The sequence below is a fragment of the Pseudomonas sp. Je.1.5.c genome, assembly GCF_051129895.1.
GTDB lineage: Bacteria > Pseudomonadota > Gammaproteobacteria > Pseudomonadales > Pseudomonadaceae > Aquipseudomonas > Aquipseudomonas urmiensis.
Genome location: NZ_JBCPSP010000014.1, coordinates 1 through 57164 on the forward strand (window position 1 = coordinate 1; position 57164 = coordinate 57164).

The window sequence follows — 57164 nt, forward strand, 5'->3', positions numbered from 1 at the left end:
CCCACGCAGTCATGCCTGGCACGCATGCTTGGCACGCATGCTTGGCGGCCTGCGTGGGAGCGGGCTTGCCCCGCGATAGCACCCGGACAGACAACAAAAAACCCGATGCCAGTCACCTGTCATCGGGTTTCAAGTAACACGCTCAGCGCTTACTTGGCTACAGAGCTTGCCGCCCGGTTAGCCTGCGTCCCACGTCTGCCCTTGAGCATGTAGACCACGAACATCGCGAACAACCATACCGGGATCGCATACACCGATACCTGGATCCCCGGGATCATCAACATGATGCCCAGGATCAGCACCACGAAGGCCAGTACCACATAGTTGCCATAGGGGTACCACAGCGCCTTGAACAATGGCTTCTGCCCGGTACGGTCAAGGTGCTGACGGAATTTCAGGTGCGAGTAGCTGATCATCGCCCAGTTGATCACCAGCGCCGCTACCACCAGCGACATCAGCAGCTCCAGGGCATGCTGCGGCATGAAGTAGTTGAGCAGCACGGCAATCAGGGTGACCACTGCCGAAGCCAGAATCGAGCGCACCGGCACGCCGCGCTTGTCGATCTTGGCCAGCGCAGCAGGGGCATCGCCCTGCTCGGCCATGCCATAGAGCATCCGCGCATTGCAGTAGGTGCCGCTGTTGTACACCGACAGCGCCGCAGTCAACACCACGAAGTTCAGCAAGTGCGCAGCCACATCGCTACCGAGTAGCGAGAACACCTGCACGAACGGGCTGCTGCCATAGCTGCCACCGGAGGCATCGATGCTGGCGACCAGGCTGTCCCATGGGGTCAACGACAGCAGAATCACCAGGGCGCCGATGTAGAAAATCAGGATCCGGTAGATGACCTGGTTGATCGCCTTGGGAATCACGGTCTTCGGCTTGTCGGCCTCGGCTGCGGTGAAACCGAGCATTTCCAGGCCACCGAAGGAGAACATGATGATCGCCAGCGCCATGACCAGGCCGCTGACGCCATTGGGGAAGAAGCCGCCATGCGCCCACAGGTTGGTTACCGAGGCTTCAGGGCCGCCGCTACCGCTGGTCAGCAGGTAGGCGCCCAGGCCGATCATGCCGACGATCGCCGCGACCTTGATGATCGCGAACCAGAATTCGGCCTCGCCGAAGACTTTCACGTTCATCAGGTTGATGGCGTTGATCAGCAGGAAGAACGCCGCGGCGGTGACCCAGGTGGGGATCTCCGGCCACCAGTAATGGACGTACTTGCCGACTGCCGAAAGCTCCGACATGCCGACCAGGATATACAGCACCCAGCAGTTCCAGCCCGACAGGAAGCCGGCGAAACCGCCCCAATATTTGTGCGCGAAATGGCTGAAGGAGCCGGCAACCGGCTCTTCGACGATCATTTCGCCGAGCTGGCGCATGATCATGAAAGCGATGAAGCCGCAGATGGCATAGCCAAGGATCATCGACGGACCGGCAGACTTCATCACACCGGCCGAGCCCAGGAACAATCCGGTACCGATCGCGCCACCCAGAGCGATCAGCTGGATATGGCGGTTTTTCAGGCCCCGCTTGAGCTCGCCTGACTGCATGTTTTGTCCACTCATGAACGAAGTCACCTGCTTGTTTTTATCTGTGACGGAATCGGACCCACCGCGCTCGTGGCGCAGCGGAATGGGCAAGGTGATTACCTTGGATTTTTCTTGGACTCGGGCGACACGACAGGCACTGGGCCAGGACGGTCAACCGGGAGTCAGCAAGAGTGCGCGGTACGCAAAGGGGTCACAGGTAAAACGCGGCGCATTGTATACCCCTGCAAACGCGCAGGCGTCAACGCGTTGCGTCATTTCCTGATGAAAAAACGCAGCGGTCCTGGGGCGAAGGCCTGAAAAGGCGCAGTGATCGGCGTACATGGCGCCTCCATTTGTTGTTTTGATGCCCGGCGCTCCGGCCAGGCTGTGCACACGGCATGGCGCTATATCAGCGTGCTGCGGCGGGTTGGGCAAGAGGGGGTGGGGCTGGGGGGCAGGCTCAAACGCGTAGGACTTGGCAAGTTTTATTTACAACGAAGAGGAAGGGCAGTTGAAACGGGCAATAGCGTAAACATTTCCTTACGCAGTGGTTCGAAATATTGCCATTTGGTAAAAAATTCTGATGAATCAGTACGTTGGAACGTCCACATCGTTTGAGGGGGCTAACCCAGCCTCTGTCTAACGGACACAAAAAAGCCAGCCTTCGGGCTGGCTTTCTGAGCTACAGACTTGATCAGCCGCGAGGCTTACCGCGACCGGTGCCAGCAGGCTTGCCACCCGCAGGCTTACCGCCTTCTGGCTTGCTGGTGCGCTTGCGCATATCGCTCGGACGCTCGGCAACGGTACTGCTGCTACGGCCACCCTTGCGCGCAGCACCGTCTTCACGGGCCGCCCGCGCCGGGCGCTCAGCTTGACCTTCCTGCGCCGGACGCAAGGTACGCACGCGCTCGCCCCGGCCCAGCGGACGGGTCGATTTGCGCTGCATACGCTCCATCTTGTCCTTGGCCTTGAGGTTCATGGTCGGCAGCGCTACCGGCTGCAGGCCCACTTCAGCGGCAAGGATGTCGATCTCGCCCTGGCTCATTTCGCGCCAGCGGCCCATCGGCAGGTCGGAGTTGAGGAACACTGGTCCGAAACGCACGCGCTTCAGACGGCTGACGATCACGCCCTGGGATTCCCACAGACGACGAACCTCACGGTTACGCCCTTCCATCACCACGCAGTGGTACCAATGGTTGAAGCCTTCGCCACCAGGCGCTTTCTGGATGTCGGTGAACTTCGCCGGGCCATCTTCGAGGACCACGCCAGCCTTGAGCCGGTCGACCATCTCGTCGTCGACTTCGCCACGCACACGCACGGCGTACTCGCGGTCCATCTCGTAGGACGGGTGCATCAGGCGATTGGCCAGTTCACCATCAGTGGTGAACAGCAGCAGGCCCGTGGTGTTGATGTCCAGACGGCCGATGTTGATCCAGCGGCCTTCTTTCGGACGCGGCAGGCGGTCGAACACAGTCGGGCGCCCTTCTGGGTCGTCACGGGTGCAGATCTCGCCATCAGGCTTGTTGTACATGATCACCCGGCGGGTGGCCTCGGCAGCCTCCACGCGCTTGATCAGCTTGCCATCGACGGCAATTGCGTCGTGCAGGTCGACGCGCTGGCCGAGGGTGGCGGCGACGCCGTTGACCTTGATCCGGCCTTGGCTGATCCAGGCCTCGACGTCACGCCGCGAGCCCACGCCAATGCGCGCGAGAACTTTTTGCAGTTTCTCGCCGGATGGGGGGATGGCTTGGGTTTCTTGCAGGTCTTGCTCACTCATCTGGGCACCTCCCGGTGTAGGAATGAAATTGGCTATTGGCGACGAATGCGCCAAAGGGGCGCGCATCATACGCGGTTCGCAGGGCGAACGCACTGCAGAGTAGCCGGTTTTGTGCAGGGGGCTGGGGTTTGCGCTGAACGGTCGACCTGTGGTGTGCCAATTTCGGCCTCATCGCGCAGATCATCGAAATCAGTCTTCAACCCCTCTTCCATGGCATCCAGCTCCACCAGCAAGGTCCGGAAGCTGGTCTCTTCGCGTGGCTCCCCCCCTTCGCCCAGCTCTTCATCGCCAAGACTGGCATCGGCCAGCGCCTGCAAATGCGCCGGCACTGGGGCGTCATCCGGGTCAACCAGCGGCTCCGGTTCCATCTCGCGCAGCTCGGCCAACGCCGGCAATTGATCGAGGCTGTGCAAGTTGAAGTGATCGAGAAACGCCTTGGTGGTGGCAAACATCGCCGGCCGCCCGGGTACTTCGCGGTAGCCAACGATGCGAATCCACTCGCGTTCCATCAAGGTCTTGATGATATTGGTGTTGACCGCCACGCCACGCACATCTTCGATCTCGCCGCGAGTGATCGGTTGGCGATAGGCGATCAATGCCATGGTCTCGAGCAGTGCCCGCGAGTAGCGCTGTGGCCGCTCCTCCCACAGCCGCCCGACCCAGGGCGCGAAGTTTTCGCGGATTTGCAGGCGGTAGCCGCTGGCCACTTCCTTGAGTTCGAAAGCCCGGCCATTACACGACTTGGCCAGCACCTCGAGGGCTTTCTTGAACACGGCAGGCGCCGGCCGCTCGGCTTCTTCGAGCAGCTCATACAGGCGTTCAAGCGATTGCGGTTTGCCCGAGGCCAGCAGAAATGCCTCGATCAGCGACGCCAGGTCGCGCGGTTCATTCAGGTTCATGGGTCTTCAGGTCTGCTTGTTTCACTCGGTCCGGGCACGGACATGGATCGGGGCGAACGGCTCATTCTGCACCAGTTCGATGAGCGATTCCTTCACCAGTTCGAGAATCGCCATGAAGGTGACCACCACACCCAGCTTGCCTTCCTCGGCGCTGAACAGCTCGACGAAGGGCACAAAGGCGCCACCCTTGAGGCGTTCGAGCACTTCGCTCATGCGCTCGCGGGTCGACAGGGTCTCGCGGGTGATCTGGTGGCTTTCGAACAAGTCATTGCGGCGCATGACTTCGGCCATCGACAGCAGGATCTCCTCCAGGCTGACCTGCGGCAACAGCTTGCGCACCATGGCCTGCGGGGCCTCCAGGCGTGGGATCAGCACATCGCGGCCAACCCGCGGCAGTTCGTCAATGCCCTCGGCGGCCGCCTTGAAGCGCTCGTACTCCTGCAAGCGGCGGATCAACTCGGCACGCGGGTCGCCCTCTTCTTCCTCGACCTCGGTGGAGCGCGGCAGCAGCATGCGCGACTTGATCTCGGCAAGCATCGCGGCCATCACCAGGTATTCCGCCGCCAGCTCCAGGCGCACCGACTTCATCAGCTCGACGTAGGACATGTACTGGCGAGTGATCTCCGCCACCGGGATATCGAGAATGTCGATGTTCTGTTTGCGGATCAGGTACAGCAGCAGGTCGAGCGGCCCCTCGAAGGCTTCGAGGATCACTTCCAAAGCGTCTGGGGGGATGTACAAGTCAAGCGGCAGCTCGGTAACGGCCTCGCCATACACCAGCGCCAGTTGCAACTGCAGGGGGGCGTCGCTGTCGCTCGGCGGCGCTGTTACTTCGATCACCTGATTCACGCAGGGGCCAAGAATGGCGCGGGATCACCACAACCGACGCGGATCACTTCCGGCTCGTCGCCGGCCAGGTTGATCACTGTGGAAGCCTTGAGGTCGCCGAAACCGCCATCGATGATCAGGTCGACGTGATGCTCCAACGCCTGGCGGATCTCGTAGGGGTCGGTCATCGGCTCGTCTTCGCCCGGCATGATCAGGCTGACGCTCATCAGCGGCTCGCCCAGCTCTTCAAGCAAGGCCAGCACGATGGGGTTGGAAGGCACGCGCAGGCCGATGGTGCGGCGTTTTTCATGCAGCAGCAGGCGCGGCACTTCGCGGGTGGCGTTGAGGATGAAGGTATACGGCCCTGGGATATGCGCCTTGAGCAAGCGGAAGGTGGCGGTGTCGATCTTGGCGAACAGCCCCATCTGCGACAGGTCGCAGCACAGCAGGGTGAAGTTGTGATGCTTGTCCAGTTGGCGCAGCCGGCGCACCCGCTCGACAGCGTTCTTGTCGCCGATCTGACAGCCCATCGCGTAGGCCGAATCGGTCGGGTACACCACCACCCCGCCCTTGCGAATGATTTCAACGGCCTGTTTTATCAGGCGCGCCTGCGGGTTTTCCGCATGAATCTGGAAAAATTGGCTCACGAAGTCGTCCTGTTCATATCGCCATAGGCTGTTCATGCTTGAATCGGCGCCACAGAGGTGGCAGGTCCTCGGGCAATGGCCGGTAAGCACCGATTTCGCCCCAGGTGCCAGGGCCGTGGAAATCACTGCCAGCGCTTGCCAGCAGGCCGAACTCACGGGTGAGGATGGACATAGTGCCCACCTGCTCGGCCGGCATCATCCCATTGACCACTTCAAGTGCCTGCCCGCCTGCCTGAATATAGTCGGCAATCAGCCGTCTGCGCTTGCTGCGGGTCAGTTCATAGTGCATGGGATGGGCCAGGCTCACCCAGGCATTCGACTGGCGCAGGGTCGCGACAGTTTCCTCGAGGGTTGGCCAATGCAGCTTGACGTCGCCCAGCTTGCCCGCCCCCAGCCACTTGCGAAAGGCTTCGCCACGGTCCTTGACGTGCCCGGCGCGCACCAGGTAGTCGGCAAAGTGCGGCCGCGCCGGGGCGTTGCCGCTATCGCCCAGCGCTTGCTGCACCGCGCGTGCGCCTTCAAGCGTGCCCGGCATGCCCTTGGCCGCCAGACGGCGGTCGATTTCCTCGGCGCGCAACCAGCGACCCCGATGCAGGGCCTCGATAGCCTCCAGTAGCGGCGGTGCATCGAGGGGGAAATCGTAACCCAATATGTGAATGGTCGCGCCGCCCCAGGTGCACGAAAGCTCCACCCCGCTGACCCAATGCATACCCTTGGCAAGGCAGGCCTGGCGGGCTTCGGCCAGCCCTTCAAGGGTGTCGTGGTCAGTCAGGGCCAATGTCTGCACACCGTGCTCGTGGGCGCGGGCGACCAATACCGCGGGCGACAGGGCGCCATCGGAGGCCGTGCTGTGACAGTGCAGATCAACATTCATGGAGGAGCGCTACCGCTGGAATCGATGTTTGATATTATGCCGTCACATCCCGCTTCTGGCTGCCATTGTGAAACAATTCATCGATTTCATCCCGCTGCTGCTGTTCTTCATCGTCTACAAGCTCGACCCGCGCCCACTGGAGTTCGCTGGCCACAGCTTCGAACTGGGCGGTATCTACAGTGCAACGGCGGTATTGATCGCAAGCTCGCTGGTGGTCTACGGCGCACTGTTCATCCGTCAACGCAAGCTGGAAAAAGGTCAGTGGCTGACCCTGGTCGCGTGCCTGGTGTTCGGCGGTCTGACCCTGGCGTTCCATAGCGAGACCTTCCTCAAATGGAAGGCACCGGTGGTCAACTGGCTGTTCGCCCTGGCCTTCGCCGGTAGCCATATCATCGGCGACCGGGTGTTGATCAAGCGCATCATGGGCCACGCGCTGAGCTTGCCCGATGCCATCTGGACGCGGTTGAACCTGGCCTGGATCGGCTTCTTCCTGATCTGCGGCGCGGCCAACCTGTTCGTCGCCTTCACCTTCCAGGACTTCTGGGTCGACTTCAAAGTGTTCGGCAGCCTGGGCATGACGGTGTTGTTCCTGGTCGCCCAAGGTGTTTACCTGTCGCGCCACCTGCACGACAGCGACCCTACCACCCCCAAGACCGAGGATTGACATGCTCTACGCCATCATCGCCAGCGACGTCGCCAACTCCCTGGAAAAACGCCTGGCTGCCCGCCCTGCGCACATCGAGCGCCTGCAGCAACTCAAGGCCGAAGGCCGCGTGGTGCTGGCCGGCCCGCACCCGGCCATCGACAGCAACGACCCGGGCGAAGCAGGTTTCAGCGGCAGCCTGATCGTTGCCGAGTTCGACTCGCTAAGCGCCGCGCAAGCCTGGGCCGATGCTGACCCGTACATTGCCGCAGGTGTGTACGACAAAGTGGTTGTGAAGCCGTTCAAGCAAGTCCTGCCTTGATCTGACACCGCGTTGCACGTTTCGCGGGCAAGCCCGCTCCCACAGGGTTTGTGCATACCTCGTTCATGGGGTTGACCCAGCGCTTTGTGGGAGCCTGCGATTGGGCTGCTAAGCAGCCCCAATTACAGGCCCTGGGTCTACTGACTGGCATTGGCCCCCACCCTCATTAATTCCGACCAGCGGCCGACAACCTCCTGAATCGATATCAATCAGGAGTTCCAATGCGCCAAGGTCCGTTGTTCCTGCTGCTTTGCTTGCTGTTGCTGAGCCCATTGGCCAGTGCCGAACAAACCCTGTCGCTGGAAGCCGGTGCCCGGATCACCGAGCTGCAACAGCGCCTTGAAGAGAGTGAAAAGCAGCGTGCAGCCCTCACCGAGCAATTGCACAACGCCGACAGTGAGCGAGAAAGCGCCCAGCTCACACGCCTGCGCCAGGACAACCAGCGCCTGAAGCTGTCGATCAAGCAAATGCAGGCCGATACCGCGCAATCGCCACTGAGCGATCAACAATTATGGTTCCTGATTGGCTCAGGCGTTGCACTGTTCTCGGTACTCTGCGGTATCTTTGCCAGTGGCGGACACAGAAGACGCCGTCAATGGTTGAATTGAGTGAGTCATGAGCGAGCTGTTACTGATTGATGATGACCAGGAACTCTGCGAGCTGCTCGGCAGCTGGCTGACCCAGGAAGGTTTTGAAGTGCGCGCCTGCCACGATGGCATGAGCGCGCGCCAAGCCCTGGCTGCCCACGCCCCGGCAGCCGTGGTGCTGGATGTAATGCTGCCCGACGGCAGCGGTCTGGAGCTGCTCAAGCAGTTGCGCAGCGAGCATGCTGAACTGCCGGTGCTGATGCTCTCCGCGCGCGGCGAGCCGCTGGACCGGATTCTTGGCCTTGAACTGGGCGCCGACGATTACCTGGCCAAACCGTGCGACCCGCGTGAGCTGACCGCCCGCCTGCGCGCGGTGCTGCGCCGCAGCCACCCGACTGCGACCACCACCCAAATCGAAATTGGCGACCTGGCGTTCAGCCCGGCCCGCGGCGTGGTCAGCATCGAGGGCCGCGAGATGACCCTGACCCTTTCGGAAAGCCGCATCCTTGAAGCCCTGCTGCGCCAACCTGGCGAGCCGCTGGATAAACAGGAACTGGCGCAGATCGCCCTGGGCCGCAAGCTGACCCTGTACGACCGCAGCCTGGACATGCATGTCAGCAACCTGCGCAAGAAGGTTGGGCCACACCCCGATGGCCGCCCGCGCATCGTCGCCCTGCGCAGCCGCGGCTATTACTACAGCCTCTGAGCAGCGACCAGCCGCAAGCGACAAGAGCATGCAATCGGTGTGTTCTTGACGCTTGAAGCTTACAACTTGCAGCCAAGGTCTTTACCCAGCCTTTACCCTCACCTGACCGCTCTTGACCTTGATCTCCCTAAACTGGGCTCATCCGGTAAACACCGGCCCATGAAAGGAGAGACACCATGCGCAAGACCCTTATCGCCCTGATGTTCGCCGCCGCCCTGCCGACCGTTGCCATGGCCATGCCTGAAGGCGGCCCGCGCCACGACGGCCCGCATCATCGCGGTGACGCGCCTTTCGCCCAACTGGATTTGTCCCGCGACCAGCGCCAGCAGATCGGCAAGCTGATGGGCGAGCAGATGAAACAACGCCGCGATATCACCGAGCGCTACATCGCCAAGCTGCCGGCCGCCGAGCAAAAGGCCATGAAGGACGAGATCAAGGCCAGCCGCGACAAGGCCGATGGCCAAGTGCGCGCCCTGCTCAAGCCTGAGCAGCAGAAGAAGTTCGACGAACTGAAGAAGGAGCGCGAAGCGCGCAAGGCTGAATGGAAGGAGTTCCAAGCCTGGAAAGCTGAAAAAGCCGGCAAGGCCCAGTAAGCTGACCGCCCCATGCCCGGCCCGCTCTTGAGCGGGCCGGGCTTTTCCCGCTTGTAGGAGGTGCGTGTCTTGCGTTCACTGTTCTGGCGCATCCTGGCCAGTTTCTGGCTCGCCATCACCCTGGTCGCCGGCCTGTCGATCTTGCTCGGCCATATGCTCAACCAGGACAACTGGATACTCAGCCGCCACCCGGGCCTGAACACCCTGGCCAGCCGCTGGGCCCAGCATTACGAGCAAGAGGGCATTGGCTCGGCCCAGCGCTTCCTGGAACGACGCAAGCAACGCTTCAAGGTCGATGTGCAGGTGCTCAACGATGCCGGCGATGCCGTGGTGCCAGGCACCTTCCCGCGTCGCGCGGCCGACTTCGAGGCCCGCCAGCGCAATGACCAACGCCGCCTGCCATGGCGCCGGCTGACCGAGGAATACACCAGCCCGACCACTGGCGAGACCTACTTGCTGATCTATCGCATTCCCCATCCCGAGCTCGACGCCTGGCACCGCGAGAGCCTGCTGTGGCCGCTCAGTGCGCTGGGGATTGCCCTGGTCGTGCTGACCCTGTTCAGCCTGTTGGTAACGCTGTCGATCACTCGCCCGCTCAGCCGTTTGCGCGGCGCGGTGCACGATCTCGGCCAGACCAGCTACCAGCAGAACAGCCTGGCCCGCCTGGCGGCGCGGCGTGACGAATTTGGCGTGCTGGCCAACGACTTCAACAAGATGGGCGCGCGCCTGCAAAGCCTGATCGGCAGTCAGCGCCAGCTGTTGCGCGATGTCTCCCACGAACTGCGCTCGCCGCTGGCGCGGCTGCGTATCGCCCTGGCCCTGGCCGAACGTGCCGAGCCCGAGCAGCGCCAGGCGCTGTGGCCGCGCTTGACCCGTGAGTGCGATCGGCTGGAAGACTTGATCAGTGAAATCCTCGCCCTGGCGCGCGTCGACGCCGAGCAGGCGCTGGCCGAGCCAGTCGACCTCAATGCGCTGCTAGGCAGTGTGCGCAAGGATGCCCAGCTCAGCGCCCCGGATCAGGAGATTCGCCTGGAGGCGGCGCCAGGGCTGACCTTGCAAGGCTGGCCGACGCTGGTCGAGCGTGCCGTCGACAATCTGGTGCGCAATGCACTGCGCTTCAATCCGGCAGGGCAACCTATCGAGATCAGTGCCGGCGTTGATCAGGACCGAGTACTGGTGACTGTGCGCGATCATGGCAAGGGCGTGGCGCCGGAGTACCTCGGCCAGCTGGGCGAGCCGTTCTTCCGCGCACCGGGGCAGGAAGCGGCGGGGCATGGCCTGGGCCTGGCGATCGCCCGGCGGGCGGCGGAGCGCCATGGCGGCAGTTTGAGCCTGGGCAATCATCCGCAGGGGGGATTTGTTGCGCGCTTGGAGTTTCCGGTGACGGCGGTGGTGGGCAGTTGAGCTTAGGGGCCGCACTGCGGCCCCAAAGCACTTATTCCCAGGCGCTAACGAACTCGGCAGTGGCCAAAATCGGCGCCGTACGCGGCTCATTAACCGGCGTCCCCACATACAGATAGCCGATCAATTCCTCATTGGCCTGCAACCCCAACCCCTGATGCACATGGGCATCGAACGCCATGTCCCCGGTCCGCCACACCGCGCCAATGCCCTGGGCATGGGCAGCGATCAAAATGCCGTGGGCGGCACACCCCGCCGCCAGCCGCTGCTCGGACTTGGGCACCTTGAAGTGATCCTGCAACCGGGCAATCACCACGATCAGCAGCGGCGCACGCAGCGGCATGGCGCGGGCTTTGTCCAGTGCAGCCTGGCTTGCGTCGCCTTTTTTCGCTACAGCGCCTGCAAACAGCTCACCGAGCTTTTCCCGCGCCTGCCCCTCGATGGTCAGGAAGCGCCAGGGGCGCAGCTGACCGTGATCCGGGGCGCGCAACGCCGCCTGGAACAGCGCCTCGCGTTGGGCTGCATTGGGCGCAGGATCAGTCAGGCGAGGTACGGATACACGGTTGAGCAATGCGTCGAGAGCCTCCATCGGCTACCCTCCTGGCAGATAAAATGTGTGCCCATTCTCAAGTTGCCGGCCGCAAGCTGCAAGCGCCAAGAAGTCTCGGGCGCATGCCGAGCCACTGTTTCTTGCAGCTAGGCGCTAGAAGCTTGCAGCTCGCCGACCCACAGGTAGAATGGCGCCCTTTCCGTTGCGAGTCAGAGCAGATCACATGGCGTTGCCGACCTTAAGGATCATTGGTTTCATCATCGGCATCTTCCTGATCACCCTGGCGGTCAGCATGGTCGTTCCCATGACCACCCTGGTGATCTTCGAACGCACCGGCGACATGCCGTCGTTCCTCTGGTCGAGCCTGATCACCTTTATCGCGGGCCTGGCTTTGGTCGTTCCCGGCCGCCCCGAACACGTGCACCTGCGCCCGCGCGACATGTACCTGCTGACGGTCAGCAGCTGGCTGGTAGTGTGCGTGTTCGCTGCCCTGCCGTTCCTGCTGACCCAGCACATCAGCTACACCGACGCCTTCTTCGAAAGCATGTCGGGCATCACCGCCACCGGCGCCACGGTGCTCAGCGGGCTGGATAACATGTCTCCGGGGATCCTGATGTGGCGCTCGATGCTGCACTGGCTCGGCGGCATCGGCTTCATCGCCATGGCGGTGGCGATCCTGCCGCTGCTGCGCATCGGTGGCATGCGCCTGTTCCAGACCGAATCCTCGGACCGCTCCGAGAAAGTCATGCCGCGCTCGCACATGGTCGCCAAGTCGATCGTGCTGGTGTACATCGGCATTACTTTCATCGGCAGCCTGGCCTTCTGGTGGGCGGGAATGAAGCCGTTCGATGCGGTCAACCATGCCATGTCGGCGATTTCCACCGGCGGTTTCTCCACCTCCGACCAATCGCTGGCCAAGTGGGACATCCCCGCCGTGCACTGGGTCGCGGTGGTGGTGATGATCCTCGGCAGTGTGCCGTTCACCCTGTACGTGGCCACCCTGCGCGGCAACCGCCGTGCGCTGATCAAGGATCAACAGGTGCAAGGCCTGCTCGGCCTGTTGGTGGCCACCTGGCTGGTGCTGGGCACCTGGTATTGGGCCACCACCGATCTGCACTGGTTGGATGCCTTGCGCCACGTCGCACTGAACGTCACCTCGGTGGTCACCACTACCGGCTTCGCCCTGGGTGACTACAGCCTGTGGGGCAACTTCTCGCTGATGCTGTTCTTCTACCTCGGGTTCATTGGGGGCTGCTCGGGCTCCACCGCAGGCGGGATCAAGATCTTCCGCTTCCAGGTCGCCTACATCCTGCTCAAGGCCAGCCTTAACCAATTGATCCACCCACGCGCGGTGATCAAGCAGAAGTACAACGGCCACCGCCTCGACGAAGAGATCGTGCGCTCGATTCTGACTTTCTCGTTCTTCTTCGCCATCACCATCTGCGTCATCGCCCTGCTGCTGTCGCTGCTCGGCGTGGACTGGATGACCGCGCTGACCGGCGCCGCCGGTACTGTCTCGGGGGTCGGCCCAGGCCTTGGCGAGGTGATCGGCCCGGCGGGTAACTACGCGACCCTGCCGGATGCTGCCAAGTGGATCCTGGCCGGCGGCATGCTGCTCGGCCGGCTGGAGATCATTACGGTGCTGGTGCTGTGTATGCCGGCGTTCTGGCGTCACTGAGCGGCTCGCCACCCAGCCGCGAGCGATATTCGCTGGGCGTGGCATCGAACCAGCGGCGAAACGCCCGGTAGAAGTTGCTGGGGTCGGCGAAGCCCAGCAGGTAGGCGGTTTCCAGCAAAGTCATGCCCGGCTGGGCCAAGTACTGCTCGGCCAGCTCCCGACGGGTATCGTCGAGCAGGGTCTGGAAGCTGGTCCCCTCCTCCTGCAACCGGCGCTGCAAGGTACGCTGCGACAGGTGCAGGGCCTGGGCCACGGTTTCCCGCTTGGGCTCGCCCTGCGGCAGGATGCGGCACAACACCTGGCGCACCCGATGGGTTACCCGGCTTTCGGAGAAACGCGCCAGGTATTCACCGGCAAATCGGTCATGCAGAATCGCCATCGCCTCGTTGGCGGTGGGTAGCGGCGCCTCCATGTCGGCGCGTTCGAACACCAGCGCATCATGCGGTGCGTCAAACACCAGGGGCGAATGGAAAGCCACTTTGTAAGGTTCGACGTTTTTCGGCTGCGGCCCCTGGATCAGCACCCGGCGCGGCTGGATCGGCCGCCCGCTGAGCCAGGTACACAACGACAACGCGCATGCCAGCGACGCCTCGGCGCTATGCCGGGTCGGCGGCAAATGGTCGCCATGCACGGTCAGCACCAGCGCGTAGCCTTCAGGCCCGAGACGAAAACTCAGGTCGGAGCTCTCGGCAATGATCCGTTGATAACGCACCAGGCGCTCGAAGCCCTCGGCCAAGGTGCGGCTGGACATCAGCGCATAGCCCACGACATGAAACGACGCCGGGCGCACCACCCTGGCCATGTTCAGGCCGATCGCCTCGTTGCCCGACAGCTCTACTGCCAGCTGCCACAGCCGGGTCATCGAATCCTGCGGGAAGCGCGCATCGGGGTCATCGAGGGCCGCGAAGTCCAGCCCTAGCTGTTTGAACATGGCACGGCAATCGAGCCCTTCCAGCTCGAGTGCCTTGACGATCCCTGATGCCCAGCTCGCTGACGTGGTTCTTTCGCTCATGACAGGCTTCTTGTGCTGACCGCTCCTGCGGTGAATGCCAAGGATACTCAAATGGCGCTTATTGTCACTGGCCCGCTGTGCTAATCACTCTAGACTCGATTCAGGCTCCACGCCGTGTATCCTTCATAAATGACAGGCAGCTCCGGGAGCACAGCCATGAACCGCACAGCGCAGTTTCGTAGTTTTGCCGAGTTCTATCCCTACTATCTCGGGGAGCACAGCAATCCCACCTGCCGACGCTTGCATTTCGTTGGCACCAGCCTGGTGATTGCCCTGTTGGCTTATACCATTGCCAGTGGCAAGTGGCTGTTGCTATTGGTCGTGCCGTTTGCCGGCTATGGGTTTGCCTGGGTTGGGCACTTTTTCTTCGAGAAAAACCGGCCGGCTACGTTCAAGCACCCTTGGTATAGCCTGATCGGGGATTTTGCGATGTTTCGGGATATCTTGCGGGGCAAGGTCAGCCTGTAGGGTTTGCCGCGTCTGTTCGGTTTTGGGGCCGCTGTACGACCCCAAAAGCCCACGTCCTAGGCGGACTCGTGCAACGCCGCCAAACGCTCAATTTCCCGCGCCTGGGCCTCAGCCAGCCGATACAACTCGATGCTGCCATCCCAATGCTCGATCAACGCGGTGCATGATTCCACCCAATCCCCACAATTGAGGTACTCAACCTCGCCCACCTGACGAATCTCGGCGTGGTGGATGTGCCCGCACACCACCCCATGAAACCCGCGCCGGGTGCATTCGTGGGCGATGGCATCCTCAAAATCGCTGATGAAGTTCACCGCCCCTTTGACCTTGTGCTTGAGATAGGCCGACAACGACCAATAGCCGTACCCATAACGGGCACGCCAGTGGTTGAGCCAGCGATTGAGCACCAGGGTGAACTCATAGGCGCGGTCCCCGAGAAACGCCAGCCAGCGGTGATAGCGGGTAATCACGTCGAACTGGTCGCCATGGATCACCAGCAAGCGCCGACCATCGGCGGTCAGGTGCTCGGCCTCGTCGACCAACTGGATATTGCCCAGGATCAGCTTGGAATAGCGGCGCAGGAACTCGTCGTGATTGCCGGTGACATAAATCACCTCGGTGCCGCGCTTGCTCATGGTCAGCAGACGGCGAATGACGTTGGTGTGTGCCTGCGGCCAATAGATGCCACCGCGTAGCTTCCAGCCATCGATGATGTCGCCAACCAGGTAGATGCGGTCAGCCTGAAAGCCCTTGAGAAACTGCGACAAGTGCTCAGCCTGGCAATCACGCGTGCCCAGGTGCACGTCGGAAATCCACAGGGTGCGCACGCGCTGCTTGCGTGACGGGCGGGCGAGTTCGGCGTGGGTCATGGGCAGGCTCCGGCGCTGTTTGCTGGAGACTGGCAGTTGCAAGTGACAGGTTGGTGGCAGCGCCGTGACGACTGATCGCAGGGCGATGGAGCGCACAACCGCAGCCAGCAACGATGTGTACAATGCCCCTCTGCCCCGCGAGGAAGCCCCTATGAGCGCCGGCCCCATCCTTTCCCTGCGCCACTACCGCGATGACCTGATCGCCCACAGTCACGACCACCCTCAGTTGGTGTTCGGCCTGCATGGGCGCCTGGATTTTGAAGTGCAAGGCCACGGTGCGCGGGTCGATCGCCAGCAACTGATGGTGGTCCCGGCCGGCGCTCATCACACCTGTGGCAGCGCAGCCGGTAGCCACTGCCTGGTGCTGGACGTCCCCGGCGAACATTGGCTGCGCGAGCAGTTGGGCGAGCACGCCGAGGCCAGCCGTCGCCTGCTTGATCGTCCCGGGGCTGTGGGCCTGGACAGTCGCCAGCAGCAACTGGTCGATTGGCTGGCGGCAAGCCCGGTGGATGATCCGCTGATTGCCCGCCAGGGCGCGAGCCTGTTGCTTGCCAGCCTCAATGCTCAAGCCACACCCCACCAGGCTGACAGGCGCCTGCCCTATTCGGCCTTCGATGCGCACATCGAGCGCTACGCCGCCTACCCGCTGCAGGTGGCCGATCTGGCGCGGCTGGCCGGGCTATCCAGTGCTCGCCTGCATGCACGCTTTGCTGACGAGTGTGGCGTAACGCCGATGGACTATATCCGCCAGCGCCGCTTGCTCAAGGCTCGACAACTGCTCAAGCAGACCTGCCTGCCGATTGGCGAGGTTGCCGCGCAGGTCGGCTACAGTTCGCAGAGCGCCTTTGCGGCGGCGGTGCTGCGCGCCTTCGGGCGCTCACCGATGGCGCTACGACGCGAGTCTGGCGACAACTGACGCGAGTTGGGCGACAGACAGCGGCGGCGCTAGGCCGTACAGTTGCCGTATCGCGCTTTTGGGTCCGCTGCGCGGCCCTTCGCAGCGGACCCAAAGCAGGCAACAGAATTTATCAAGGGACACCCATGAACCACCGCACCGCCCTCGGCGCCCTGCACATCGGCGCGCTGTTCTTCGGCCTGACCGGCGTGTTCGGCAAACTCGCCGCCAGCGCCAGCCCCACCATCATCGTATTCGGCCGCGCTGCCTTCGCCGTGCTTGCCCTGGGCCTGTTCGCCAGCCTCGCCCGCCAAGCCTGGCAGCCGCTCCAAGCAGCAGACCTACGCCGCCTGCTACTGGGCGGGGTGCTGCTGGCCGGGCATTGGGTGAGCTTTTTCGTCGCAGTGAAAGTGGGTGGCGTGGCCATCGCCACCCTGGGCTTTGCCAGTTTCCCAGCGTTCACGGTAATCCTCGAAGGCCTGTTGTTCCGCGAACGCATCCGTCGTAACGAGGCAATCTTGGTGGTGCTGGTCAGCATTGGCCTGATCCTGGTCACCCCCGAATTCGACCTGGCCAGCGAAGCCACCAGCGGGCTGCTCTGGGCACTGCTTTCAGGCCTGCTGTTCTCGCTGCTATCGCTGATCAACCGCGCCGGCTCCGGGCGCCTGCCCGCGGTACAGGCAGCGCTGTGGCAGAACCTGGTGGTCGGCCTGTGCCTGTTGCCATTTGCAGCGCCAGGCCTTAGCGGCGTGACGCCGATGGACTGGCTATGGATTGCCCTGCTCGGCATCTTCTGCACCGGCATCGCACACAGCCTGTTCGTCGCCGCCCTGGCAGTGATCAAGGCGCGCACGGCTGCGGTCGTGTTCGGCATGGAGCCGGTATATGGCATCGCCGTGGCCTGGGTGGTGTTCGCCGAAACGCCCACCTTGCGCATGCTCGCCGGCGGCGCACTGATCATCTTTGCCATCGTCTTGTCCAGCCGTTTGGCCGCCGAGCAGCCAGCCAAGCAACGGCCTGTGGCAGAGGGCGCCTGATCAGCGATCGTTGTGGCCCAGGTCGCGCTGCGGGTCGATCTGGTCGCGCAGGCGCTGCTTGAGCACCTTGGCCTCGGGGAAGCCACCATCAGCCTTGCGTTCCCAGATCTGCACGCCATCGCAGGTGATGCGAAAGATCCCGCCGGTGCCCGGCTCCAGGGCGACGCGGCCGAGATCGTCGGAGAAGGTGCTGAGCAGCTCCTGGGCCAGCCAGGCTGCGCGCAGCAGCCACTGACATTGCGTGCAATAGGTGATGACAATTTCCGGCTTGGTGTTGGACATGATCAAGCAACTCCTGGTAGGTGGCCGCTTATACTAGCGGCCTTTCTTCCTGGTTTTGAGACTCACGATGCGCCGCTTGCTGTTCTGCTTGTTGCTGACGCTTACCACCTTTGGCGCGCTTGCCACCGAACACGCTCGGCCCAAAGTCGGCCTGGTACTGTCCGGCGGTGCTGCCCGTGGCCTGGCGCACATTGGCGTGCTCAAGGCGCTTGAAGAACAAGGCGTGCGCATCGACGCCATTGCCGGCACCAGTATGGGCGCGGTGGTCGGCGGCCTGTATGCCTCAGGCTACAGCGTCGAAGAGCTGGAAAAGCTCGCCACCACCCTCGACTGGCAGCAGGCGCTGTCCGATGCCCCGCCACGCAAGGACGTGCCGTTTCGGCGCAAGCAGGATGACCGCGATTTCCTGGTCAAGCAAAAGCTCAGTTTTCGCGACGACGGCAGCCTCGGCTTACCACTGGGTGTGATCCAAGGGCAGAACCTCGCCTTGCTTTTGGAAAGCAAACTGGCCCACACCGCCGACACCCGCGACTTCGACAAGCTGCCGATCCCCTTCCGCGCCGTGGCCACCGACATCGCCAGCGGTGAAAAAGTGGTGTTCCGCCGCGGCCACCTGCCCCAGGTGATCCGCGCCAGTATGTCGATCCCGGCGGTGTTCGCCCCGGTCGAAGTCGACGGCCGATTACTGGTGGACGGTGGCATGGTCGACAACATTCCGCTGGATGTCGCCCGCGAAATGGGCGTAGACCTGGCCATCGTGGTCGATATCGGCACCCCGTTGCGCGACCGCAAGCAACTGAACACGGTGGTCGATGTGCTCAACCAGTCGATCACCCTGATGACCCGGCGTAACTCCGAAGAGCAGCTGGCCAGCCTGCGCAGCGAAGACGTGCTCATCCAACCGCCGTTGGCCGCCTTTGGCGTCACCGATTTTGGCCGTACCAAAGAGATGATCGAAGCCGGCTACCGCGCTACCCGTGCACTCGACGCGCGCCTTGCCGTCCTGCGCCAGAGCGAAGGTGATGCGGGGCTGGCGGTAGCCCGCTCACCGCGCCAGCGCACCCCGGTTATCACTGCAATCAAGGTCGAGAACGACTCCAAGGTCAGCGACGACGTGATCCGCTATTACATCCGCCAGCCCATCGGCGGGCCGCTGGAGCTGGAGCGCCTGCAAACCGACATGGGCACGTTGTATGGCCTGGACTACTTCGACGGCGTGCAATACCGCGTGGTGCACAAGGGCGACAACAACACCCTGGTAATCAACGCCCGCGGCAAGCGTGGCGGCACCGACTACCTGCGCTTGGGCCTGAACCTGTCGGACGACATGCGCGGCGACAGCGCCTTCAACCTGGGCGCCAGCTACCGAGTCAACGGCATCAACCGCCTGGGTGCGGAGTGGCTCACTCGTGCCCAGATCGGCGATCAGCAGGAGCTGTATAGCGAGTTCTACCAACCCCTGGACGTTGGCTCGCGCTACTTCATCGCGCCCTACCTGGACCTGGGGTCGCAAAACATCGAAGCCACCCTGGACAATGACCCGATCGCCGAGTATCGCCTGGAGCGCTATGGCTTCGGCCTCAACCTGGGTCGCCAGATCGGCACCTACGGTGAAGTACGCGCGGGGGTGGGCAAGGCCTGGGGTGAGGCCGAGGTACGCATCGGCGACCAGGACCTGCCCAAGGTCAGTTTCAACGAGGGTTTCTATGAGCTGAAGTACTCGTTCGACACCTTGGACAACGTCTACTTCCCGCACAGCGGTGAGGATATCGGCCTGACCTTGCGCAAGTACGACGCTTCGCTGGACTCCGACACCGATTACCGGCAATGGGAAGTGAATGTCGACAAGGCGTTCAGCAGCGGGCCGAATACCTGGGTACTGGGGGGGCGTTACGGGCGCACCCTGGATGAGACCGAGGTGGTGACGTCGAGCTTCGTACTGGGTGGGGCGCGGCAGTTGTCAGGGTTCCGCCAGGATTCGGTGTCGGGGCAGAACGTGAGCCTGATGCGGATGGTGTATTACCGGCGCTTGACGCCGCGGGCGTACTTGCCATTGGACTTCCCGCTGTACATCGGTGGGTCGTTGGAGCGTGGGCGGGCTTGGAACAACGATAACGAATTCGACAGTGGCTATATCAATGCGGCGAGTGTCTTCCTGGGGCTGGAGACGCCGTTGGGGCCTTTGAATTTGAGTTATGGGGCCAATAGTGAGCATCAGAAGGCGGTGTATCTGAATTTGGGGCACACGTTCTGATTTTGGGGGTTGGATTTGGGCTTGGGCTTGGGCTTGGGCTTGGGCTTGGGCTTGGGCTTGGGCTTGGGCTTTTAGAGTTTTGAGCATATCCATTGGCGAAGGTGGCGCTGAGTCACCTTTCCGCCCTTACGGCGGGTCACTTTTGGTCGTGGCCAAAAGTAACCAAAAGCCGTGCGCTCCACCATCCGGCCCTACGCTGCGCTCCGGGTTCCCTCGCTTCGGTGCCTTCCGGGCCCGCGCGGCCTACGATTTGCTGCGCAAATCTACATCTCGCGCCTTCGGCTGCGCCGAAGGGTGCTGCGCACCTGGCCCTCCAGACACCTACGCTCGGCCTCCTGAAGTCGCGAAGTTAGTGGCGGCGCCTGGGCTGGCGTTATCTGGCGATAGTGGTAGGTGTGGTGGATAGTTGGACGCCATCGCGGGGCAAGCCCGCTCCCACGAGTCACCGCCAACCAAAAGCGGCGCGGTATCGTGGGAGCGGGCATGCCCCGCGAAGAGGCCGGAACAAACAACACAAAAGAAAAATTCAGACCTTGGCCTTGGCCTTGGCCTTGGCCTTGGCTTCTGCGAGAGCGTAGCGATTCGCTGCTCTTGATCTTCGTGCGCGCAAGTCCAGGCGACGCAGATTCGCGACTTCAGGAGGCTGAGCAGAGGTGCCTGTAGGGCCAGGTGCGGCAGCACCCTTCGGCGTAGCCGAAGGCGCGAGATGTAGATTTGCGCAGCAAATCGTAGGCCGCGCGGGCCCGGAAGGCGCCGGCGCGAAGGGACCCGAAGCGCAGCGTAGGGCCGGATGGTGGAGCGCAGCCTTTTTTGGTTACTTTTGGCTGGGCCGGCACACCGGGCGTCTGCCAAAAAGTGACCCGCCGTAAGGGCGGAAGGGTGAATCAGCGTCTCCATCGCAAATGGATATACACGCCAATCCCAAAACCATCCCAAAACCACCCCAAAGCCGCAAAAAACTAAGCGCCCTCAGGACTTCTCGAGATTACCCAGAATCCGCGCATGCACCCGCATGCAAATCTCCAGATCCGCCTCATCAACCCCACTAAACAACTCGATCCGCAGCTGGTTGGCAATGGTCTCGATCTGATCGATCAACGGCTTGGCCGGCGGACAGAGCACAATCTTCTTCGCCCGCCGATCCTCCATCACCGCCTGGCGCCGCACCAATCCCTGGCTCTCCAGGCTATCGAGCAAGCGCGCCAGGGTCGGCCCTTCAACGCCGACGCTCTGCGCCAGCTCACGCTGGGTCGGAGCCTCTTCGAAACGGGCCAGGTGCAACAGCACCAGCCAGCGTGCCTGGGATAGATTGAGCCCGGCCAGGCGCCGGTCCAGCTCGGCGCGCCAGCCGCGGGACATCTGGGCCAGCTGCATGCCGAAGCGGTGTTGGTTGTCAGTCAGGGGCATAAACAACTCTATGGATAGAACTAATTATTAGCCAGCTAACCATGCTCCAGCCCTCCAGGCAAGGCTGGCTGAGCCACAAGCGTCCGATAATCGTCATAAAGCATGACAAAGGTCATCAGTACAGCCCGTTACAGCTCAAACTCCGCAGCCAGCGCCGCACGGATGCAATACAGCACCCCTTCCGGCACCCGTTGGCCAAATTGCGGGGCGATGGCCGACACCGGCGGCAGCTCGCCTTCGCCATCGAGGAAGGCATCCTGGACTTCCATCATCAAATCCTCAGGCAGGTCCAGGGCCTGATCCAGGCTCAGTTCCTGACGGCCAATGGCTTCGGCCAGCAGGCTGTAGACGTTCTTTTCACTGCAATTGAGCTGGCCGGCAATCTGCGCAGGCGTCATACCGGCGCGGGCCAGGCTGACCAACTCGTGACGCAAGTCGAGCACCACCTTCGGTGCCTCGGCGCTCTCGCCGCCGTTGAGCACTTCGAGGAACGCCTGGCCATAACGCTCCAGCTTGCGGGCGCCGACGCCGCTGACCTGGGCCATGTCGCTGAGGCTGGTGGGTTGGCTGCGCAGCATTTCCAGCAGGGTCGAATCGGGGAAGATGACGTACGGCGGTACGCTGTGCTCTTCGGCCAATTTGCGCCGCAGAGTGCGCAAGGCCTCCCACAGCTCGCGCTCTTCGGCACGCACCAGCTGGCTGGCTGGGCTACCGCCGCTGCTGGAGGATTTGGCCGTAGTCTGCGGCTTGAGGTCGCGGCGCAACTGCAGGTTCACTTCGCCACGCAGCAGCGGCCGGCAACTGTCGGACAAGCGCAGACCGCCATAGCCCTCCAGGTCGATGTCGACCAGGCCACGGGCAACCAGTTGGCGGAACAACGAGCGCCATTCGTTTTCACCGACGGATTTGCCGACACCGAATACCGAAAGCTTCTCGTGGCCAAAGTTACGCACCTTCTCGGTGTCCTTGCCCACCAGCACATCGACCAGGTGACCCACGCCGTAGCGCTGGCCGGTGCGGAACACCGCCGACAGGGCCTGACGCGCAGGCTCGGTGGCATCCCAGGTCTGCACCTGGTCGACGCAGTTGTCGCAGTGCCCGCATGGTTGCTCGAGCACCTCGTCGAAATAGGCCAGTAGCGACTGACGACGGCAGCGGGTTTCTTCGCACAGCGCCAGCATGGCGTCGAGCTTGTGCTGTTCGATGCGCTTGTGGCGCTCATCGCCTTCGGAGTTCTGCAGCATCTGCTTGAGCATCACCATGTCCTGCAGGCCGTAGGCCATCCAGGCATCCGAAGGCAGGCCATCACGGCCGGCACGACCGGTTTCCTGGTAGTAGGCCTCAAGCGACTTGGGCAGATCCAGGTGGGCGACGAAGCGCACGTTGGGCTTGTCGATGCCCATGCCGAAAGCAATGGTGGCGACCATGATCAGGCCTTCCTCATTGAGGAAGCGATGCTGGTTGCTCGAACGGGTCTCGGCAGGCAGGCCGGCGTGATAGGGCAAGGCCGGGAAGCCCTGCTCGCAGAGGAAGGCGGCGGTCTCGTCGACCTTCTTGCGCGACAGGCAGTACACGATACCGGCGTTTCCCCGGCGCTCGCCGAGAAACGCCATCAGCTGCTTGCGGGGCGATTCCTTGGGCACGATGCGGTAGAAAATGTTCGGCCGGTCGAAGCTCGACAGGAAGCGCTCGGCACCTTGCAGGTGCAGGCGCTGGACGATCTCTTCGCGGGTACGCATGTCGGCCGTGGCGGTCAGGGCAATGCGCGGTACATGCGGGAACAGCTCGGCCAGTTGGCCCAGTTGCAGATACTCAGGACGGAAGTCGTGGCCCCATTGCGAAACGCAGTGGGCCTCATCGATGGCGAACAAGGAAATATCCAGGTCGCGCAAGAAATCCAGCATGCGCGGCTGCACCAGGCGCTCGGGAGCAAGGTAGAGCATCTTCACTTCGCCCCGGCGCAGACGCCCGGCCAGCTCGCGCTGTTGCTCGGCACTGAGCGTCGAGTTCAAGGCAGCCGCTGCCACGCCCAGCTCGTCGAGCGTGGCAACCTGGTCGTCCATCAACGCGATCAGCGGCGAGACCACCACGGTAAGACCTGGTCGCAGCAGCCCGGGGACCTGGAAACACAGCGACTTGCCGCCACCGGTGGGCATCAGTACCAGCGCATCGCCGCCGTTGGCTACACATTCGATGATCGCTGCCTGGCGCCCACGGAAACTGTCGTAGCCGAAGATGTCCTTGAGGACGCGCTGAGCCTGTTCGAGCATTGCTAACTCCGAAATCGCCGTACCATCCTGGACACAGGCTGGACGATAAACCCGCCCTGCACACGTGCGAATGCGTAAGCAGCTTTTGCCAGAGGCCCCGCAAAAGGCTGCTCTGGCTGAAAAATCGCGGATTATACCCCACTGGCTGCTGCGAAAGGACGCTGTGCTGACAGACGTTCCCTTTGCCCCGTCGCGCCAGCAAGGTGCTAGAATTCCATATCGATTATTCCCCAAGGTAGCCCCGTAATGTCCTTCGCCGAGCAACTGACCCGCCTGCAAGCCTTCCTCGACGCCGACGAGCTGCACGAAGAAGCGCTGGACTACGTCGCCGCCCACGGCTACCTGACCGCGCTGTCGATCACTGCCGAAGACGTCCCAGAGCGTGAATGGATCGATGCGCTGTTCGCCGAGGAACCTCATTACACCAGCGATGCCCAGCGCGTCGAAATCGAAGCCACCCTGGTCGCCCTGAAAGCCCATATCGGCCGTCAGCTGGCCAGCGACGATGAATTCGAGCTGCCATGCGATCTGGACCTTACCGAAGAGCCGGACGATTCCGACCTGCGCGGCTGGTGCATCGGCTTTATGGAAGGGGTGTTCCTGCGCGAAGAAGCCTGGTTCGAGAACGCCGAGGAAGAAGTCAGCGAGATGCTGCTGCCGATCATGGTCGGTTCCGGTCTGTTCGACGAGCAGCCAGAGTTCGCCGACATTGCCAGCGATGCCAACCTGCAGGACGACATGATCGTGCAGATTCCTGAGGCACTGACTGCGCTGTTCCTGCTGCTGCACGCTCCGGACGAGAAGCCAGCCCTGCTCAAACCGCGTCATCACTGATACAGCCGTGCGCTACCTGCTGCTGGCCATCGGCTGGCTCAGCGTCGCGCTGGGAGTGCTGGGGATCTTCCTGCCGGTGTTGCCCACCACTCCCTTTCTGTTGCTGGCAGCGGCCTGTTTCGCCCGCAGCTCGCCACGTTTTCATGATTGGTTGATCAACCACCCCACGCTCGGTCCATGGATCCGCGACTACCTCAGCGGTGAAGGGATCCCACTCAAGGGCAAGGTCTACGCCATCGGCCTGATGTGGGCCAGCATCGGCCTGTCGTGCTACCTGGTGCCGTTATTCTGGGCCAGGGCCTTCATGCTCAGCAGTGCGGTGCTGGTGAGCCTGTACATCCTCAAGCAGAAGACCTTGCGCCGGTCCTGATACTCATCCGTTTCAGTACCGGCCTCATCGCTGCGCGTTTGTCCTGCGATGAGGCCAGCCCTGCCAATCCGCCTAGACGTTATCCACCTTCAACGAGTGATCATTGAGCATGCCGTTGATGATGGTCGCGGTGTCATGCCCCGAGGCGATCAACCCACCCGCCCCCGCCGAGACGCCGTAGTGCTGGGCCAGATCGACCCCGGCCAGGTCGATGGTCTGGGTAGGCGTAGCCCCCGCCACGCTGCTGACCTCGATGGTCGAGACCACGTTGCTACCGGTGCCACTGACCTTGAAGTGCAGGTAATCATCCAGCGATGCCGCCGTGGCGTTCTCCCCTTGCAGCAACTGCGACAGGTCCAGGTGATCGCTGCCTGGAGTAAAGTCGGTGACCCGATCATGGCCGCTGTCGCCCTTCTGCCAGACGAAGGTGTCGTTGCCGCTGCCGCCAGTGAGGGTGTCGTCGCCCGGGCCACCAATCAGGATGTCATTGCCCGCCCCACCCTTGAGCACATCATTGCCCAGCCCGCCGCTGAGCAGGTTGTCCGCACCATTGCCGATCAGCGTATCGTGGTAGTCCGAGCCGATCAGGTTTTCGATACTGACCAAGCTATCCAGACCGCCCCCTCCGGTGTTCTGTTGACCCGCGACGTTCAGATCGATAGTCACCGCACTTGCCGCCGAGGCATAACTGGCCGTGTCGTTACCCGCCCCGCCGTTGAGCAGGTCATTGCCGGCCCCGCCAATCAACAGGTCGTCGCCGTCACCGCCGTACAGGCTGTCGTTGCCCGCGCCCCCCACTAGCACATCGTGTCCATCACCCCCGTTGAGGGTGTCATCGCCGGCGCCCGCCAACAGCACATCATCGCCTGCGGTACCGTTGACGACACTGCCCGCCTGGTAGGTGATATCCAGCGCAGCCGCGGTCGTGCCACCGTGGTTGTCGCTGGCCGTGTAGCTGCCGTGATAGACCTCATTCTGGGCATTGGCGTAGTCGATCACCATGCTCAGTTTGTACAGCTCGGCCGCCTTGCTATTGCCATAGGCGTTCTCGGTATTGACCACGTGGATGCTGTACAGCCCATCGTGGTCGGCGGTGAAGCTACTGCCATTGGCGACGGCCTGATAACTGCCGCCGGCTTCTTTCCACTCCATCAGCAGGTTGCCTTGCGGCCGATCGTGATCGAGCTTGAGCGTCTCGCCTTTGCGCAGGCTAACGCTGATCACATCCTCATCGTTGGCGTTGCCGTTACTGATCGAGCCGAGGTAGCCAGCAATCACCAGCGCAGCGGTCATCGAAGTCGAGTTAGCGACGAAGGCGCTGCGGTCGAGCTCCTTGAGCTGATTGGCAGACTTGTTGTCGTTGCCATCGAACTTGATCGGCTGCCCGCTACCACTGGCAGCGAAACCTGCCCCCTTGTCGGCGAAGCCTGTGTTGAAGGTGATCGGCGCGGCGCTCAAGCGGTCATGATCAGGGTCGCTGTCATTGGCCAGCAGGGCCTCGGCTGGAACGCTGAGGCTAGCACCGGCGATATTGGTGATGATGTGATCATCGCCCGCCACGGGGGCATGGTTGCTGTTGATCTTGACCACCAGGTTGGCGCTGCTGGTATCGCCATCGTTGTCGCTGACGGTGAAGCCGAACTTCTCGACCTGGCTGCTACCGGTGTCCTTGGGCGGCTTGTAGGTGAACTCGCCAGTGTCCATGTCGACCATCAGCACGCCACCCAGGGCGGTCTTGATACCGAGGGTATGGGTGGCAGGATCGAACGCCGCCTTGTCCACGCCGCCCACGGCGCTATAACCGCCCTGCCCGGCATTGGCTTTCGGGTCGAAGGTGTAGGTCACGCCATCGACCAACAGCGCCTTGATGAAGCCCCCATCGGCACCGAAATGACCGCCACTGAGCAAGCTGCCGGTGATCGGCGAGCCCTGCACTGTGCCCGTAAGCACTGCGCTGAGCTGACTGAGGTCGGTTACCACCACCGAGTTGGTGTCGGTGTGGCTGGTGCCATCGTAGGCCAGGGGGTTGAGGTTGGTTTCATTGACTCCCGTGCCCATGCCAATGGCGTAGGACTTGATGCCATTGCTATCGAGGAAGTTTTCCCAGCTGGTTTCCCGTACCGGCGTCATCGCATGCCCTGTGGTGGGCTCGCCATCGGAGAAGAAGTAGCTGATGTTCTGCGCACCCAGCAACTTGCCCTCTTTGCCGAACGCCGTCTGCGCGCTGCTGGCGGCGGAGTCGTAATAGGTCGAGCCGTCCGCCTTGAGACCGGCGACGATGGCCTTGGCCTGGTCGATCGAGACCCAGACATCGGACTTGACCGAAGCACCGGTGGCGAAGGTGACGATCTGCACCTTGATATCGCCCATATCATCGTACTTGTCGAGCAAGGCGTTAATCGCTTCCTTGGCCAGATCCAGACGGCTCAGGCCTGGCACACCGGATCTTAAGGTCATGCTGCCGGACACATCGATCACCAGCAGGATGTTGGAGTCCACCTGGCCTGGGGTGATCGAGCGTTCGGCGCAGACGGCCTTGGGCACGTCATCAACGATGTTGATGGCAATGGTGCTGGTGATGCTGTTGCCCAAAGCGTCAGTGGCTTTGTAGGTGAAGGTTTCGCTGATCCGGTTGGCGCCGTCGTCGGCCCCTCCCGGAGTCTTCGGTGCCGAGGTCAGGGTATAGGTGTAGGAGCCATCGGCCTTGAGCAACAATTGCCCGAATTGGCCGACAGCGTCGCCGACCAGGGTGTAGGTCAGCGGACCGACACCGCCGCCGACCGAACCGACCAATGTGCCCGATGCTGTCTCGGCGGTGGAGCCTGGATTACTGCCGGTGACGTTGCCGGCCGCCAGGTCGTTGCCGTCCTTGTTCAGGTCCAGGGCTTTCTCGTACACCGTAACGTCGTTGTCGGCACACGCGATCAGTTTGCTGTCATGCACCTTGATGCTGATGGTGGTGGTGCTTTGGTCACCGTCGGCATCGCGGATGGTGTAGACGAAGGTGTCAATGGCCCCCGCGGGTGCCACGCTATTGGGGTTGGCGTGATAGACCGCATTGCCCTTGGCATCCAGGGTCAGGTAGCCATAGTCGCCCTGCACCTGGGTGGCCAGCTGGCCGACCGCCGAGGTCGAAGTGTCGGAGCCGGCGCGCACGCCGATCACGTACTTGCCATCCGCCGCAACGTCCGCCCCGATCACATCGTTGTCCAGCACGTTGCCAGTGACCGTACCGCCCTCGATCACGGTCGCCGTATCGCAATGGGCCTTGGGCACATCGTCGACGATGCTGATGACGATGGTGCTGGTGGTGCTGTTGCCGGCCGCGTCTTTCACCTGATAGGTGAAGGTCTCAGTGGTGACATTTGCCCCGTCATTGGCCGGTACCGGCGACTTGGGCGCCGACGTCAGGGTGTAGGTGTAGGACCCATCAGCGTTGATCTTGATCTGGCCATACTGGCCTTCGGCATTACCGACCAGGTTGTAGGTCAAGGCACCCACACCCCCGGAGACGGCGCCGACCAATGTGCCAGTGGCGGTTTCGCCGGTCGAGCCTGGCTGGCTGCCGACGACTGTGCCGGGCGCCAGGTCTTGGCCGTCCTGCTTGAGATCGAGGGCTTTTTCGTAGACCTTCACGTCAGTGTCTTCACAGGCAACCAGCTGGCTGTCGTGGACCTTGATGGTGAGGGTGGTGGTGCTTTCATCACCGTCGGCATCGCGGATGGTGTAGACGAAGGTGTCGGTGGCACCGGCCGGCGCCACGCTGTTGGGGTTGGCGTGGTAGACCGCATTACCCTTGGCATCCAGGGTCAGGTAGCCATAGTCGCCCTGCACGTTGGTCGCCAGTTGGCCGACTGCCGAGGTCGAGGTATCGGAGCCTGCGCGTACGCCGACCACGTACTTGCCATCGCTCGGTACATCGGCGCCGATCTTGTCGTTGACCAGCACATTGCCTTCGACCACGCCGCCCTCGTAGACACTGACGAAATCGCTGTAGGCCTTGGGCACGTCATCGACGATGCTGACGACAATGGTGCTGGTGGTGGTGTTGCCCAGCGAGTCTTTCACCTGGTAGGTAAAGGATTCGCTCAGGGTATTGGGGCCATCGTTGACATGATTGGGCGAGTTGGGCGCCGACGTAAGGGTATAGGTGTACGAGCCATCGCCATTGAGCTTGATCTGGCCATACTGGCCTACCGCGCTGCCCACCAAGGTATAGGTCAGAGCGCCGACGCCTCCGGTGACCAGGCCCGCCACCGTGCCAGAGGCGGTTTCTGCCGTGGAGGTGGGGTTGCTGCCTTGGACGTTGCCCGCCGCCAGGTCATTACCATCTTTGCTCAGGTCCAGCGCATTTTCGTACACCGTGACCCCACCCTCACCGCCCACCACCCACGAACAGTCGTGCACCTTGATGGTGACAGTGGTGGTGCTTACGTCACCGTCCGCATCGCGAATGGTGTAGACGAAGGTGTCGGTCGCACCGGCTGGCGCCACGCTGTTGGGGTTGGCGTGGTAGACCGCATTGCCCTTGGCATCCAAAGTCAGGTAGCCATAGTCGCCCTGCACCTTGGTTTCCAGCTGGCCAATCGCCGAGGTCGAGGTATCGGAACCGGCGCGCACGCCCACCACATACTTGCCCTCGCCTGGCACGTCGGCACCGATCTTGTCGTTGATCAGCACATTGCCTTCGACCGTACCGCCTTCGTAGACACTGGCAAAATCGCTCTGGGCCTTGGGGATGTCATCGACGATGTTCACATCCAGGCTGCCAGTGGCGGTGCTGCCGTCGCTGTCCTTGGCGATCACCGTGAAGCTTTCCTGCAGGCTGTTGGTGCCATCGCCAGGGGCATGGGTTTCGTTGTCGAGCAGGGTGTAGCTGTAGCTCACCACCCCGGTGCTGGGGTTGTAGCCGGTAATGGTCAGGGTGTTGCCAAGGGGGGTGGTGAGCGACTGCGGGAAGCTCACCGGCACACCGCCGCTGACCAAGGTGATGCCGCCAACGCTCAACGTCTGCAGGCCGTCCGGCGCGCTCACGGTGAAGCTGCCGCTTTGGGTCAGCGCACCCTGGTTCGGCGCGCTACCGTCGGCCAGGTTCTTCTCGAACACAGTCAGTTCGCCGCCATTGACCTGCAGCCCACCCAAGGTCACCGGGTCGTTGAAGTTGCTGACGTTCAGGGTCAGGGTGGCGCTGCTGGTATCGCCATCGGCGTCTTTGATGGTGTAGGTGAAGGTTTCCACCCCACTGGCGCCACCTTTGAGGCCTTTGAAGTCCGGATCGTTAGTGTTGAGCGTGTAGGTGTAGCTGCCGTCTGCCGCCAGCACCAGGGTGCCGTAGGTGCCGGTGAAGGTGCCGCCGATGACCGGACCACCCGCCACCCGATCAGCGCCTTGTTGGTCATTGACCAGCACATTGCCGGTCAGCTCGGTGTGCTGCTCGGTCGCGGTAACGGCGTTGGTGTCGTGCTCGGCCTTGGGCACGTCATCGACGATGTTCACGTCCAGCTTGCCGGTGGCGCTGCTGCCGTCGCTGTCCTGGGCGGTGACCGTGAAGCTCTCATGCAGGCTGTTGTTGCCCTGACCGTTGGCATGGGCCTCGTTGTCGAGCAAGGTGTAGCTGTAGCTGACGACCCCAGTGCTGGGGTTGTAGCCAGTGATGGTCAGGGTGTTGCCCAGCGCCGTGGTGACTGATTGCGGGAAGCCCACTGCGACCCCACCGCTGACCACCGTGATGCCGCCGACACTCAGGTTCTGCAGGCCATCGGGCGCAGTCACGGTAAAGCTGCCGCTCTGGGTCAAGGCGCTCTGATTCGGCGCGCTGCCGTCGCCGAGGTGTTTCTCGAAGACGGTCAGTTCACCGCCCTGCACATCCAGCCCAGCCAAGGTCACTGGGTCGTTGAGGTTGCTGACGTTCAACGTCAGCGTGGCGCTGCTGGTGTCGCCGTCTGCGTCCCTGATGGTGTAGGTGAAGGTTTCCTGGCCATTGCCACCGCCCTTAAGACCTTGGAAGTCCGGGTCATTGGTATTGAGCGTGTAGGTGTAGCTGCCATCTGCTGCCATCACCAGGGTGCCGTAGGTGCCGGTGAAGGTGCCAGCGATTACCGGACCCCCGGCGACACGGTCGGCGCCCTGCTGGTCGTTGGTCAGGACATTGCCGGTCAGCTCAACATGCTGCTCGGTGGCCGCCAGCGCATTGCTGTCGTTGACAGCCTTGGGTACATCGTCACGAATCAGCACATCCAGGCTGCCGCTGGCGACATCTCCATCGGTGTCGCTGACCAGCACCGGGAAGTGCTCACCGAGGCTGTTGTTGCCAGCGCCGTTGGCATGTTGCTCGGCACCGCTGAGGGTGTAGCTGTAGCTCACGACGCCGGTTGCCGGGTTGTAGCCGGTGATAGTCAGGGTATTGCCCAGAGGCGTGGTTATCGATTGACCGACACCCGTGACCGCTCCTGCCGTGACCACGTTGATCCCGCCGACGCTGAGATTGAACACACCGTCAGGCGCCACCACGGTAAAGGTGCCCTGCTGAGTCAGCGCTGCCGGATCGCTGTGCGAGCCCTGGGGCAAGTTGGCTTCATCCAGGATCAGTTCACCGGGGCTGAGGTCCAGCCCTTGCAGATTGACCGGATGATCCGGCTGTTCGACTGGCGGTGTGGGCGGCAGCGGGCGAGCGATCGAGGTATCGATGTCCAGGTCACCCAGCTCACGGCTGGCCAACTGCGGAATGCCATTGAAGCCTGCGGTGGGGAAGCCGATCTGCGGATCGACCTGCCCAGCCACCTCACTGAGCATGACGAAACTGTGCCCGCCACCCAACGCGCCCGGAGCGCCGCCGGGGTTCTGACCTGCCGCTGGCGCTTCGCCTTCTTCAGTCGGGTCGGCACCCGCTGCGATGGCTTGTTGCAAGCGCTCGACATCAGTCAGCTGCGCCTGGCTCGGAGCCGCATCTTGGCTATGCACTTGAGGCGCGTGGTTGGCCAGCAGATCTGCGCTCATCTCAAGGCTGCTGCCACGGCCCAGGGTCAGCTCTGCACCGTTGTGCAAACGCACGGCGACGGCACCGGCACTGCCGGTCTCCAGCTGCTCACCGGCGAACAAGCGGTCGCCCTCCACCAGCAGGCGACGGCTGCCATCACCGTCGACCGCGAATACCTGACCGACCACCTTGCTGACCACACCGATTAATTTAGCCATGCGCGCACGCCTCCCCTGCTGATCGGATTTCGCAGCCAACTGGCGTACTGCAGATCAGGAGAAGCGATGGATGCCGAGCACCCCGTTCGCGTCTGTCTCAACCATGAGATTGGAGCTCTCAGGTGACACGCGAGGCGATAGCAATGATGAAGTTTTGCCATCATTGAGCGACAATTTTTTGTCGCCAAATACCGCCTTGATCTCCTTTTCCGTTTCGCTTAGCTGCAAAAATTCTGGAACCTCTCGCGATGGCCCAAATCTGCTGTTTGCAGCTCGTATTCCGGACCATGTGATAAGAACAATGTCCCGTAATCCTTAGACCGCATAAGTTTTTTTTCGCATATCCATTATGAAAAAATCTTCTTAGCTCGCCCGCTAAATGTTCTTAGCTCTGTTGTAACAAACCTGAGACGGTTTGCTCATTATATTTCGTCATTTTATTGACGAACGCAGGACACATTTAGAGACCAGGGAGATGTACCCCATGCGCGTTCTTACCCCCATCACCAGTGCAATCCTGTTGGCTGCGGCGTGCGCCAACGTTCAGGCGATGTCGCTTAACGAAGCTGTTCAGAACGCCGTGGACCATCACCCGGAAATCAGCTCTTATCGCAACAGTCGGTTGTCGGCCGATGAAGATGTGAAATTTGCCCGTGGGGGGTTTTACCCAAGCGTTGACCTGGTAGCCGGCTACGGCCGCCAGCGCTCCGACAACCTCAACACCCGCGGGCTCAACCCAGACGGTACGCGTAACCACAACAAGGAAACGCTGAACTACACCCAGTCGGAGCTGCGCCTGCGCCAGATGATCTTCGACGGCTTCAACACCGCCAACGAAGTTGGACGCACGGAGGCGGTGGCCAATTCGCGCGCCTACTACACCCAGGCAGTCGCCCAGGACATCGCCTTGCGCACCATCGAGGTGTACCTGGAAGTGCTCAAGCGTCGCGAGCTGGTGACGTTGGCCAAGAACAACCTGCAAGCCCACCTACGCGTCAACGACCAGATCGGTCTGCGCAGCGAGCGTGGCGTCGGCAGCACCGCTGACCTTGATCAGTCCCGCGCCCGTCGTGCCCTGGCAGAAAACAACCTGGATACCGCTGAGGTCGATCTGGCCGACGCCGAGGCCAACTTCTACAGCGTGGTCGGCCGCGTTCCCGACGAACTGGAAACGCCCTCCACGATCAAAGTGCAAATGCCTTCCAACCTAGAAGACGCACGCCGCGGCATGCAAGAGAACAACCCCTACCTGCGTTCTGCCCAGGCCGACGTGAATGCTGCCGAGCAACAGTACGAAGTGGCCAAGTCGCCCTTCTACCCACGCCTGGACGCAGTGCTGGCCACCGGCGCCAACAACAACCTGGGCGGTGAGCGCGGCCACAGCAACAATGACTGGCAGGCTGGCGTCGAGCTGAGCTACAACCTGTTCCGTGGCGGCAGCGACAAGGCTCGCCTGCAGTCCGACGCGCACAAGATCAACCAGGCCCTGGACATCCGCAACAATGCCCTGCGCGAGCTGAACGAAAACCTCAGCCTGTCGTGGAACGCCATGAACAATGCACGCAAGCAAACCCCTACCGCCCGCGAATACGCCGAGACCACCCAGCGCGTGCGGGCGGCCTACCAGGACCAATTCGGCCTGGGCCAACGTACCCTGCTCGATGTGCTGGACAGCGAGAACGAGCTGTACAACGCCAACCGGCGCTACACCGAAGTGCGCTACACCGAGGAGTATTCGATGTACCGGGTGCTAGCGACCATGGGTGAACTGCTGAGCAAGCAGCGCATCTCGCTGCCCCCCGAAGCCATTGCCAAGAGCGAAGTACGCAGTGAGGCCAGGTTGCCCGAGATGCGTTAGTCGTTCAGGGAGCTACGTTCGGACGGAGCCGTACCCCCTCCAAATGCGGCAGGAGTAGGCCATCGTGACCAGTATGCAAACACCCCAGCCGCGTCTGGACGTCGATGATCCGTTGCTCGATGGCCTGCTGATCCTGTGCAAACTGCATGGCTGCCCGGCCAGCCGCGCCAGCCTGTGCAGCGGCCTGCCCCTGGCCGAGCAGCGCCTGGGCCAGGAGCTGCTACCACGGGCCGCCGCCCGCGCCGGCTTGCAGGCGCGCGTGCTGACGCGCGAACTGTCGGCGATCTCGGCGCTGAACTTGCCCGTCCTGCTGTTGCTCAACGATGGCCGCAGCGCTGTGCTGCAGCGCTGGGGCGAGGATGGCCGAGCGCTGATCCTGCCCTGTGAAGCTGAAGGCGGCGAGCAATGGGTCGAGCGCCAGGTGCTGGAGCAGGCCTACTGCGGCCAGGCCCTGTTTGCCCGGCCGCGGCATACCTTGGAAAACCTGCGCACGCCGCTGATGCCAAGAGTCGATGCCTGGTTCCGCGATACCTTGCGCCATTCGCGCTGGTTGTACAGTGATGCGTTGCTAGCCAGCCTGCTGATCAACCTGCTGGGCCTGATGGTGCCGCTGTTCGTCATGCAGACGTACGATCGGGTGGTGCCCAACCAGGCTATCTCGACCCTCTGGGTGCTGGTCGCCGGCTTGTTCATCGGCACCGCATTTGAAATGGTCCTGCGCATGGTCCGCGCCCACCTGCTCGACCAGGCCGGCAAGAAGACCGACCTAATCCTCTCCGCCACCCTGTTCGAGCGCATCACCGGCATGTCGATGAAAGCCCGCCCAGCGACCATCGGCGGCTTTGCCCAGAGCATTCACGACTTCCAGGGCCTGCGTGAATTCCTCACGGCGGTGACCCTGACCAGCATCATCGACCTGCCGTTCGTGGCGTTGATGCTGGTGGTGATCGGCCTGCTCGGTGGCTGGCTGGTGGTGATTCCGTTGGTGGCGTTTCCGCTGGCAGTGGGCTTTGCCCTGTTCATCCAGATCCGCCTGCGCGACACGGTGGAGAAAAGCCTGAGCCTGGGCGCGGTACGCCAGGCCCTGCTGATCGAGACCCTCGGCGGCCTGGAAACCCTCAAGGCCTGCGGCGCCGAGAGCGAGCGCCAGTATCACTGGGAGCACACCAACGGCGCCATCGCCCGGCTTGATGCACACGCGCGCAACCTGTCTTCGCTGGCCAGTAACGGCACCCTGTTCATCCAGCAGTTCTGCGGCATGGCGACCATCGTCGCGGGGGTCTACAGCATCATTGCCGGCAATCTCAGCGTCGGCGCCCTGGTCGCCAGCTATATGCTCGGCAGCCGGGTGTTGGCGCCGCTGGGGCAGATCGCCGGGCTGATCACTCGCTATCAGCAAGCCCAGCTGACCATGCGCAGCACCGACGCGCTGATGGCCCTGCCGCAGGAACGCCAGCTGGACCAGCAGGCGTTGGAACACACCACGCTCCAGGGCGGCATCGGCGTCAGCCATGTGACCTTCCGCTACCCCGGGCAAACCGCCGCCGCCCTCAACGACGTCAACCTGACCGTGCAACCGGGCGAGCGCATCGGCATCATCGGCCGCAGCGGCTCGGGCAAGAGCACCCTGGGGCGATTGTTGATGGGCTTTCATCACCCGGACGAAGGCCAGGTATTACTGGACAACCTCGACCTGCGTCAGCTGGACATCGCCGACCTGCGCAGCCAGATTGGCTATGTCGCCCACGACCTGCCGCTGCTGGCTGGCAGCCTGCGCGATAACCTGACCCTCGGCGCGCGGCATGTCAGCGACGCGCGCATGCTGGAGGTCGCCGAGCTGACGGGCGTCGGCGAACTGGCCCGGCAACACCCGCAAGGGTTCGACCGGCCAGTGGGTGAGCGCGGCCAACTGCTCTCTGGCGGCCAACGCCAGGCCGTCCTGCTGGCCAGGGCTCTGCTGCTGGAGCCGCCGATCCTGATCCTCGACGAGCCGACCAGCCACATGGACAACAGCGGCGAAGAGCAACTGCGCCAGCGCCTGCTGCAATGGGTGCCGGGCAAAACCGTGCTGCTGGTCACCCACCGCACCTCGATGCTCAGCCTGGTGGACCGGCTACTGGTGTTGGACAACGGCAAGATCGTCGCCGACGGACCGAAGGATGCGGTCATCGACGCACTGCGCAAAGGTCGTATCGGCGCGGCCCTGTAGACGTCTTCGAGGAGTAGGTCCATGTCCATCATGCGCAGTTATTTGCAGGGCACCGGCAAGAGCGCCGAGCGCGACTATATGCCGGAGCTTGCCGGCGCCACCTTGCAGGACGCGCCGCGCCTGTCACGCCTGACCGTATGGCTGGCCGCCGCGCTGCTATTGGTGGCGCTGACCTGGGCCAGCTTCGCCGTGCTCGATGAGGTCACAGTCGGCGAAGGCAAGGCCATTCCCTCGAGCAAGGTGCAGGTGATCCAGAACCTGGAAGGCGGCATCGTCACCGAGATCTTCGTCCGCGAGGGCCAGATGGTCGATAAAGGCGCGACGCTGCTGCGCCTGGACGACACCCGTTTTCGCTCCAACAAGGGTGAAAGCGAGGCCGATCGCTATGCATTGACGGCGCAGGTCGAGCGCTTGTCGGCGGAGGCTGAAGGCCGCCCGTTCGAGCTGTCGGACGAAGTGCGCGCCAAAGCGCCACAAGTCGCCGAGGATGAAACCGCCTTGTATCAATCGCGCCAGCGGCGCCTGGCCAGCGAGAAGCAGACGCTCAATGAGCAACTGCGGCAGAAGACCCAGGAGCTTGCCGAGTTCCGCTCCAAGGTCGACCAGTACCGCTCTGCCCTGGGCTTGCTCCAGCAGGAGCTGAACATGTCCTCGCCGCTGGTGGGCACTGGGGCGATTTCCCCGGTGGAAATCCTGCGCCTGAAACAGCGCACCGTCGAAGCCCGCGGCCAGCTCAATGCCACCAGCTTGGCCATCCCACGTGCCGAGGCGGCGGTGGCGGAGATCAAGAGCAAGATCCAAGAGTCGGATGCGACCTTCCGCTCCGAGGCGGCCAAGGAGCTCAACGATAAACGCACGGAGCTGTCGAAGATTGCCGCGACCAGCATCGCCATCGATGACCGGGTCAACCGCACAACGGTGGTGTCGCCGGTACGCGGGATCGTCAAGCTCCTGAAGGTCAATACCATTGGTGGCGTGGTGCAGCCGGGCAGCGATCTGGTGGAGATCGTGCCGATCGAGGATAACCTGCTGATCGAAGCCAAGGTGCGCCCGCAGGATGTCGCGTTCCTACATCCGGGGCAGACGGCGATGGTCAAGTTCAGTGCCTATGACTACACCATCTATGGCGGTCTGAAGGCCAAGCTTGAGCTGATTGGGGCGGACACGGTTACCGATGACAAGGGCAATGCGTTTTATCTGATCCAGGTGCGTACGGACAAGAATCACCTGGGCGGGGACGACAAGCCGTTGCTGATCATCCCCGGGATGGTGGCGACGGTGGACATCATCACTGGGCAGAAGAGTGTGCTGGATTATCTGTTGAAGCCGGTGCTCAAGGCGCGGACTGAGGCTATGAGGGAGCGTTGAAAGGCTCTGAAGTCGCGACGTGAGTGGTGGATCTGGTGAATATTCCGGCCTCTTCGCGGGCAAGCTTGCCAACACAAAAGAAAAATTCAAACCTTGGCTTTGGCTTTGGCTTCTGCGAGAACGCAGCGATTCGCCTGCTCTTGATCTTCGTGCGCGCAGTTTCGGGCGACGCAAATTCGCGACTTCAGGAGGCTGAGCAGAGGTGCCTGTAGGGCCAGGTGCGCCAGCACCCTTCGGCGTAGCCGAAGGCGCGAGATGTAGATTTGCGTAGCAAATCGTAGTCCGCGCGGGCCCGGAAGGCGCCGGCGCGAAGGGACCCGAAGCGCAGCGTAGGGCCGGATGGTGGAGCGCAGACTTTTTTGGTTACTTTTTGGGGCGTTTGCCAAAAAGTGACCCGCCGTAAGGGCGGAAGGGGCCAGTAGCAGCCCCCCAAAAAACGGATAAGCTCACATTCAAGAACTCAAGCTCAAAAAAATCAGAAACCTCAGAAACCCAGAACCTCACCGCCCCCCATGATTACGCTCAAACGTCTCCCGCCCCATAGCCCTGATCTGCCCCTCGATCAACGCCTCAAACGGCCGCAACAACTGATCAAAACACCCTGGGGCCTCCAACACATTCAGCCCCTGTACCACCGCCTCCAACGTAGACAGACCCCCTGCCTCGGGCGCCTTGCGCAAACGATACCGCGAAGGCAAAACCTGCCCCAGCGTCACCCGCGGCAATTCCCCTAACAACGGATTGAGGTACAAAAGCTTACGCGCCTTACGCCACGTCCCATCCGGCACAATCAGCATAAAGGGCAATTCACATCCCTCCTGCGCATACCCCACCAAGGCCTGTGCCTGCTCTCCCGGAAACAACAGCACCGGCCGATACCCGGGCGTCGCCAATAACTGATCAAGATCGGCAAACACTTCGCCCACCCGCAACTCGGCATTGACTAACCCCAGGGTTGCCAAACGGGCGGTATTGAGGGCATGCAAACGCTCACTCGGGTGCTGCAACACCACCACGCGAGTACGGCTCTGAAGATGGGGAATCAACGGGCAAAGACAATGATCTTGCGCACGCAGGCAGCGCTCGCAGCGGGGTCTGGACATCGGGTTCTCCTGGCTCAGGCAATTTTGCCACAGCCACCCGAAAAAAAGCCCACATCCCTGTGGGAGAGACGATCACGCGCTATCGGTTGAAACGTTCAGCCAGGCTGTGCAGGTACTCGGCCATGCGCTCAAGGTCCTGGCTGATTTCAGCCCCCTGCTTGGCCTGCCCCGCACTCTGGTCGCACAAGTGCGCGATGCGGGTTATCTGCTGATTGATGTCCTCGGCCACATGGCTTTGCTGCTCCGAAGCTGTCGCCATCTGCTGGCTCATGCCAGTGATACGGCTGACCGCCTGGGCAATGCCTGACAATGCCTCACGCACCGCCTCGACACTGTGCACGCTGTCGCGCGAGATCTGCTCGCCGCGATTGGCGGTGGACACCGCGCGCTCAGCCCCCGCGCGCAGGCTGGCAATGATGTGGTGGATCTCATCGGTGGAGGCCCGGGTGCGCTGTGCCAACGAGCGCACCTCGTCGGCGACCACGGCAAACCCGCGGCCCTGCTCGCCCGCCCGCGCCGCCTCGATCGCGGCATTGAGTGCCAGCAGGTTGGTCTGCTCGGCAATCGAGGTGATCACATCGACCACGCTGCCAATCGACTGGGTCTGCTCGGCCAAGGCATTCACGGCCTGGCCGATGTCGTTGACCGCCTCGCTCATGCTGCCCATCGCCTGCAGGCTCTGCTGCGCCAGGTCGCTGCCTTGCTGGGCCAGCTGATCGGCGTCGCTGGCCGCATGGGCGGTGCTTTGCACGTTGTGAGTGACTTGCTGGATGGTCGCGGCCATTTGCGCAATGGCGGTGGCCGACTGATCGGTCTCGCTGCGCTGGCGATCGAGCATCTGCGCCTGGGCATCCGACAGGTCCGCCGACTGCGCAGCGCGCGACTTGACCCCGACACCGGCATCGACCAGGCGAGTCAGCGCGGTCTGCAAACGCGCTTCTTCGCTGATGATGGCCAGGTCCAACTGGCCATGCAGACCGGGATTATCACTGTAGGTCAAGGCCACGAGAGGGCTGGTGAAGGCTTTGGGATGCTCATCGAGGGTGCGCTGGATGGCCCGATTGTGCCGATGCTCGATCAAATACCAAGCGCACAATTGGCTGGCCATCAGCACCGCCAGCGCGGCATAGGGCTGCAGCCACAGGTAGCCGGCCGCCGACACCAGCCCCGCGCCGATCAGCGGCCAGCCCTGGCCCAGCCCGTGGCCTAATCGCGCCGCCCAGGGGACTGCACTGCGACCGTTACGCAGGCGTGCATAAAGCGCCTCGGCACGGCGGATCTGCTCTCGACTAGGCACCGAGCGCACCGATTCGTAGCCGCTGATCCGACCATTTTCATAGATCGCCGTGACATAGGCGCTAACCCAATAGAAGTCGCCGTTCTTGGAGCGATTCTTGACCACCCCCATCCACGGTTTGCCCTGTTTGATGGTTTCCCACATATGACCGAAGACAGACGGCGGCATGTCCGGGTGACGCACCAGGTTGTGGGTCTGCCCGACCAATTCGTCGTAGGTGAAACCGCTGATCGCCACGAATGCGTCATTGCAATAGGTAATGCGGCTGTTGAGGTCGGTGGTGGATATCAGCCGCTGCTCGCTGGAGAAGGTTCTTTCATGCTCGGTGACGGGCAAATTCATGCGCATCGGGGCAGTCCTTGCTTGTGTAGATGATGGGAAATTTCATCAAAGCAAGTAGAGGTTTAGCAGAGCGCCAGCATGAAAGTGGTCAACTTTTTGTAGGAAATTATCCCTGTCAGACGGAATGTCCTAAATGCGGTATTGCCTAGCCTACATTGAGCTGGCTTTTGAGCAGGTCACGGAAGGTCTGGATCAATGGCTCACGGCTGCGACCTCGGCGGATGATCAGCGAGAATGGCGCCTGATAACCGAAGGTAGCCGGCGATAGTACCCGTAGATCCCCTTTATCGACCCAGGCCTGGGCGTAATGCTCAGGCAAATAGCCGATGTAGGCGCCGGAGAGAATCAGGATCAACTGCGCTTCCATGCTTTCCACGGTTGCCGCGCTGTGCTTGAAGCCATGCCGGGCCAGCTCGGCCTGGCTCCAATAACCCCGGCCGACCATGCGCTGCTGGGTCACCACCGGTTCGGGAATGCGCCGTTCGACGAACAATGGGTGCCGGCTGCTGCAATACAGCCAGTGCTGTTCACGATACAACGGCTGATAGACCAGGCCACTCATGCGCGAAGAGAAGGCACCAATGGCCAGGTCCAGACGGTTGTCCTGCACGCCCAGTTGCAGTTCGTAGGGGCTGGAGACCGACAAGTGCAGATGTACCGCCGGATGCTCCTGGCTATAGGCGCCAATCGCCTCAGCCAGGGGCAAGGCGCGATCACCGACAGTCGAGTCGATCACCCCCAGGTTGAGGGTTCCGCGCAGCTCGCCCTTGAGCGCTGCCGCGTATTGCTCGAAACCGTCCATTTCCGCGAGCAGACGCAAGGTCTCCTGATGAAACAGCTCACCCTTGCTGGTCAGGCTGAAGCCTCCGCGCCCGCGGTGGCAAAGGACGATGCCCAAGGAACTCTCGAGCTGACTCATGTAGGTACTGATCGCCGAGGTCGACAGGTTCAGCTCGCGCTGGGCATTGGCGAAACCCTGGTGGCGTACCACGCTGACGAAGATGCGTAGCAGTTTCAGATCGGGCAGGGTCGAGGCCATGGTGCAGCGGTTCCGCAGGCTGGAAATGGCCAAAGTCTAACCCGAGCCAGGGCTATTAGTTCAGAAATTCCTGAACTAAGTATTTGCCGGTAGCGATTCTTTCCGCGCACTACCTTGCGCAGACTTTGCCGAAATGTCCCTGCCCGCCGGCACCCTTGCGCCAGCCAGGCGCGCCACGGAACAGGTTCGAACAAACATAACAATCGACCGACTGATGAGGCCCACCGTGGACAAGACTCTTCACCAACCACTGGGCGGCAACGAAATGCCGCGTTTCGGCGGCATCGCCACCATGCTTCGCCTGCCCCACCTGCAAAGCGCCGAAGGCCTGGATGCCGCGTTCGTCGGCGTGCCCCTGGATATCGGCACCTCGCTGCGTTCGGGCACCCGCTTCGGCCCCCGGCAGATCCGCGCCGAGTCGGTCATGATCCGCCCCTACAACATGGCCACCGGTGCCGCGCCCTTCGACTCGCTGTCGATCGCCGACATTGGCGATGTAGCGATCAATACCTTCAACCTGCTCGACGCCGTGCGCATCATCGAAGAAGCCTACGACAACATTGTCGAGCATAATGTCATCCCGCTGACCCTTGGTGGCGACCACACCATCACCTTGCCGATCCTGCGCGCCCTGCATAAAAAGCACGGCAAGATCGGCCTGGTGCACATCGATGCCCACGCCGACGTCAACGATCACATGTTCGGCGAGAAGATCGCCCACGGCACCACCTTCCGCCGCGCAGTGGAAGAAGGCCTGCTCGATTGCGATCGCGTGGTGCAGATCGGCCTGCGCGCCCAGGGCTATACCGCCGACGACTTCAACTGGAGCCGTCGCCAGGGTTTCCGTGTGGTTCAGGCCGAAGAGTGCTGGCACAAGTCGCTGGAGCCATTGATGGCTGAAGTGCGCGAGAAAGTAGGTGGTGGCCCGGTGTACCTGTCGTTCGACATCGACGGCATCGACCCGGCCTGGGCGCCTGGCACTGGCACCCCGGAAATCGGTGGCCTGACCACCATCCAGGCGATGGAAATCATCCGTGGCTGCCACGGCCTGGACCTGATTGGCTGCGACCTGGTCGAGGTTTCGCCGCCCTATGACACCACCGGCAACACCTCGTTGCTCGGCGCCAACCTGCTGTTCGAGATGCTCTGCGTACTGCCAGGTGTCGTACGTCGCTGACGTGTCAGCGACTGGAGCAAGATGAGCGGTTTACCCGGGAGAGGGCTTGCCCCGCGATCGCTATCGCGAAACAAGCCCGCTTCCGCGTGACCCAGGCAGGAGCCATGAAGAGGGGCCGGTGAGGCCCGCCAATACAAGACAAGACCGCCGGGCACCGTGCACCTGCCCGGACGGTCGATCTCGCCATAATAAAGATAATCGGGAGACCCCCAATGGCCTTGGACATCATCGTAGTACTGATCTATGCCGCCGGCATGCTCGCGCTTGGCTGGTACGGCATGCGGCGGGCAAAAACCCACGAAGACTACCTGGTAGCCGGACGCAACCTCGGCCCGACCCTGTACATGGGCACCATGGCCACCACGGTGCTGGGTGGTGCTTCGACCGTCGGCACCGTGCGCCTGGGCTACGTCCATGGTATCTCCGGTTTCTGGCTGTGCGCGGCACTGGGCCTGGGAATCATCGCGCTGAACCTGTTCCTCGCCAAACCCTTACTGCGCCTGCGTATCTTCACCGTCACCCAGGTGCTTGAGCGGCGCTACAACCCCATGGCGCGCCAAGCCAGTGCGGTCATCATGCTGGCCTACGCGCTGATGATCGGCGTCACCTCGACCCTGGCCATGGGCACGGTATTGCAGGTGCTGCTCGACCTGCCGTTCTGGCTGTCGCTGCTGCTCGGTGGCGGCGTGGTGGTGGTCTACTCGACCATTGGCGGCATGTGGTCGCTGACCCTCACCGATATCGTCCAGTTCGTGATCAAGACCGTCGGCCTGATGTTCATCCTGCTGCCGGTGTGCCTGTACAAGGTCGGTGGCTGGGATCAACTGGTCGCGCAGCTGCCGGCGGCCAGTTTCAGCTGGACCACCATCGGCTGGGACACCATCATCACCTACTTCCTGATCTACTTCTTCGGCATCCTCATCGGCCAGGACATCTGGCAGCGGGTGTTCACCGCCCGTGACGAAAAGGTCTGCCAGCGCGCCGGTACCACCGCCGGTATCTACTGCGTGGCGTACGGTTTGGCCTGCGCCCTGATCGGCATGGCCGCCCACGTGCTGATGCCGGACCTGGCCAACCCGAACAACGCCTTCGCGGCGATGATCAAGACCACCCTGCCCGATGGCATCCGTGGCCTGCTGATGGCGGCCGCCCTGGCGGCGATGATGTCGACGGCCAGCGCCGGCTTGCTGGCGGCGTCCACCACCATCACCGAAGACCTGCTGCCCAAGCTGCGCGGCGGCAAGCAGTCGAGCCTGGGTGTGAGCCGCCTGTTCACCTTGCTGACCGGCCTGGTAGTGCTGGGCATTGCCCTGGCAGTGAACGATGTGATCAGCGCGCTGACCTTGGCTTACAACCTGCTGGTCGGCGGGATGCTGGTGCCGCTTATCGGGGCGATCTTCTGGAAGCGTGCGACCACCGCAGGGGCGATCGCCAGCATGTCGCTGGGCTTTGCCACCGCGCTGCTGTTCATGTTCAAGGATGGTCTGGATGCCAATACGCCGATCTACTACAGCCTGGCGATTGGTCTGCTGAGCTTTGTGCTGGTCAGCCTGCTGTCGCGTCGCCCGATGGCGGCGGTGAACCTGGCCTGATCAATACTGGGCTGCCCAGCAGCCCAATCGGCTGAAACGAAAAGGCCGCTGCATCTGATCGATGCGGCGGCCTCTGTCATTTCAACGGCGACGAGGTTGGCGCTTGCGCTGCTCTTCGTCGGTGGGAATCGGCACCGGCTGCAGCGGTGGCGGAATCAGGCCCAAGGCGACAGCCAGGTCATGGAGCCAGTTGAACAGTGGTTTTTTCATAGAGCCCCCTTCACGGGTCAGCCTCACGGCAAAATCGATTCTGCGATGTTTCATACAGATCATAGTCCGATGTCCTGCATTACGCATTCGCCTAATCCTATAGATAGGGACGATTTTGACCCGGATCAAGCGGTCGCGGGGCGTTCCGACGGTCGGTCAACTGTTTCGCCTTGTTGCAGATCGATCCACGCCTGCAAATTTGCCCCACACATGCCCTGGCGCCACATCAACCAGGTGACAGCCTGATCGAACGGTGCTTGCAGCCGGTGGACGCGAATCTGCTCACGTCCTGGCAGGCTGTCGAGCATCGATTGCGCCATCAACGCTACCCCTGCCCCGGCAATGACACAGGCCAGCATGCTCTGGTAAGACTCGATCTCCATGACCCGGCCCATGGGCGTGTGAGCGTGGGCGTACCAGGCTTCCAGACGCATCCGGTAGGAGCAGCCCTGGCGGAAGGTGAACACCGCCCGCCCTGCCACATCCCGGGCACTGTGAACCGGGGGGTGCTCAGGGCTGGTGATCAGTACCAAGACTTCATCGCACAGTGGCACGCCATCGAGCCCTGCAAGGCTTGGCGGCCCATCGACCAAGGCGGCATCCAGGCGGTGGCTCATCAGCCCTTCGAGCAGATCGCCGCTCGGAGCGGCCTGTACCTGCAGGTTCACCGCTGGGTAAGTCTGGTGATAGCGGGCCAGCAACGCCGGCAGATGCGTCGCCGCGGTGCTGTACATCGTGCCCAAGACGAAGTCCCCTGCGGGTTGACCACCCTGCACTGCCGCCACCGCTTGGTCGTGCAGGGTCGACAAGCGGTTGGCGTAGTCGAGCAGCACCTTTCCGGCTGGCGACAGCTGCAAGCGCTGGCGCTCACGCAAGAACAGCTCGACACCCAACTGCTCTTCCAACTGTCGCAGCCGCGTCGACAGGTTCGACGGCACGCGGTGCAAGCGCTCGGCAGCACGGGTAAGTGAACCTTCTTCGGCCACCGCTTGAAAGATGCGCAGTTGACTGAACTCCATGACATTCTCCAAAACAGAACAACTTGATCATCATTATTCAATTTTATTGAAAGTCAATCCACCCTACCCTGCCACTCATCGACTCACACCTGGCAGGAGCATTCACATGTCGCCGCTCGTACAACTACTGGCCAGTGCCGTGGCCCTGATGATGGCCATGGGCATCGGCCGCTTCGCCCTGACCCCGCAACTGCCCAGCCTGATCGCTGAAGGGCAATTCGACCTGACTGCCGCTGGCCTTGTCGCCGCCGCCAACTACCTGGGCTACTTCCTCGGCGCGGTGGACGCCATGTTCGCTCGCCAGCCTGGCCAAGTACGCCTGCGTCTGCATGCAGGCCTGTGGCTGTGCGTGGTGTTGACCCTCGCCTCGTGGGCAGCCAATGGTTTCTGGAGCCATCTGCTGCTGCGCTTTGGCACCGGCGTTGCCAGCGCCTGGGTGCTGGTGATGATTACCAGCCTCACCCAACAGCTGGCAGCCGCTCATGGCACACCGCGACTGGGCGCCCTGGTGTTCGCAGGGCCTGGTGTGGGCATTGCGCTGACCGGGCTACTGGCGCTGGCGGCACATCTGCTGGGGATGGACTCGGCGGCCTTGTGGCTGGTTTATGCAGTGGCCGCGCTGGTCATGTTGCTTACAGTGCGGCCCTGGTTGCCAAGGGCGCTGGCGCCTGCACCAGCAGCAATCGCACGTTCGGCGCCGAGCCCTGGCATCGCCCGTCTGGGGCTGGTGTATGGGCTCTATGGGGTGGGGTATATCTTGCCGGCCACATTTTTATCGCAGATGGCCAACCAGCGTTTTCACGGACATTGGCTGGCCGACCTGTTCTGGCCAGCGTTTGGCCTGGCTGCCGCGTTGGGCGTGGTACTGATGAGTGTGCGCCGACCTGGGCGGACTACCGGCTGGTTGGCCGCAACCCTTTGGCTGCAAGGCCTGGGCGTGCTGGCCTGCCTGCTGGGTGATGGGTTTGGCCTGGCCCTGGGGGTGGTGCTGTGTGGAGGGCCGTTCCTGGCCTGCATGCAATTGGTCATGCAGCGCTCGCGAGAGCTGGCGCCGCATGCCACGCAGCGCAATGCCGGACTATTGACCGCGTGCTTCGCGCTCGGCCAATTGAGTGGGCCGCTGCTGGCAGCACTGAGCAATCACTACAGCGCTAGCCTGCAACCTGCGCTGGTGTTGGCCGCCAGTGGGCTTGGGCTGGCCGGCGTCCTGGTAGTAACCAGCCGCAGCGCACGGCAGGTTTGTCAGGCGAGCACTAGCACGGCCTGAGAGTGTCAGGGCGTTTTTGCCGGCCTCATCGCGGGGCAAGCCCGCTCCCACGTTGGCCAACACCGGGTTGCGTGGGAGCGGGCTTGCCCCGCGATGAGCAGCTCAGATAACTACCTAGCCAATCACCTTGCGCAACTGCTTACGCACCCAGGGCTCAGCACTGACCAGGATCACCCCGCACAACACCATCACCGCCCCGAGTACAAAGTTCACACTCAGCGGCTCCCCCAACAGCAGCACGCCAAAGGTCACCCCAAACAACGGCGTGATGAAAGAGAACACCGCCAGGTTCGAAGCGAGATACTTGCGCAGCAACCAGAACCAGGTCAGGTAGCTGACGAACGAGACCACAATCCCCTGGAACAACACGCTGCCCATCGCCAGTGGGGTCAACGTAACCCTACCGATCTGCCCGCTCACCAGCGCAATCAACAACAGCCCGACAAAGCCCACCATCAGCTGATAGAACAAGGTCAAGGTCGCCGGCGCTTCCGACAGCCGCGAACCTCGCACCACCACAGTAGTCGCGCCCCAGGCCAAGCCCGCCAGCACCCCAAAGGCATCGCCTAGAAGCGTGCGAGCATCGATCTGATCGAGCTGCAAGCCGCCAGCGAAGGCCGTGGCGATCCCGGCAAACGACAGCAAGATACCCAACCACTGCAAAAGCCGCAGCCGCTCGCTGGGCAGCATGAAATGCAGGCCGAGTGCGGTGAACACCGGCGCGGTGTAGAGAAACACCGACATGTGCGCCGCCGAGGTCAACTTCAGCCCCTCGGCAATGAACATAAATTCCAGGCCAAACAGTGCGCCAGCCAGCAACCCGGCCCGCCAGGTACTGCCCACCTGGCCCCAGCCCCCACGCCAGCAGATCAAGATACCGACCAACAGCGCAGCGATACCGGAACGAAAAGCCGCCTGCATCACCGGGGCGATATCAACGGCGGCCCATTTGATCATCACCTGCTGGCTGCCCCAGATCAGGCACAGCCCAAGCATCAGTTGCAGGGCGAAAGCGTCGGGATTCTTGCGGGCCGCACTCATGGGCGGGCCCCTTGTAGATTCGATGGCATGGGCAAGGCTCGGCAGAGAAAATGGATCCAGTGCCGATTATCGGGTTCGCGACGCCGCCGTTACCAGCCTAAATTGCGCCGCCCGCAATCTGCGCCTTGGCCGAGACGTGCTCGAAGGTGTTTTCGTCCAGCGGATCTTCCTGCTCATCCAGCACCTGGCGCGGGTGCTCGAAGCCAGGAATGCTGCTGTCGATCAGACTGAGCAAGCGCGAGCCACGCTCGGTGAGCACGAAGTTCTCGCCATTGCCGCCATCCTCTGCCGGCCGAGATTCGATGAAGCCGCGCTCGAAGAGGATCTTCTCGTACTCGCACGCGCGGGTCTTCAGATGATCCAGATCGCCCACCGGCTGGCCTTGGGCGGCGAGTGCCGCGGCATGTTGCTCGGCGTAGGGGCGTGGCGTAAAGCTGTGATCAGCGCCATTTTGCACTTCGTGCAGCAGGCGTTGGATCAGGTCCCAGTCGTAGCTGCTCATGGAGGTTGGCTCCTGCTGTGAACGGATGGGGTACACAACTTGGGACCGGCATGGGGCTGCAAGCGTTCCGACGGAAATTCAACGATGGCGCTGCTGAGCCTGCATATACTGGCGCAACAACTGATTTATACGCGTCTGGTAGCCCGTGCCCTGCTCCTTGAACCAGGCCAATACATCGGCATCAAGACGGATCGTCACGGCCTGTTTGGCTGGAACCCGCAGCTCAGCCTGGCGAAAAAAATCCTCACCTAGCTCGGCAATGTCCGAAGTGTCGATCTGCTGATCGTCTTGTTGAGCCAGGCGGCTCCAATCAGTTTTGGAAGACTTGGTCATAACGTTTTGCCTCTTGTCTGGTCGCCTTTCGCGCAGAGATGATCCGGATTACATCTGCCTGCCGCTCGGTATACACGACCACCCCGACCAGCGCGTCCAGCCAGCCTAAGCCGATCCAGCGCTCCTCACCATAGGCCTGCCGATCATCTCGCAACAGCAGCATGGGGTGCTGGAACATATCGGGCACATCGCTGAAGTCGATACCGTGCTTGCGGATGTTTATCTGATTCTTAGCTTCGTCCCACTCAAAACGCATGGGACTGCCTGTATTTACTTTTGTACATACACAATACTCCCTATAAGCCAGCGAGCCTAGAAGAAGCATCAGCAGATCAACAGAGGTTAAGTGCAGCAAACAGGCATTTAGGAAGCGGATTACAAGCAAAAGAGATTCGACCAGGCACCTTCCCCAGGTGAACTTTCCTCCCCGTCATAGCCTCAACCGATTACTTGCTGACCGAGGCTCATCTTATGAAGACCCTGCACCGAGTCACCCTGCTTGCCAGCCTGTGCTTCGCCCTGCCCAGCTGGGCCTGCACGCTGGAAGAGGCAACCGCAAAACGCGAAGAGCTGGCCAAGTTGGTGTCACAACTGACCGAGCAGAACCCGCAAAAGGCCAAGGAGATCAACGACGAGCTTCAGGGCATGGACCTGGCGACAGAAAGCAAGGATCTGCCTGACAAGTGCCAGTTGATCGACCGCAGGCTACAGGAGCTCAAGGTCGCGGAGAAAAAAGCGGAGTGAGGTGATCGCGGCAAGGGGCAAGGCGTCGGTCCGTCCTAGGCAAAGCCAGGGCAGACCGGTAGTTGCCTGGAGAACGCCTTACTCAGCCTTCGGCGCGCGCTTTTTCAGCGGCGCCATGCCATCGGAGCTGGTCAGCGGTGCGTTTGGCCGTGGCTTGGCGGTAGGCTTGCGCTTGGCGGCGGCCTTCTTGTCGCCGGTTTTCTTGTCGACTTTCTTTTTCTTGACGCCGGCAGCCTTGCCCGAAGCCTTGACCTTCTTCGGTCCGCTGTAGGTGCCTTTGACCTCTTTGATCACTCGGCGCTCGAACTGCTGCTTGAGGTAGCGCTCGATGCTCGACATCAAGTTCCAGTCGTTGTGGGTGATCAGCGAGATCGCCAGACCTTCGCCACCGGCCCGGCCAGTACGGCCAATGCGGTGCACGTATTCGTCGCCGCTGCGCGGCATGTCGAAGTTGATCACCAGGTCCAGGCCGTCGATGTCCAGGCCACGTGCCGCTACGTCAGTGGCGACCAGTACCTTGGAGCCACCCTGCTTGAAGCGCTCGATGGCCAGCTTGCGGTCTTTCTGGTCCTTCTCGCCGTGCAGCACGAAGGCTTTGACGTCCTTGGCCACCAGGTGACCATAGACGCGGTCAGCCAGGGCGCGGGTATTGGTGAAAATGATCGCCTTCTGGAAGGTCTCGTTGTCGAGCAGCCACTGGACGATTTTCTCTTTGTGCTGGTCGTGGTCGGCGGTGATGATCTGCTGACGAGTGCCTTCGGCCAACTGCGAGACGCTGTTGAGCATCAGGTGCTCAGGGTTTTTCAGCACTTTGCCAATGATGTCGCGCAGCGCTGCGCCGCCGGTGGTGGCGGAGAAGAGCAGGGTCTGCTCGCGGTTCTCGCACTCTTTGCACAGGCGCTCCATGTCTTCGGCAAAGCCCATGTCGAGCATGCGGTCAGCCTCGTCCAGCACCATGACCTGAACGTGGGAGAGGTCGAGGTTGCCGGCGTTCAGATGCTCGAGCAGGCGGCCTGGGGTGCCAATCAGCACGTCCGGCACCTTGCGCAACAGTGCAGCCTGTTCCTTGAAGTCTTCGCCGCCGGTGACCAGGCCAGACTTGATGTAGGTGAACTGGGAGAACAGTTGCACCTGTTTCAAGGTCTGCTGGGCCAGTTCGCGGGTCGGCAGCAGGATCAACGCACGGATTTCAACGCGCGGGCCACCCAGGTCAGCCAGGCGGTTGAGCATCGGCAGGACGAAAGCTGCGGTCTTGCCGCTGCCGGTCTGCGCCGTCACCCGCAGGTCACGCCCTTGCAACGCCAGGGGGATGGCCGCCGCCTGCACCGGAGTCGGCTCGACAAAGTTCAGCTCGGCCACGGCTTTGAGCAGGCGTTCATGCAGGGCGAATTGGGAAAACACGGGGACAACCTCGGGCAAGTACGTAAATTCAGTTGCATAGGGTAACGTTTTCCGCCGCCATAACCGAATTTTCTTTTAGCAACTTTTGGCCGATCCGCGCTCTAATCGTGCCTCGTTCCGCAACATAGACCGCTGTAACGCTCATGGACATTCAACGACTCTGGCACGACACCCTCGACCTCTGGGGCACCCTAGACCAACATCCGCTGCTGCATTCTGCCCTGGGCCTGGCGGTACTGCTGCTGATCTCCCTAGTACTCGGTCGCCTGGCGCGCTTCCTGGTGCTGCACACCAGCCGCCTGCTGGCCCGTCAACAAGCGCTGAAGTGGCTCGACGACCTGCGCCACAACAAGGTATTTCATCGCCTGGCGCAGACCACCCCTTCGCTGATCATCCAGTTCGGCCTGAAGCTGGTCCCGGAGCTTGGCACCACCGCCCAGCACTTCCTCGGCAATGTTGCCCTGGCATTCACCCTGTTGTTCATGACCCTGGCGGTTTCCTGCCTGCTCGATGCCCTGCTGGACATCTACGCCCGCACCGAGCATGCCCGCACCCGCTCGATCAAGGGCTATGTGCAGTTGGCCAAGATGGTGCTGTGGGTGCTCAGCGTCATCGTCATCATCGCCACCCTGATCGACCGCTCGCCGCTGTTACTGCTATCGGGCCTGGGCGCCATGTCGGCGGTGCTGCTGTTGGTGTACAAGGACACCTTGCTGTCATTCGTGGCCAGCGTACAGCTGACCAGCAACGACATGCTTCACGTCGGCGACTGGATCGAAATGCCCCAGGTCGGCGCTGATGGCGATGTGGTGGACATCACCCTGCACACGGTCAAGGTGCAGAACTTCGACAAGACCATCGTTTCCATCCCGACCTGGCGCCTGATGAGCGAGTCGTTCCGCAACTGGCGCGGCATGCAGCAGTCTGGTGGGCGACGGATCAAGCGCAGCCTGTTCATCGATGCTGCCGGTGTCCGCTTCTTGACCCGCGAGGAAGAACAGCGCCTGGCCCAGGTGCACTTGCTCGGTGATTACCTGGCCAGCAAGCGCCAGGAACTGCAGAACTGGAACGAAGCGCTGGGACCAGTAGCCGAGTTGTCGGCTAACCGGCGGCGGCTGACCAACATCGGTACTTTCCGCGCGTTTGCCCTGGCCTATTTGCAGAACCATCCTGACGTGCAGCAAAGCATGACCTGCATGGTGCGGCAGATGCAGACCACCGCTGAGGGCGTGCCCTTGGAGATCTACTGCTTCACCCGCACCACGGCCTGGGCGGATTACGAGCGCATCCAGGGCGATATCTTCGATTATCTGTTGGCCGTGCTGCCGGAGTTTGGCCTGAGTCTGTATCAGCAGCCCAGCGGCAATGACATGCGCGCAGGGCTTGCCGCCCGAGCGCCAGTCGAAACGCAGGCGCAGCGCCTTACAGAAACCGCAGAGGCTTGAAGAAGCAAAGGCGCCGAACAGGCGCCTTTTTTACATGCAGTGTCTAGATCAGGTGGAGGTCTGCTGCGAGCGAGCAGTCCGACTGCCGCCCAAGCGACTGAGCCACACCGAGGCCAGAATCACCGCGCCGCCAATGAACAATCGCCCCAGCGGCTCGTGCTGATTCCAGATCAGCAAATTGAGCAGCAGCCCGACCGGCACATGCAGGTTGTTCATTACCGCCAAAGTCGCGCCAGAAACCAGGCAGGCGCCCTTGTTCCACCAGTACAAGCCCAGCGCAGTCGGACACAGGCCCAGGAACAGCAACACCAGCCACTGCACATCGGTGCTCGGCAGGTGCTGGACATTGCCAAACAGCAGGAACGCCGGCAACACCACGATCAACGCGCCCAGGTAGAAATAGCCAAACCGCTTGTAATGCGGCAGATCGCTTGGGTGACGGGCAACCAGGTGACGGTACAGCACCTGGCCGGCGGCATAGGTGAAGTTGGCCAATTGCAGCAACAGGAAGCCGATGAAGAAGTCGCCGCTGATGCTGTCCATACGGATCACCGCGGCACCCGCGACCGCGACCAGTGCAGCGAGCAGCGCCCAAGGGTTGAAGCGGCGGTTCAGCGCATCTTCGATAAGGGTCACGTGCAGCGGCGTGAGAATGGTGAACAGCAGCACTTCCGGCACGGTCAGCACGCGGAAACTCAAGTACAGGCAGACGTAGGTGATGCCGTACTGCAATGCGCCGATCAGCAACATCGAGCGCATGAAGCGCGGTTCGACCTGACGCCAGCGGGTGAGCGGCAGGAACACCAGGCCGGCCAACACCACCCGCGCCAAGACCGCGAAATAGCTGTCGACATGCCCGGCCAGGTATTCGCCGATCAGGCTGAAGGAAAACGCCTGGATCAGCGCGACGATAATCAGGTAGCCCATGGTGCTCTCTCGTAAATCAAGGCGGCGACCTTAGCCGGTTGGCAAAAACCGATCAACTTGGCGTAGCGCCCTCATCGCGGGGCAAGCCCGCTCCCACTGGTATGGCTGACGGCGCAATACACGTGGGAGCGGGCTTGCCCCGCGATCAGGCCGGACCAGGCGCTAGAAAAACTCCAGGCATAAAAAAGCCCGACCATCATATGGCCGGGCAGGCACACCCAAGGAGCAACAGGTGTCAGGGTTGGGAATTGGTCGGTACTCAGGCCACCGCAGCCAGCTTGGCCTTGGCCTGATTCAGCCCTTTCTCGTGGAAGTCGCCGCTCATGTTCAGGCCTTCGGCATGAATGAAGGTCACGTCATGGATACCAATGAAGGCCATGACCTGGCGCAGGTACGGTTCCTGATGGTCGCTGGTGGCGCCGGCATGGATACCACCGCGGGCAGTCAGGACAATGGCACGCTTGCCCGTCAGCAGCCCCTGTGGACCGGTCGGGGTGTACTTGAAGGTGATACCGGCGCGCAGTACATGATCGAGCCAAGCCTTGAGCGTGCTCGGAATGGTGAAGTTGTACATCGGAGCAGCCATCACCAGTACATCGGCGGCCAGCAGTTCATCGGTCAATTCGTTGGAACGCTCCAGGGCTTCGCGCTCGATCTGTGAGCGTTGATCCTCAGGCTTCATCCAGCCACCCAGCAGGTTGGCGTCCAGGTGCGGCACTGGAGTCACCGCCAAGTCACGCACATTGATGTCGTCGGCCGGATGCGCCGCTTGCCATTGGGCAATGAAATCTCGGGTCAATTGACGCGAAACGGAGTCCTGCTGGCGGGCGCTGCTTTCGATGATCAATACGCGGGACATGGGTGCCTCCATCGGCAAATAGGGTGCGATTCGATGGAGGAAAGATTAAGGGTTGACCTATCGATAAAAAAGCGTAAAAAGTGGGTTCAATCTATCGACTAATCCGTTTTATTCCGGTTTACAGCTCAAACCGATCCGCAGCTTGATGATCTGCCGGTTGAACTTGGCGGTAACGTCCACGCTTTGCTTGGCCGGCACATTGACCCGACGCACCCGTGGCGCTTCCGGGCCGTTGCGGAAAGTGACCTTGCACGACGCCGCAACCTCTCCATAGTTGTTCAGCGAGATGCTGCCGATGTCGTAGGCCGTGTCGTAGGCGGTGTAGTCGACCTTGACCCCGGTCAGCTGCTTGTCGACATCGATGGGGTATGCCATGGCGGTAAGGGGCAGGCACAGCAGTAATGCCACACAACTTTTCTTCATAGAGCGCTCTCCTTGAAAGAGCGCAGCTTAGGACAACAGGAGCTGAAGATGAAAGCGCCGCGCGTAACCCTGGATCAGTGGCGAACCCTGCAGGCAGTGGTCGATCACGGAGGGTTTGCCCAGGCCGCCGAGGCCCTGCACCGCTCACAATCGTCGGTCAGCTACACAGTGGCACGCATGCAGGAGCAACTTGGCGTGCCGTTGCTGCGCATCGACGGGCGTAAAGCCGTGCTGACCGAGGCCGGTAACGTCCTGCTGCGCCGCTCGCGCCACCTGGTCAAGCAGGCCAGCCAGCTCGAAGACCTGGCCCATCACATGGAACAAGGCTGGGAGGCCGAGGTGCGCGTGGTGGTCGATGCCGCCTACCCCAGCGCCCGCCTGGTGCGCGCCTTGAGCGCGTTCATGCCGCAGAGCCGAGGCTGCCGCGTGCGGCTGCGCGAAGAGGTGCTGTCTGGGGTCGAGGAAGTCCTGCATGAAGGCATCGCCGACCTTGCGATCAGCAGCTTCAGCATCGGCGGCTACCTGGGCACCGAACTGAGCTCGGTGGAGTTCGTCGCCGTCGCCCACCCGGAACACAGCCTGCACCGCCTGGGCCGGGAGATTACCTTCCAGGACCTGGAGAGCCAGTTGCAGGTGGTAATCCGTGACTCTGGCCGCGCGCAACCCAAGGATGTCGGCTGGCTGGGCGCTGAACAACGCTGGACGGTCGGTAGCCTGGGCACTGCGGCCACCTTCGTCAGCAGCGGCCTGGGCTTTGCCTGGCTGCCCCGGCACATGATCGAGCGCGAGCTGCGCGACGGCGTGCTCAAGCCATTGCCGCTGGACCAGGGTGGCAGTCGCCATCCACTGTTCTACCTTTACTCCAGCAAGGAAAAGACCCTGGGCCCGGCCACGCAGATCCTCATCGACCTGCTGCGCAATTTCGATACTGCGCCCCTGGACGTGCCCTTCGCAGCCCCGCCGCAAGCCTGAGGACCGCGCCCATGGCCTATTTCGAACACGAAGGATGCACGCTGCATTACGAGGAATACGGCCAGGGCGAGCCCCTGGTGCTGTTGCATGGGCTGGGCTCCAGTTGCCAGGACTGGGAGCTGCAGGTGCCCGAGCTGAGCCGGCACTATCGGGTGATCCTGATGGACATCCGCGGCCACGGCCGCTCTGACAAACCCCGCGATGGCTATCAGATCGCCACCTTCAGCGAAGACCTGCTGGCCCTGCTCGAACACCTGCGCACCGGTCCAGTGCACTTCGTTGGCCTGTCGATGGGCGGTATGATCGGCTTTCAGTTTGCCGTCGACCACCCGCAGTGGCTACGCAGCCTGTGCATCGTCAACAGCGCCCCCGAGGTCAAGCGACGCACCCGCAGCGACTGGATCTGGTGGGCAAAACGCTGGGGCCTGGCGCGTCTGCTCAGCGTCGAAGCCGTCGGCAAGGGCCTGGCCGAGCGGCTGTTCCCCAAACCCGAACAAGCCGATCTTCGCCAGAAGATGGCCCAGCGCTGGGCACGCAACGACAAGCGCGCCTACCTCAAGAGCTTCGACGCTATCGTCGACTGGGGCGTGGCGGAACGCATCGGCCAGATCGGCTGTCCCACCCTGGTGATCGCCGCCGACCACGATTACACACCGATACAACTGAAACAGCGCTACGTCGCCTTGATACCCCAGGCTAGACTGGCAGTCATAGAAGATTCCCGGCACGCTACACCCCTCGATCAACCCGAGGTCTTCAACCAGACCCTGCTGCACTTTCTTGCAGCCGCCTCCACCTCTCAAGGATCTTTGAGCCCATGCTGAAAAAACTCCTGCTCGCCGCCTGCTCGGTTGCCTTCGCCACCAGCGTCATGGCCTCGGACAAGACCCCGCACGTTCTGCTCGACACCAGCTTCGGCCAGGTCGAAATCGAGCTGAACGCGGAAAAAGCGCCGATCAGTACCAAGAACTTCCTTGAGTACGTCGACAGTGGTTTCTACAACAACACCATCTTCCACCGCGTGATCCCAGGCTTCATGGTCCAGGGCGGCGGCTTCACCGAGCAGATGGTGCAGAAGAACACCAACGACCCGATCCGCAACGAAGCCAGCAATGGCCTGCATAACGCCCGCGGCACCCTGTCCATGGCCCGCACCTCCAACCCGAACTCGGCCACCAGCCAGTTCTTCATCAACGTTGCCGACAACGCCTTCCTCGACCCAGGTCGCGATGCCGGATATGCCGTGTTCGGCAAGGTCACCAAAGGCATGGACGTGGTTGACCAGATCGTCAATTCGCCGACCACTATCAAAAAGGGCATGCGTGATGTACCGGCCGATCCGGTGTTCATCAAGTCCGCCAAACGCATCGACTGAGTGCAGGCCTCACAGGGATGTGAACCGCCTGCAGGTCGGGTAGAACAGGAGTTGTAACCCCCATGCTGTACCGCCGTTTCGAGCAATTGATCGACATCTTCCGCGAAGCGCCGAGCGAGGCGCCTCCGAGCACGGTGTGGCCGTTCTACCTCTACTACCTGCGTCAGGTGTGGCCAAGCTTCTTGGCCCTGCTGATCGTTGGCCTGGTCGCCTCGTTGATCGAGGTGGCCATGTTCAGCTACCTGAGCCGGATCATCGACCTGGCCCAAGGCACGCCCAACGCCAACTTCTTCAGCGAGCACAGTGGCGAGCTGATCTGGATGCTGGTGGTGGTCCTGCTGCTGCGTCCGGTGTTCTTCGGCCTGCACGACCTGCTGGTGCACCAGACCATCAACCCGGGGATGACCAGCCTGATCCGCTGGCAGAACCACACCTATGTGCTCAAGCAGAGCCTGAACTTCTTCCAGAGCGACTTCGCCGGGCGTATTGCCCAGCGCATCATGCAAACCGGCAACTCCCTGCGCGACTCAGCGGTGCAGGCGGTGGATGCGCTGTGGCACGTGTTGATCTACGCGATCAGCTCGCTGGTGCTGTTCGCCGAGGCTGACTGGCGGCTGATGCTGCCGCTGCTGGTGTGGATCGCCTGCTACATCGCCGCTTTGCTGTACTTCGTGCCGCGGGTCAAGGAGCGCTCGGTGATTTCCTCCGATGCGCGCTCCAAACTGATGGGGC

51 protein-coding genes (1 of these 51 running past the window's edge) are annotated in these 57164 nt (G+C 62.1%); 25 read left to right on the forward strand and 26 right to left on the reverse strand.

What is annotated here, in order from left to right; translation table 11 throughout:
- Positions 1-149: 149 nt before the first annotated feature.
- The 6 genes from AAZU54_RS12665 to AAZU54_RS12690 form a co-directional block, all read right to left on the reverse strand.
- Complete coding sequence (locus tag AAZU54_RS12665; RefSeq protein ID WP_405129328.1) at positions 150-1568, reverse strand: amino acid permease; 1419 nt, start codon at positions 1566-1568, stop codon at positions 150-152.
- A gap of 658 nt (positions 1569-2226) precedes the next feature.
- Positions 2227-3309 (reverse strand): 23S rRNA pseudouridine(2605) synthase RluB, encoded by a 1083-nt coding sequence (gene rluB / locus AAZU54_RS12670; protein WP_264235112.1) that lies wholly within the window; start codon positions 3307-3309, stop codon positions 2227-2229.
- Between the two features lie 65 nt (positions 3310-3374).
- Positions 3375-4208, reverse strand: a complete 834-nt coding sequence (scpB, locus tag AAZU54_RS12675; protein ID WP_434727231.1) for an SMC-Scp complex subunit ScpB — start codon at positions 4206-4208, stop codon at positions 3375-3377.
- 21 nt (positions 4209-4229) lie between these two features.
- Positions 4230-4928, reverse strand: a complete 699-nt coding sequence (locus tag AAZU54_RS12680) for a segregation and condensation protein A (protein WP_434727256.1) — start codon at positions 4926-4928, stop codon at positions 4230-4232.
- A gap of 125 nt (positions 4929-5053) precedes the next feature.
- Entirely contained in the window at positions 5054-5683 is a 630-nt protein-coding gene (locus AAZU54_RS12685; RefSeq protein WP_217838520.1) for an L-threonylcarbamoyladenylate synthase, read from the reverse strand.
- Between the two features lie 13 nt (positions 5684-5696).
- Complete coding sequence (locus tag AAZU54_RS12690) at positions 5697-6557, reverse strand: PHP domain-containing protein (protein ID WP_186557405.1); 861 nt, start codon at positions 6555-6557, stop codon at positions 5697-5699.
- A gap of 67 nt (positions 6558-6624) precedes the next feature.
- On the opposite strand from AAZU54_RS12690, the gene AAZU54_RS12695 reads away from it, so the two are divergent.
- The 6 genes from AAZU54_RS12695 to AAZU54_RS12720 all read left to right on the forward strand — a co-directional run bounded on the left by AAZU54_RS12695 (position 6625) and on the right by AAZU54_RS12720 (position 10812).
- Positions 6625-7221, forward strand: coding sequence for a septation protein A (locus AAZU54_RS12695; protein ID WP_186557404.1), 597 nt, complete (start codon positions 6625-6627; stop codon positions 7219-7221).
- 1 nt (position 7222) lies between these two features.
- Positions 7223-7522, forward strand: a complete 300-nt coding sequence (locus tag AAZU54_RS12700) for a YciI family protein (protein ID WP_085618590.1) — start codon at positions 7223-7225, stop codon at positions 7520-7522.
- A gap of 221 nt (positions 7523-7743) precedes the next feature.
- The gene (locus tag AAZU54_RS12705; RefSeq protein ID WP_186557403.1) at positions 7744-8130 is read left to right on the forward strand and encodes a translation initiation factor 2; all 387 of its coding nucleotides are present in this window, start codon (positions 7744-7746) and stop codon (positions 8128-8130) included.
- Between the two features lie 7 nt (positions 8131-8137).
- Positions 8138-8815: a response regulator transcription factor gene (locus AAZU54_RS12710; protein ID WP_312155647.1), complete on the forward strand. Its 678-nt coding sequence runs from the start codon at positions 8138-8140 to the stop codon at positions 8813-8815.
- Between the two features lie 176 nt (positions 8816-8991).
- A complete protein-coding gene (locus AAZU54_RS12715; RefSeq protein ID WP_312155649.1) occupies positions 8992-9408 on the forward strand; it encodes a Spy/CpxP family protein refolding chaperone in 417 nt (138 codons plus the stop codon).
- A gap of 69 nt (positions 9409-9477) precedes the next feature.
- Positions 9478-10812 carry a sensor histidine kinase gene (locus AAZU54_RS12720; RefSeq protein WP_434727232.1) on the forward strand — a complete coding sequence of 445 codons (1335 nt, stop codon included), beginning with the start codon at positions 9478-9480 and terminating at the stop codon, positions 10810-10812.
- A gap of 31 nt (positions 10813-10843) precedes the next feature.
- Here the strand turns inward: AAZU54_RS12720 and AAZU54_RS12725 are convergent, their stop codons facing one another.
- Entirely contained in the window at positions 10844-11398 is a 555-nt protein-coding gene (locus AAZU54_RS12725; protein ID WP_312153210.1) for a nitroreductase family protein, read from the reverse strand.
- A gap of 184 nt (positions 11399-11582) precedes the next feature.
- On the opposite strand from AAZU54_RS12725, the gene AAZU54_RS12730 reads away from it, so the two are divergent.
- The gene (locus tag AAZU54_RS12730; protein ID WP_264235122.1) at positions 11583-13037 is read left to right on the forward strand and encodes a TrkH family potassium uptake protein; all 1455 of its coding nucleotides are present in this window, start codon (positions 11583-11585) and stop codon (positions 13035-13037) included.
- Here AAZU54_RS12730 and AAZU54_RS12735 read toward each other — a convergent pair.
- On the reverse strand, positions 12994-14049 hold the full coding sequence (locus tag AAZU54_RS12735) for an AraC family transcriptional regulator (protein ID WP_186557397.1): 1056 nt from the start codon (positions 14047-14049) through the stop codon (positions 12994-12996). The genes AAZU54_RS12730 and AAZU54_RS12735 overlap by 44 nt on opposite strands.
- 156 nt (positions 14050-14205) lie before the next feature.
- On the opposite strand from AAZU54_RS12735, the gene AAZU54_RS12740 reads away from it, so the two are divergent.
- Positions 14206-14517: a DUF962 domain-containing protein gene (locus AAZU54_RS12740; protein ID WP_186557396.1), complete on the forward strand. Its 312-nt coding sequence runs from the start codon at positions 14206-14208 to the stop codon at positions 14515-14517.
- 56 nt (positions 14518-14573) lie between these two features.
- On the opposite strand, the gene AAZU54_RS12745 is transcribed toward AAZU54_RS12740, so the two are convergent.
- Positions 14574-15386, reverse strand: coding sequence for a UDP-2,3-diacylglucosamine diphosphatase (locus tag AAZU54_RS12745; protein ID WP_312153204.1), 813 nt, complete (start codon positions 15384-15386; stop codon positions 14574-14576).
- 151 nt (positions 15387-15537) lie between these two features.
- On the opposite strand from AAZU54_RS12745, the gene AAZU54_RS12750 reads away from it, so the two are divergent.
- Positions 15538-16302 carry an AraC family transcriptional regulator gene (locus tag AAZU54_RS12750; RefSeq protein ID WP_186557394.1) on the forward strand — a complete coding sequence of 255 codons (765 nt, stop codon included), beginning with the start codon at positions 15538-15540 and terminating at the stop codon, positions 16300-16302.
- A 125-nt stretch (positions 16303-16427) separates the two neighbouring features.
- Complete coding sequence (locus AAZU54_RS12755) at positions 16428-17318, forward strand: DMT family transporter (protein ID WP_312153201.1); 891 nt, start codon at positions 16428-16430, stop codon at positions 17316-17318.
- Here the strand turns inward: AAZU54_RS12755 and AAZU54_RS12760 are convergent, their stop codons facing one another.
- Positions 17319-17600, reverse strand: coding sequence for a SelT/SelW/SelH family protein (locus AAZU54_RS12760; RefSeq protein ID WP_186557392.1), 282 nt, complete (start codon positions 17598-17600; stop codon positions 17319-17321).
- A 67-nt stretch (positions 17601-17667) separates the two neighbouring features.
- Between AAZU54_RS12760 and AAZU54_RS12765 the strand changes: the two genes are divergently transcribed.
- Positions 17668-19854, forward strand: coding sequence for a patatin-like phospholipase family protein (locus AAZU54_RS12765; RefSeq protein WP_434727233.1), 2187 nt, complete (start codon positions 17668-17670; stop codon positions 19852-19854).
- A gap of 969 nt (positions 19855-20823) precedes the next feature.
- Here AAZU54_RS12765 and AAZU54_RS12770 read toward each other — a convergent pair.
- The gene (locus AAZU54_RS12770; protein WP_186557505.1) at positions 20824-21261 is read right to left on the reverse strand and encodes a MarR family transcriptional regulator; all 438 of its coding nucleotides are present in this window, start codon (positions 21259-21261) and stop codon (positions 20824-20826) included.
- A gap of 128 nt (positions 21262-21389) precedes the next feature.
- Positions 21390-23531 carry a DNA helicase RecQ gene (gene recQ, locus AAZU54_RS12775; RefSeq protein ID WP_186557504.1) on the reverse strand — a complete coding sequence of 714 codons (2142 nt, stop codon included), beginning with the start codon at positions 23529-23531 and terminating at the stop codon, positions 21390-21392.
- 246 nt (positions 23532-23777) lie between these two features.
- Between recQ and AAZU54_RS12780 the strand changes: the two genes are divergently transcribed.
- Both AAZU54_RS12780 and AAZU54_RS12785 read left to right on the forward strand, forming a co-directional pair.
- Positions 23778-24365, forward strand: coding sequence for a YecA family protein (locus AAZU54_RS12780; RefSeq protein ID WP_186557503.1), 588 nt, complete (start codon positions 23778-23780; stop codon positions 24363-24365).
- Between the two features lie 7 nt (positions 24366-24372).
- Positions 24373-24735, forward strand: coding sequence for a YbaN family protein (locus AAZU54_RS12785; RefSeq protein WP_186557502.1), 363 nt, complete (start codon positions 24373-24375; stop codon positions 24733-24735).
- A 72-nt stretch (positions 24736-24807) separates the two neighbouring features.
- Here AAZU54_RS12785 and AAZU54_RS12790 read toward each other — a convergent pair whose 3' ends face one another.
- A complete protein-coding gene (locus AAZU54_RS12790) occupies positions 24808-31929 on the reverse strand; it encodes a retention module-containing protein (RefSeq protein WP_434727234.1) in 7122 nt (2373 codons plus the stop codon).
- A 484-nt stretch (positions 31930-32413) separates the two neighbouring features.
- Between AAZU54_RS12790 and AAZU54_RS12795 the strand changes: the two genes are divergently transcribed.
- The 3 genes from AAZU54_RS12795 (at position 32414) to AAZU54_RS12805 (ending at position 37364) form a co-directional block, all read left to right on the forward strand.
- Entirely contained in the window at positions 32414-33787 is a 1374-nt protein-coding gene (locus tag AAZU54_RS12795) for a TolC family outer membrane protein (RefSeq protein ID WP_186557500.1), read from the forward strand.
- Between the two features lie 73 nt (positions 33788-33860).
- Entirely contained in the window at positions 33861-35996 is a 2136-nt protein-coding gene (locus AAZU54_RS12800; RefSeq protein WP_434727257.1) for a type I secretion system permease/ATPase, read from the forward strand.
- Positions 35997-36017: 21 nt separating this feature from the next.
- The gene (locus tag AAZU54_RS12805; protein WP_186557499.1) at positions 36018-37364 is read left to right on the forward strand and encodes an HlyD family type I secretion periplasmic adaptor subunit; all 1347 of its coding nucleotides are present in this window, start codon (positions 36018-36020) and stop codon (positions 37362-37364) included.
- Between the two features lie 500 nt (positions 37365-37864).
- Here the strand turns inward: AAZU54_RS12805 and AAZU54_RS12810 are convergent, their stop codons facing one another.
- The 3 genes from AAZU54_RS12810 to AAZU54_RS12820 all read right to left on the reverse strand — a co-directional run bounded on the left by AAZU54_RS12810 (position 37865) and on the right by AAZU54_RS12820 (position 41145).
- Positions 37865-38467 (reverse strand): tRNA-uridine aminocarboxypropyltransferase, encoded by a 603-nt coding sequence (locus AAZU54_RS12810; protein WP_434727235.1) that lies wholly within the window; start codon positions 38465-38467, stop codon positions 37865-37867.
- Between the two features lie 79 nt (positions 38468-38546).
- Positions 38547-40112, reverse strand: a complete 1566-nt coding sequence (locus AAZU54_RS12815; protein ID WP_405129653.1) for a methyl-accepting chemotaxis protein — start codon at positions 40110-40112, stop codon at positions 38547-38549.
- A 139-nt stretch (positions 40113-40251) separates the two neighbouring features.
- Complete coding sequence (locus tag AAZU54_RS12820) at positions 40252-41145, reverse strand: LysR family transcriptional regulator (RefSeq protein WP_186557496.1); 894 nt, start codon at positions 41143-41145, stop codon at positions 40252-40254.
- 226 nt (positions 41146-41371) lie between these two features.
- Between AAZU54_RS12820 and speB the strand changes: the two genes are divergently transcribed.
- Complete coding sequence (gene speB, locus AAZU54_RS12825) at positions 41372-42322, forward strand: agmatinase (RefSeq protein ID WP_186557495.1); 951 nt, start codon at positions 41372-41374, stop codon at positions 42320-42322.
- A gap of 212 nt (positions 42323-42534) precedes the next feature.
- Positions 42535-43914, forward strand: coding sequence for a sodium:solute symporter (locus tag AAZU54_RS12830; RefSeq protein ID WP_392465594.1), 1380 nt, complete (start codon positions 42535-42537; stop codon positions 43912-43914).
- Between the two features lie 81 nt (positions 43915-43995).
- Here the strand turns inward: AAZU54_RS12830 and AAZU54_RS12835 are convergent, their stop codons facing one another.
- Both AAZU54_RS12835 and ptrR read right to left on the reverse strand, forming a co-directional pair.
- A complete protein-coding gene (locus tag AAZU54_RS12835; RefSeq protein ID WP_256214945.1) occupies positions 43996-44124 on the reverse strand; it encodes a PA1414 family protein in 129 nt (42 codons plus the stop codon).
- A gap of 125 nt (positions 44125-44249) precedes the next feature.
- Entirely contained in the window at positions 44250-45143 is an 894-nt protein-coding gene (gene ptrR, locus AAZU54_RS12840) for a putrescine utilization regulator PtrR (protein ID WP_434727236.1), read from the reverse strand.
- 106 nt (positions 45144-45249) lie between these two features.
- Here ptrR and AAZU54_RS12845 point away from each other — a divergent pair, with 106 nt between their 5' ends.
- A complete protein-coding gene (locus AAZU54_RS12845) occupies positions 45250-46410 on the forward strand; it encodes an MFS transporter (RefSeq protein WP_434727237.1) in 1161 nt (386 codons plus the stop codon).
- Between the two features lie 114 nt (positions 46411-46524).
- Here the strand turns inward: AAZU54_RS12845 and AAZU54_RS12850 are convergent, their stop codons facing one another.
- The 4 genes from AAZU54_RS12850 to AAZU54_RS12865 all read right to left on the reverse strand — a co-directional run bounded on the left by AAZU54_RS12850 (position 46525) and on the right by AAZU54_RS12865 (position 48542).
- Positions 46525-47451 carry a DMT family transporter gene (locus tag AAZU54_RS12850; protein WP_186557491.1) on the reverse strand — a complete coding sequence of 309 codons (927 nt, stop codon included), beginning with the start codon at positions 47449-47451 and terminating at the stop codon, positions 46525-46527.
- 97 nt (positions 47452-47548) lie between these two features.
- On the reverse strand, positions 47549-47953 hold the full coding sequence (locus AAZU54_RS12855; protein WP_186557490.1) for a transcriptional regulator: 405 nt from the start codon (positions 47951-47953) through the stop codon (positions 47549-47551).
- A 78-nt stretch (positions 47954-48031) separates the two neighbouring features.
- Positions 48032-48286: a BrnA antitoxin family protein gene (locus AAZU54_RS12860; protein ID WP_312155502.1), complete on the reverse strand. Its 255-nt coding sequence runs from the start codon at positions 48284-48286 to the stop codon at positions 48032-48034.
- On the reverse strand, positions 48264-48542 hold the full coding sequence (locus AAZU54_RS12865) for a BrnT family toxin (protein WP_312155504.1): 279 nt from the start codon (positions 48540-48542) through the stop codon (positions 48264-48266). Before AAZU54_RS12865 ends, AAZU54_RS12860 begins: the two co-directional genes overlap by 23 nt.
- Before the next feature lie 215 nt (positions 48543-48757).
- Here AAZU54_RS12865 and AAZU54_RS12870 point away from each other — a divergent pair, with 215 nt between their 5' ends.
- Entirely contained in the window at positions 48758-49030 is a 273-nt protein-coding gene (locus tag AAZU54_RS12870; RefSeq protein ID WP_186557488.1) for a hypothetical protein, read from the forward strand.
- A gap of 78 nt (positions 49031-49108) precedes the next feature.
- On the opposite strand, the gene AAZU54_RS12875 is transcribed toward AAZU54_RS12870, so the two are convergent.
- Positions 49109-50431: a DEAD/DEAH box helicase gene (locus AAZU54_RS12875; RefSeq protein ID WP_186557487.1), complete on the reverse strand. Its 1323-nt coding sequence runs from the start codon at positions 50429-50431 to the stop codon at positions 49109-49111.
- Positions 50432-50574: 143 nt separating this feature from the next.
- On the opposite strand from AAZU54_RS12875, the gene AAZU54_RS12880 reads away from it, so the two are divergent.
- Positions 50575-51876, forward strand: a complete 1302-nt coding sequence (locus tag AAZU54_RS12880) for a mechanosensitive ion channel family protein (RefSeq protein ID WP_434727238.1) — start codon at positions 50575-50577, stop codon at positions 51874-51876.
- A 48-nt stretch (positions 51877-51924) separates the two neighbouring features.
- Here the strand turns inward: AAZU54_RS12880 and AAZU54_RS12885 are convergent, their stop codons facing one another.
- The 3 genes from AAZU54_RS12885 to AAZU54_RS12895 all read right to left on the reverse strand — a co-directional run bounded on the left by AAZU54_RS12885 (position 51925) and on the right by AAZU54_RS12895 (position 54085).
- On the reverse strand, positions 51925-52803 hold the full coding sequence (locus AAZU54_RS12885; protein ID WP_434727239.1) for a carboxylate/amino acid/amine transporter: 879 nt from the start codon (positions 52801-52803) through the stop codon (positions 51925-51927).
- Between the two features lie 259 nt (positions 52804-53062).
- Positions 53063-53662: an FMN-dependent NADH-azoreductase gene (locus tag AAZU54_RS12890; protein WP_368972424.1), complete on the reverse strand. Its 600-nt coding sequence runs from the start codon at positions 53660-53662 to the stop codon at positions 53063-53065.
- A 108-nt stretch (positions 53663-53770) separates the two neighbouring features.
- Positions 53771-54085, reverse strand: coding sequence for a 3-phosphoglycerate kinase (locus AAZU54_RS12895; protein WP_186557483.1), 315 nt, complete (start codon positions 54083-54085; stop codon positions 53771-53773).
- Positions 54086-54133: 48 nt separating this feature from the next.
- Here AAZU54_RS12895 and AAZU54_RS12900 point away from each other — a divergent pair, with 48 nt between their 5' ends.
- The 4 genes from AAZU54_RS12900 to AAZU54_RS12915 all read left to right on the forward strand — a co-directional run.
- Positions 54134-55057, forward strand: a complete 924-nt coding sequence (locus AAZU54_RS12900; RefSeq protein ID WP_186557482.1) for a LysR family transcriptional regulator — start codon at positions 54134-54136, stop codon at positions 55055-55057.
- A gap of 11 nt (positions 55058-55068) precedes the next feature.
- A complete protein-coding gene (locus tag AAZU54_RS12905) occupies positions 55069-55881 on the forward strand; it encodes an alpha/beta fold hydrolase (protein WP_186557481.1) in 813 nt (270 codons plus the stop codon).
- On the forward strand, positions 55875-56432 hold the full coding sequence (locus tag AAZU54_RS12910; RefSeq protein WP_186557480.1) for a peptidylprolyl isomerase: 558 nt from the start codon (positions 55875-55877) through the stop codon (positions 56430-56432). The genes AAZU54_RS12905 and AAZU54_RS12910 overlap by 7 nt, the downstream gene beginning before the upstream one ends.
- Positions 56433-56494: 62 nt before the next feature.
- Positions 56495-57164: the 5' portion of an ABC transporter ATP-binding protein gene (locus AAZU54_RS12915; protein ID WP_186557479.1), read on the forward strand. It continues 1163 nt past the right edge of the window; the window shows 670 of its 1833 coding nt (coding positions 1-670); it begins with the start codon at positions 56495-56497; the stop codon falls past the right edge of the window.

Coding starts and splice junctions, on each gene's coding strand:
- AAZU54_RS12665 (WP_405129328.1), bottom strand. CDS start 1,568: ATGAGTGGACAAAACATGCAGTCAGGCGAGCTCAAGCGGGGCCTGAAA.
- rluB (WP_264235112.1), bottom strand. CDS start 3,309: ATGAGTGAGCAAGACCTGCAAGAAACCCAAGCCATCCCCCCATCCGGC.
- scpB (WP_434727231.1), bottom strand. CDS start 4,208: ATGAACCTGAATGAACCGCGCGACCTGGCGTCGCTGATCGAGGCATTT.
- AAZU54_RS12690 (WP_186557405.1), bottom strand. CDS start 6,557: ATGAATGTTGATCTGCACTGTCACAGCACGGCCTCCGATGGCGCCCTG.
- AAZU54_RS12700 (WP_085618590.1), top strand. CDS start 7,223: ATGCTCTACGCCATCATCGCCAGCGACGTCGCCAACTCCCTGGAAAAA.
- AAZU54_RS12705 (WP_186557403.1), top strand. CDS start 7,744: ATGCGCCAAGGTCCGTTGTTCCTGCTGCTTTGCTTGCTGTTGCTGAGC.
- AAZU54_RS12710 (WP_312155647.1), top strand. CDS start 8,138: ATGAGCGAGCTGTTACTGATTGATGATGACCAGGAACTCTGCGAGCTG.
- AAZU54_RS12715 (WP_312155649.1), top strand. CDS start 8,992: ATGCGCAAGACCCTTATCGCCCTGATGTTCGCCGCCGCCCTGCCGACC.
- AAZU54_RS12725 (WP_312153210.1), bottom strand. CDS start 11,398: ATGGAGGCTCTCGACGCATTGCTCAACCGTGTATCCGTACCTCGCCTG.
- AAZU54_RS12730 (WP_264235122.1), top strand. CDS start 11,583: ATGGCGTTGCCGACCTTAAGGATCATTGGTTTCATCATCGGCATCTTC.
- AAZU54_RS12735 (WP_186557397.1), bottom strand. CDS start 14,049: ATGAGCGAAAGAACCACGTCAGCGAGCTGGGCATCAGGGATCGTCAAG.
- AAZU54_RS12740 (WP_186557396.1), top strand. CDS start 14,206: ATGAACCGCACAGCGCAGTTTCGTAGTTTTGCCGAGTTCTATCCCTAC.
- AAZU54_RS12745 (WP_312153204.1), bottom strand. CDS start 15,386: ATGACCCACGCCGAACTCGCCCGCCCGTCACGCAAGCAGCGCGTGCGC.
- AAZU54_RS12750 (WP_186557394.1), top strand. CDS start 15,538: ATGAGCGCCGGCCCCATCCTTTCCCTGCGCCACTACCGCGATGACCTG.
- AAZU54_RS12755 (WP_312153201.1), top strand. CDS start 16,428: ATGAACCACCGCACCGCCCTCGGCGCCCTGCACATCGGCGCGCTGTTC.
- AAZU54_RS12760 (WP_186557392.1), bottom strand. CDS start 17,600: ATGTCCAACACCAAGCCGGAAATTGTCATCACCTATTGCACGCAATGT.
- AAZU54_RS12765 (WP_434727233.1), top strand. CDS start 17,668: ATGCGCCGCTTGCTGTTCTGCTTGTTGCTGACGCTTACCACCTTTGGC.
- AAZU54_RS12770 (WP_186557505.1), bottom strand. CDS start 21,261: ATGCCCCTGACTGACAACCAACACCGCTTCGGCATGCAGCTGGCCCAG.
- recQ (WP_186557504.1), bottom strand. CDS start 23,531: ATGCTCGAACAGGCTCAGCGCGTCCTCAAGGACATCTTCGGCTACGAC.
- AAZU54_RS12780 (WP_186557503.1), top strand. CDS start 23,778: ATGTCCTTCGCCGAGCAACTGACCCGCCTGCAAGCCTTCCTCGACGCC.
- AAZU54_RS12790 (WP_434727234.1), bottom strand. CDS start 31,929: ATGGCTAAATTAATCGGTGTGGTCAGCAAGGTGGTCGGTCAGGTATTC.
- AAZU54_RS12795 (WP_186557500.1), top strand. CDS start 32,414: ATGCGCGTTCTTACCCCCATCACCAGTGCAATCCTGTTGGCTGCGGCG.
- AAZU54_RS12800 (WP_434727257.1), top strand. CDS start 33,861: ATGCAAACACCCCAGCCGCGTCTGGACGTCGATGATCCGTTGCTCGAT.
- AAZU54_RS12805 (WP_186557499.1), top strand. CDS start 36,018: ATGTCCATCATGCGCAGTTATTTGCAGGGCACCGGCAAGAGCGCCGAG.
- AAZU54_RS12810 (WP_434727235.1), bottom strand. CDS start 38,467: ATGTCCAGACCCCGCTGCGAGCGCTGCCTGCGTGCGCAAGATCATTGT.
- AAZU54_RS12815 (WP_405129653.1), bottom strand. CDS start 40,112: ATGCGCATGAATTTGCCCGTCACCGAGCATGAAAGAACCTTCTCCAGC.
- AAZU54_RS12820 (WP_186557496.1), bottom strand. CDS start 41,145: ATGGCCTCGACCCTGCCCGATCTGAAACTGCTACGCATCTTCGTCAGC.
- AAZU54_RS12830 (WP_392465594.1), top strand. CDS start 42,535: ATGGCCTTGGACATCATCGTAGTACTGATCTATGCCGCCGGCATGCTC.
- AAZU54_RS12835 (WP_256214945.1), bottom strand. CDS start 44,124: ATGAAAAAACCACTGTTCAACTGGCTCCATGACCTGGCTGTCGCCTTG.
- ptrR (WP_434727236.1), bottom strand. CDS start 45,143: ATGGAGTTCAGTCAACTGCGCATCTTTCAAGCGGTGGCCGAAGAAGGT.
- AAZU54_RS12845 (WP_434727237.1), top strand. CDS start 45,250: ATGTCGCCGCTCGTACAACTACTGGCCAGTGCCGTGGCCCTGATGATG.
- AAZU54_RS12850 (WP_186557491.1), bottom strand. CDS start 47,451: ATGAGTGCGGCCCGCAAGAATCCCGACGCTTTCGCCCTGCAACTGATG.
- AAZU54_RS12855 (WP_186557490.1), bottom strand. CDS start 47,953: ATGAGCAGCTACGACTGGGACCTGATCCAACGCCTGCTGCACGAAGTG.
- AAZU54_RS12860 (WP_312155502.1), bottom strand. CDS start 48,286: ATGACCAAGTCTTCCAAAACTGATTGGAGCCGCCTGGCTCAACAAGAC.
- AAZU54_RS12865 (WP_312155504.1), bottom strand. CDS start 48,542: ATGCGTTTTGAGTGGGACGAAGCTAAGAATCAGATAAACATCCGCAAG.
- AAZU54_RS12870 (WP_186557488.1), top strand. CDS start 48,758: ATGAAGACCCTGCACCGAGTCACCCTGCTTGCCAGCCTGTGCTTCGCC.
- AAZU54_RS12880 (WP_434727238.1), top strand. CDS start 50,575: ATGGACATTCAACGACTCTGGCACGACACCCTCGACCTCTGGGGCACC.
- AAZU54_RS12885 (WP_434727239.1), bottom strand. CDS start 52,803: ATGGGCTACCTGATTATCGTCGCGCTGATCCAGGCGTTTTCCTTCAGC.
- AAZU54_RS12890 (WP_368972424.1), bottom strand. CDS start 53,662: ATGTCCCGCGTATTGATCATCGAAAGCAGCGCCCGCCAGCAGGACTCC.
- AAZU54_RS12895 (WP_186557483.1), bottom strand. CDS start 54,085: ATGAAGAAAAGTTGTGTGGCATTACTGCTGTGCCTGCCCCTTACCGCC.
- AAZU54_RS12900 (WP_186557482.1), top strand. CDS start 54,134: ATGAAAGCGCCGCGCGTAACCCTGGATCAGTGGCGAACCCTGCAGGCA.
- AAZU54_RS12905 (WP_186557481.1), top strand. CDS start 55,069: ATGGCCTATTTCGAACACGAAGGATGCACGCTGCATTACGAGGAATAC.
- AAZU54_RS12910 (WP_186557480.1), top strand. CDS start 55,875: ATGCTGAAAAAACTCCTGCTCGCCGCCTGCTCGGTTGCCTTCGCCACC.